Below are 46,404 nucleotides of genomic sequence, written 5' to 3'. Positions count from 1 at the left end.
CGGGCCGCGCGCCCTCGACGGGCCGCGCGCCCTCGACGGGCCGCGCGCCCTCGACGGGCCGCGCGCCCTCGACGGGCCGCGCGCCCTCGGCGGGATCGAGCAGCCGTACCGCGCCCCAGCCGTTCCAGTGCGCCAGCGCCGCCGCTTCGAGCGCGGGCGCGGCGCCGGACGGGGCGAGCTTCAGGGCCGCCGGGGTGCCGTCGGACCCCCGTACCAGCAGGACCAGACTGCTGCGCCCGCCGGGGGCCGCGACCCGCTCCACGGCCGGTGCGCGCCCGGTCGCGGCCAGCGCCTGTTCGGTCAGTGCGGGAAGCCCCGCGAGCCATTCCCCGGCGGCCGTATCCCCGTACGACTCGCCGAGCGCTCGCACCAGACGCTGCGGCGGTTCAAAACCCATACGTGCCGTGTTCCCTTTCAGAGCCTTCTTCAGTGCGCCGCGCCGGCCTCGGTCTTGGTGTCCGTGGCGGTCTTCGTCCCGGCCCGCTCGGCGAGCCCGGGAAAGGGTACGCCGCTGCCCCGCCAGCGCACCGCGCGCACCGCGGCCTCCCGCAACGCGTCCGCCGCGCTGCGCCGCAGTTCCCCGTCGGCGGCCCGGACCAGGTCGGAGTAGACGTTCGCCACCCGGTCCTCCAGCACGGCGGCCAGCCGCACCGCGGCCGCCGAGTCCGGCACCGCGAACGGCAGAGCGTACGCGGCGTCCGAGGCCACCGGCTCACCGCCCAGGTCCCGGACGGTGCGCGCCAGGGCGTCCCGGCGGGCGCGGTGGGCGTGGTGCGCGGCGGTGGCCTCGGCCCGGCGGGCCGCCGCGACCCGGCCGCCCGCCACCCCGTACCCGTAGACCGCCGCGTGCTCGGCGGCCAGCGCCGCCTGGGCCGCTTCCAGCGTGCCGTCGCTCATGCGGGGGTCTCCTTGGCCAGTTCGGTCAGCAGGTAGGCGTGGGCCGAGCAGGCGGCGGCCACCGAGGCGAGCAGCCGGGCCAGCTCCCCGGGCGCCTCCAGGAGCAGCGCGGTGTACGTGTCGGCCGCGCCGCGCTCCGCCGCGGCCAGCTCCTTGACCGCGGCGGCGGGGCCGGTGGCCCGGGAGCGGGCCGTGCCGAGCGCCTGCGCCTTGCCGGGGGTGATGGCCTTCAGGTGGGCGCGGACCGCGTCGCGCAGGGGGACGAGCGCGGTGGCCGTCGACGGATGGGCCTCCAGCACGTGCTCGTACCCGGCCAGCAGGCTCGCCGTGGTGCGGGACGCGCTGGTGCGCAGCACCTTCTCCGTGCGGACCGAGGACGTCCCGTCGGCCGCCGTCCGCGCCCCGCCGTGTGCGGAGCCCTTGCGGCCTCCGCCCGTGTCGTCGGCGTCGCTTCCGCAGCCCGACAGCAGCGCGCCGACGGTGAGTGCGCCCGTCGCCGTGAGCGCGCCCCTGCGCGTCGTCCCCGTACGCCGCACTTGTTCTCCTTCGGGCTGGATCTGTCTTGACTGGATCTGTCCGGAAGTGATCACCGTTGGTGAGCGTACCCGCGCCCGGGGGACCGGCGGACAGCAACACCCCTTGCGACCGGATACCCTTTGACCAGACACGCGAGATCCCCACAACAGCACACGCGGCCGAGGAGTCACCCGGATGAGCACCACCCAGAGCGAGAGGCTGCGCGGGCTGGTAGAGCCGCTCGTCAGCGCCGAGCAGCTGGAGCTGGAAGAGATCGAAGTGTCCCGGGCCGGCCGCCGCCGGGTGTTGCGGATCGTCGTGGACTCCGAGGAGGGCGTCGAGCTCGACGCCTGTGCGGAGCTGAGCCGCGCGATCTCCGCGAAGCTGGACGAGACCGACGCGATGGGCGAGGACGAGTACGTCCTGGAGGTCAGCTCCCCCGGTGCCGACCGCCCGCTGACGGAGCACCGCCACTACGTACGCGCCACCGGCCGGCTGGCCAGGCTGACGCTGCACGAGGGCGGCGAGCTGGTGGCCCGCATCCAGGCCGTGGACGAGGACGGTCTCGACCTGGAGGTGCCGGGCGTCAAGGGCCGTAAGCCCACCGCCCGCCGGATCGCCTTCGACGAGATCGCCAAGGCCCGCGTGGAGCTGGAATTCAACCGCAAGGACAAGAAGGAAGAGGAGGCGTAGCCGTGGACATCGACGTGAAGCTTCTGAGGGGCTTGGCGCAGGACAAGGAGATCCCGTTCGACGTCCTCGTCGAAGCGATCGAGTCGGCCCTCCTCATCGCGTACCACCGCACGGACGGCAGCCACCGCAGGGCGCGCGTGGAGCTGGACGAGCGCGGCCATGTGACGGTCTGGGCCAAGGAGGACCCGGCCGATCTGGAGGAGGGGCAGGAGCCCAAGGAGTTCGACGACACCCCGTCGGGCTTCGGCCGGATCGCCGCGACCACCGCCAAGCAGGTCATCCTCCAGCGGCTGCGCGACGCCGAGGACGACCGCACGTTCGGCGAGTACGCGGGCCACGAGGGCGATGTCGTCACCGGCGTCGTCCAGCAGGGCAAGGACCCGAAGAACGTCCTGGTCGACATCGGCAAGCTGGAGGCCATCCTGCCGGTGCAGGAGCAGGTGCCGGGCGAGGAGTACACCCACGGCCTGCGGCTGCGCACCTACGTCGTGCGCGTCGCCAAGGGCGTGCGCGGCCCCTCGGTCACGCTGTCGCGGACCCACCCCAACCTGGTGAAGAAGCTCTTCGCGCTGGAGGTCCCGGAGATCGCCGACGGTTCCGTCGAGATCTGCGCCATCGCCCGTGAGGCCGGCCACCGCACCAAGATCGCGGTCCGCTCCACCCGCTCCGGGCTCAACGCCAAGGGCGCCTGCATCGGCCCGATGGGCGGACGCGTGCGCAATGTGATGGCCGAGCTGCACGGCGAGAAGATCGACATCGTGGACTGGTCGGACGACCCGGCCGAGATGGTCGCCAACGCGCTGTCGCCCGCACGGGTGAGCGAGGTCGAGGTCGTTGACCTCGGTGCCCGTTCCGCCCGGGTGACCGTGCCGGACTACCAGCTCTCGCTGGCGATCGGCAAGGAGGGGCAGAACGCCCGCCTCGCCGCTCGCCTCACCGGCTGGCGCATCGACATCCGCCCGGACACCGAGACCGACGCCGAGCGCGACGTCGCCGACCGCGAGCGCGCGGAGCGGGCCCGGGAGCGCTCCGAGCGCCGCTGACGGGAATAGATCCCTTCGGCACGTCGCTGAGATCACGACAACGTTCGTTCGATTTTTGCCCCCAAAGGGGTGAGGTCGGTGCGGGGAGGTAGACTTAACCGTGTCTGGCCGGACGTACGCCCGCGCTTGCCCTGAGCGAACCTGTGTGGGATGCCGGGAGCGGGCGGCCAAGAACGAGTTGCTGCGCATCGTGGTGGACGAGGACGCCTGCGTCCCCGATCCTCGCGGTACGCTGCCCGGCCGGGGTGCGTACGTGCACCCCGTCCCCGACTGTCTGGACCTGGCGGTTCGCCGCCGGGCATTCCCCCGGGCCTTCAAGGCCAAGGGGCCGTTCGACCCCGCCGCGGTACAGCGGTTCGTCGAGCGGGTGACACCGTAAGAAGTGAACGGCACGGGTCCCCGTGCGGTCAGGTACCTCGCGAGTTGGAAGTAGGTCGAGATTGCGATGAGCACTCGATGAGTACGCGATGAGTACGCCCATGAAGTAGCGACGGTCCGGCGGTAACCCGGACCTAAAAGGAGCGAAGTGGCTAAGGTCCGGGTATACGAACTCGCCAAGGAGTTCGGCGTGGAGAGCAAGGTCGTCATGGCCAAGCTCCAAGAACTCGGTGAATTCGTCCGTTCGGCGTCCTCGACGATCGAGGCGCCGGTCGTACGCAAGTTGACTGACGCACTGCAGGGGCCCGGCGGCAACGCCGGCAAGCCCGCTGCCAAGCCCGGCGCGCCCCGCAAGGCCGCGCCCGCAAAGCCCGCAGCGCCCTCCCCGGCCGCTGCGGCACGTCCCGCTGCCCCGAAGCCCGGCGCCCCGGCCCCCAAGCCGGCCGCCGCCGAGGCCCCCGCGAGCAGCACCCCCTCCGCCCCGTCGGCGCCGGCCTCCGGCCCGCGTCCGGGCCCCAAGCCCGCGCCGAAGGCCGCCCCGGTCACTCCGGTGCCCGCCGCGGAGTTCTCGGCTCCGGCTCCGGCCCAGCCGGCCGCGCCCCAGGCACCGCGCCCCACCGGCGCCACCCCGGGCCCCCGTCCCGCCCGTCCGGCCCCGGCCGGTCAGCGTGACGGCGGCCAGCGCGACGGTGGTCAGCGTGACGGCGGCCGCGGTGGCGAGCGCCCCGCGCGTCCCGCCGGCCAGGGCGCCGCGCGCCCCGGCGGCGCCCGTCCGGCCGGTCCCCGTCCGGGCAACAACCCCTTCACCTCCGGTGGCTCGACGGGCATGTCCCGTCCGCAGGCACCCCGTCCCGGCGGCGCCCCGCGTCCCGGCGGCGGTCAGGAGCGTCCCGGCGCCCCGCGTCCGCAGGGCGGCCCCGGCGGCGCCCCGCGTCCGCAGGGTCAGGGCGGTGCCCGTCCGACCCCGGGCGGCATGCCCCGTCCGCAGGCCCCCCGTCCGGGCGGTGGCCCCGGTGGTAACCGTCCGAACCCGGGCATGATGCCGCAGCGTCCCGCTGCGGGCCCGCGTCCCGGTGGTGGCCCCGGCGGTGGCCGTGGTCCCGGTGGCGGCGGCGGTCGTCCCGGTGGCGGCGCGGGCCGGCCCGGTGGCGGTGGCTTCGCAGGCCGTCCGGCCGGTCCCGGCGGCGGTGGCGGCGGTTTCGCCGGCCGTCCCGGTGGCGGCGGTGGCGGCGCGGGCCGTCCCGGTGGTGGCGGTGGCTTCGGCGGCCGTCCCGGTTTCGGTGGCCGTCCCGGCGGCCCCGGTGGCCGTGGTGGCACGCAGGGCGCCTTCGGCCGTCCCGGCGGTCCCGCGCGTCGTGGCCGCAAGTCGAAGCGGCAGAGGCGCCAGGAGTACGAGGCCATGCAGGCCCCGTCGGTCGGCGGCGTGATGCTGCCTCGCGGCAACGGACAGGCCGTCCGGCTGTCGCGCGGTGCCTCCCTCACCGACTTCGCCGAGAAGATCAACGCCAACCCGGCGTCGCTCGTCGGCGTGATGATGAACCTCGGCGAGATGGTCACTGCCACGCAGTCCGTCTCCGACGAGACGCTGAAGCTCCTCGCCGACGAGATGAACTTCGTCCTGGAGATCGTCAGCCCGGAGGAGGAGGACCGCGAGCTGCTCGAGTCCTTCGACATCGAGTTCGGTGAGGACGAGGGCGGCGACGAGGCCATGGTGCCGCGTCCGCCGGTCGTGACCGTCATGGGTCACGTCGACCACGGTAAGACCCGGCTGCTCGACGCCATCCGCAAGACGAACGTCATCGCGGGCGAGGCCGGCGGCATCACCCAGCACATCGGTGCCTACCAGGTCTCCTCCGAGGTCAACGGCGAGGACCGCCGGATCACCTTCATCGACACCCCGGGTCACGAGGCGTTCACCGCCATGCGTGCCCGTGGTGCGAAGTCCACCGACATCGCGATCCTCGTGGTGGCGGCGAACGACGGTGTGATGCCCCAGACGATCGAGGCGCTGAACCACGCCAAGGCGGCCGACGTGCCGATCGTGGTCGCGGTCAACAAGATCGACGTCGAGGGCGCGGACCCGACCAAGGTGCGCGGTCAGCTCACCGAGTTCGGTCTGGTGGCCGAGGAGTACGGCGGCGACACGATGTTCGTCGACATCTCCGCCAAGCAGGGTCTGCACATCGACCAGCTGCTGGAGGCCGTCGTCCTCACCGCCGACGCCTCGCTCGACCTGCGGGCCAACCCGGAGCAGGACGCGCAGGGCATCGCGATCGAGTCCCACCTCGACCGCGGCCGCGGTGCCGTCGCGACCGTCCTGGTCCAGCGAGGCACCCTGCGGGTCGGCGACACGATGGTGGTCGGCGACGCCTACGGCCGTGTCCGCGCGATGCTCGACGACAAGGGCGAGAACGTCGAGGAAGCGGGTCCTTCGACCCCCGTCCTCGTGCTGGGTCTCACCAACGTCCCGGGCGCCGGCGACAACTTCCTGGTGGTCGACGAGGACCGTACGGCCCGTCAGATCGCCGAGAAGCGTGCCGCCCGCGAGCGCAACGCCAACTTCGCCCGCAAGGGTGTCCGGTTCTCCCTGGAGAACCTGGACGAGGCGCTCAAGGCCGGTCTGGTCCAGGAACTCAACCTCATCATCAAGGGCGACGCGTCCGGTTCGGTGGAGGCTCTCGAGTCCTCGCTGCTCCAGCTCGACGTCGGTGAAGAGGTCGACATCCGGGTCCTGCACCGCGGTGTGGGTGCGGTCACCGAGTCGGACATCGACCTGGCGACCGGCTCCGACGCCATCGTGATCGGCTTCAACGTGCGCGCCGCCGGGCGTGCGCAGCAGATGGCCGACCGCGAGGGTGTGGACGTCCGGTACTACTCGGTCATCTACCAGGCGATCGAGGAGATCGAGGCGGCCCTCAAGGGCATGCTCAAGCCGGAGTACGAAGAGGTCGAGCTGGGTACGGCGGAGATCCGCGAGATCTTCCGCTCGTCCAAGCTGGGCAACATCGCCGGTGTGCTGGTCCGGTCCGGCGAGGTCAAGCGCAACACCAAGGCGCGCCTGCTGCGCGACGGCAAGGTCGTCGCGGAGAACCTCACCATCTCCGGTCTGCGCCGCTTCAAGGACGACGTCACCGAGATCCGCGAAGGCTTCGAGGGCGGTATCAACCTCGGAAACTTCAACGACATCAAGATCGACGACGTCATCGCGACGTACGAGATGCGCGAGAAGCCGCGAGGCTGACCCGTACCTCAACAGTCGGGGCCGGTCGACGGGACGTATTTCCGTCGATCGGCCCCGGCCGTTCCGTGTACGGTTCTTGTGTCCCCGCCGATGTTCGGCGGGGCGCGAACCCGAACCGGCGGGACATCCGGACATACATGTATGTGGGGACACTGTCCTTCGACCTGCTTCTCGGCGACGTACGGTCGCTGAAGGAGAAGCGCTCCCTGGTCCGTCCGATCGTCGCCGAGCTCCAGCGCAAGTACGGGGTGAGCGCGGCGGAGACGGGCGGGCAGGACCTCCATCGCAGGGCCGAGATCGGCCTCGCCGTGGTCTCCGGGGACACCCGGCACCTCACAGACGTACTCGACCGGTGCGAGCGCCTCGTCGCCGCCCGGCCGGAAGTGGAGCTGCTGTCCGTACGACGGCGGCTGCACAGCGACGAAGACGATTGAGCAAGGCGAAGGAGACGGACCAGTGGCCGACAACGCGCGGGCTAAGAAGCTGGCGGACCTCATCCAGGAGGTGGTCGCCGAGAAACTGCAGCGTGGCATCAAGGACCCTCGCCTGGGTACGCACGTGACCATCACGGACGTCCGGGTCACCGGTGACCTGCGGGAGGCCACGGTCTTCTACACGGTCTACGGCGACGACGAGGAGCGGGCGAGCGCCGCGGCCGGTCTGCAGAGCGCCAAGGGCATCCTGCGGTCCGCGGTCGGCTCGGCGGCGGGGACGAAGTTCACCCCCACGCTCACCTTCGTGGCGGACGCCCTGCCGGAGAACGCCCGGGCCATCGAGGACCTGCTCGACCGGGCACGGGCCTCGGACGCCAAGGTGCGCGAGGCGTCCTCGGGCGCCACGTACGCCGGCGACGCGGACCCGTACCGCAAGCCGGAGGACGAGGACACCGCCTCCGAATGACACCGCAGAACAAGACGCCGGATGGCCTGGTCATTGTCGACAAGCCGTCCGGCTTCACTTCGCACGACGTCGTCGCCAAGATGCGCGGCATCGCCCGCACCCGCCGCGTCGGCCACGCGGGCACGCTGGACCCGATGGCGACCGGTGTGCTCGTGCTCGGCGTCGAGAAGGCCACCAAACTCCTCGGCCATCTCGCGCTGACCGAGAAGGAGTACCTCGGTACGATCCGGCTAGGCCAGAACACCGTGACGGACGACGCGGAGGGCGAGATCACCTCGTCCACCGACGCCTCGGGCGTCACGCGCGAGGGCATCGACGCGGGAGTCGCCGCGCTGACCGGCGACATCATGCAGGTGCCGTCCAAGGTCAGCGCCATCAAGATCGACGGCAAGCGGTCCTACGCGCGGGTGCGCGGCGGCGAGGAGTTCGAGATCCCGGCCCGGCCGGTGACCATCTCGTCCTTCCGCGTCTACGACGTCCGCGAGGCCGTGGCCGAGGACGGCACCCCGGTGCTCGACCTGGTCGTCTCGGTGGTCTGCTCCTCCGGTACGTACATCCGGGCCATCGCCCGTGACCTCGGGGGCGGGCTGGGGGTGGGCGGGCATCTGACCGCCCTGCGGCGCACGCGCGTCGGCCCGTACGGGCTGGACGCCGCGCGCACGATCGACCAGCACCAGGAGGAGCTGGCCGTGATGCCGGTGGCCGAGGCCGCCGCTTCGGCGTTCCCCCGCTGGGACGTGGACGAGAAGCGGGCCAGGCTGCTGCTGAACGGCGTACGCCTGGACATGCCGTCCCACCCGCCGGGGCCGGTCGCCGTCTTCGGGCCGGACGGGCGGTTCCTGGTGCTCGTCGAGGAGCAGAAGGGCAAGGCCAAGAGCCTCGCCGTCTTCGGCTGACCGGTCACCGGCGGTCTCCTGCCGGCCGGCCTCACCGTGGAGCGGGCAGAGCCCCCTGTGCCCGCTCCACGATCCCCCACCGGTTTCTGTCCACCGAACGCCCAGGATTCACCCCAACGGGCAGGCGCTCGGAGTGAATCAGGGGGGTGACGGGGGCGCTTTCGCCGTGAGTGGTCCTCGCGCCGATCATCGCCGACCTAACGTCGGATCATGGGATGTGGGGACCGGGCGACGCTGGTACGACTGTGCGATCCGGCCGGCCGGCCGCGGGGGACCGGCTTCGTCGCGGACGACCGGGGGACGGTCGTCACCAGCCACGAGGCGGTCGACGGTCTCGCGTACCTCCTGCTGCACGGCACGGACGGCCGCAGCCGCCGGGTCGAGGCCGCCGACATCACCGCCGTGCCGGAATGGGACCTCGCCCTCCTGCCGACGGGGGGACCGGACGTCCTCGGCGTGCGCCCGCTGCCGGTCTCCACGCGGGAGCGGCTCGACGCCGGTACGTACGTGACGGTCGCCGCGCACGGCCTGCGCGAGGCGCGGATTCTGGGCCGTACGCCGGTCACGTACACCAGTCGCGGACGCACCCACCGGATCGACCCGGCGCTGGAACTGGCCCTCGGCACGGACGGCAGCGACGCCCTCCGGCTGGGCGGTGCCGCGGTGGGCGGGCCCGTCCTCGATCCGGACAGCGGGGCGGTCATCGCCGTCCTCGGGCTCGCCCTGCGCGCCGCGCACGCCACCGCAGGGTGCGCGACGCCGCTGGCCGGGGCGCCCGGGGACGGCCCGCTGGGCGATCTGCTGCGGCGCAACGCCGTGACCGTCCCCGGCTTCGGGCCCGACCTCAATCTCGCCGGGGCCCTCCAGCTCACCGCCATGTCCGTGGGCTCGGCGGGCGGTCCCGGCGGCGGCCACGAGCCGGTGGAGCGGCCCGACGTCCTCGCCGAGTCCGAGGCGTTCGCGGCCGCGGGGGCCGGGGAGCCCGCCGTGATCCTCGGCCTCGTCGGCGAGCCCGGCACCGGCCGCACCACCGAACTGGCCGCCATCGCCGCGCGCCGGGCCACCGGCCCCGTGCCCGCGCCCACCCTCTGGCTGCGCGGCGCCGACCTCCTGGCGGACGACACCTCGGTCGCGGACGCCGTCGCCCGGACGCTCCGGCAGGCCGGGCGCATCGTCAGCGCCGCCGGCGCCCCCGGCGACATGGCGAGCGCCACCCCCGAGCGCGTCGCGCGGCTGGCCGCGGACACCGGCCTGCCGCTGCTGGTCCTGTTGGACGGCCCGGAGGAGATGCCGCCCGTGCTGGCCCACCGGGCGGCCGACTGGACCACGGGCACGGTCGACTGGCTGCGGGCGAACGGCGCCCGGCTCGTCGTCGGCTGCCGGCCCGAGCACTGGGAGACGGCCGGCGCGCTCTGCCCGCCCGGAGCGCTGCACCGGCCCGCCCGTCCCGCCCGGCGACTGCCCCCGGCCGTGCGCATCGCCGACTTCACCGCGGGCCAGGCCGAGCGCGCCCGGGAACGGTTCGGCCTGCCGCCCGATGCCCTCGCCGTCGGCCACGATCGCCACCCCCTGACCCTGCGGCTGCTGGCGGAGGTACGCGAGGCCCTGCCGCCGGACGTGCCGGGGCGCCCCGGCACGGAGGAGGTCTTCGGCGCCCACCTGGACCTGATGTGCCTGCGCATCGCCGTCCGGATCGCCGCGGGCAGCCGCCCCCGGGCCACGCAGGTGCGGCGACTGGCGGCGCGGGTCGCGGGCCAGGTCCACGAGGCGGCCCGACGCTGCCTGGGCCCCGGGCAGGGCGAGCTGGACCGGTCGGCGTTCGAGGAGATCTTCCCGTGGCGCACGGGCTGGGCCCCGGCGGTGCTCGCCGAAGGCCTCCTCGTCCCGGCGGGGGCCGGATACCGCTTCGCGCACGAAGAGGTGGGGGACTGGATTCAGAGCGCCCACCTGGACCTGGACGCGGCGCTGCGGGCGCTGGTGCACCGGTGGCATGCGGAGCCGGGGGCGGCTGTCGGGGCGGGGGCGGGGGAGAGCGGTGGCCGGGTTCCGCGGCCCCGCGGGCCCGGGTCGTCCGCGTCCGGGTCGTCCGTGTCCGGGCCGCCCGCGTCCCGGACAGACGCCCGTCCGGCCCGTCCGCGCAGCCTTCCCGTGCCCCGGCACCGGATCGGCCCGGTGATCCAGGCGCTGCTCCTGCTGGGGCGCCGCCAGGGCACGGCCGCGCTGGCCCACCGGCTGGCCGACCTGATCGAGGCGCTGGACCGGCTGCCGCGGGGGACGGCCGGGGCGTCGGGCGCGGGCGCGGCGGCTCCGCGTGCAGCTGCCGTGGGCATGGGCGCCGCGGCTCCGAGTGCAGCTGCCTTGGGACCGGACACCGCTGCTCCGCGTGCAGCCGTCCCGGGGCCGGGCATTGCCGCTCCGCGTGCAGCCGTCCCGGGGCCGGGCATTGCCGCTCCGCGTGCAGCCGCCCCGGGGCCGGGCACTGCCCCTCCGCGCGCAGCAGCCTCGGCCCCGGAGACCACCGTTCCGCGTGCAGCCGTCCCGACCCCGGGTACCGCCACCCCGCGCGCAGCCGTCGCGCCCCCGGACACCGCCGCCCCGCAGGAAGCGCCCCCGGGCACCGACGCCCCGCAGGAGGCGGCCCCGGAGACCACCGTTCCGCGTGCAGCCGTCCCGACCCCGGGTACCGCCACCCCGCGCGCAGCCGTCGCGCCCCCGGGCACCGACGCCCCGCTGGAAGCGCCCCCAAGCATCGCCGCTCCGCAGAAAGTCGACCCGCAGGAAGCCGCGCCGCGGCAAGCGGCCCCGCTGCCCGACGCTCGTTGGTGGGCCGCGCATCTCCTCGCCCAGACCCTGCTGCGGGTGCCCGATGCCCGGCCGTACCTCGGGGTGCTCCGGTTGCTCACCGGGCGCGTCGTGCGCAGCGCGGGCGAGGGAGAGGGCGGGGGCGGGGCGCGCGGGGCGTTCGCGGAGTTCGGGCCGTGGTTCTGGCGGCGGCTGCGGCTGCCCGAGGCGGACCGGATGGACCTGTTCCGCCGACTCGTCCCCGCAGACGGACCGCCCGGAACCGGCGACGCCGACGGTGACGGGCGGTTCCTGGACGCCGTCGCCCGCCGGCTCGCCGCCCAGCCGCGCGCCCTCCAGCCGCTCCTGTGCGCCTGGTTCACCGACGAGCGCCCGCTCGCCTTCCCGCCGGACGTGGCTGTCCGGCCCACCGTCGCGGCCGCCGCGCAGGCCCTGCTGTACGCCCGCCGCGACCTCGCCGTCGACGACCTGGCCGACGCACTCGTCTCGGCCGGACACCCCCGGGCCGAGGAACTGCTCGCCGCGCTGGCCGAGGACGAGCCCGCCGCTCTGTGCCGGGCCGTCGAGCGGTGGTCCCGGGACGAGGAGCGGCACGGCCGGCGGGCCGCCGCCGTCTCGTACGCGACGCTCCTCGCCCCGCACCTGACCCGCGACACGGACCGCGACCTGCTGCGCCGCGCCGCGCTCGCGCTGCTGGCCCGCCCGGCCGACAGCGCGCTGCACGGGCCGGTGCTCGCCCTGCTCGTGGCCGACCCGCAGACCCGGGACCGCTACCTCCCGCAGGCCGTCCGGTCGTTCACCGGGGACGGGCCGCAGGAGGCGCGGGTGTCCGCCGCCGCGCTCGCCGCCGCCCTGCCCACCCACCCCGAGCCGGTGCTGAGCGCCTACCGGGACCGGCTCGCGCGGCCGGGGGAGGAGGCGGGCGAGGTGCTTCGAGCCCTGGCCGGGATCGACGCGCCCGAGCTGACCCTGCACGCCGCCGGACTCGTACGCACCTACGTCGAAGCCCACCCGGCGGACACCGCGCACACCGCCGCGTACCTCGACCGCAGGCTGGAGCACGGGCCCGCCGCGCGTGCCCTGCTGCTGCCCCTGCTCACCGGCCTGCTCAGGGACCGCCCGGCCGCCGCGCCGGTCCGGGGAGCGCTCGCCGGGGTCCTCGCCGCGCCCGGCGGTCCCGCGTCCCAGCACACCCGGGACGAGCTGCTGGAAGTGCTGCTGGACTTCGAGCAGGGCGGGGCCGGACCGGACCCGGTGGTGCTGGAGGCGCTGCTGACGGCCGCCGCGACCGGATGCGCCGCGCGGGCGCCGGCCCGTACCAGGGCCCTGGTGCACCGGACCGGGATGCTGCTCGTGCGTACCCCTGAAGGGGCCGCGCTGTTCGACCGCCGGCTGGTCGTGCTCGCCCGCGAAGTGGCCGGATTCGGCGCTCTGCTCATGGGATGGCTGGCCGACGCCCCGCAGGAATGGGCGGCCGTCGTCGGGCCCAGCACCCGGCGCACGCTGGAGGCTGTGGGGCGCCCGATGCAGGCTGCAGGGCGTGAGCATGGCAGTCTTAGACCTGCGTAAGAGACAAACCCACGTACACAGGTTCGGGCGAGGAGCGGTCAGAGTGCAGCGCTGGCGTGGCTTGGAGGACATCCCCCAGGACTGGGGGCGCAGCGTCGTCACCATCGGCTCCTACGACGGGGTGCACCGCGGACACCAGCTGATCATCGGCCGGGCCGTCGAGCGGGCGCGCGAGCTGGGCGTGCCGTCGGTCGTCGTGACCTTCGACCCGCACCCCAGCGAGGTCGTCCGGCCCGGCAGCCATCCGCCGCTGCTCGCCCCGCACCACCGGCGTGCGGAGCTGATGGCGGAGCTGGGCGTGGACGCGATGCTGATCCTGCCGTTCACCACCGAGTTCTCGCGGCTCGCCCCGGCCGACTTCATCGCGAAGGTGCTCGTCGACAAGTTGCACGCACAGCTGGTCATCGAGGGCCCCAACTTCCGTTTCGGCCACAAGGCCGCGGGGAACGTCGAGCTGCTGACCGAGCTGGGCACCGCCCACGACTACCGCGTCGAGGTCATCGACCTGCGGGTGCGCGGCGAGGCGGGCGGCGGCGAGCCGTTCTCCTCCACCCTCACCCGGCGCCTGGTCGCCGAGGGGGACGTGGCCGGGGCCGCCGAGATCCTGGGCCGCCCGCACCGCGTCGAGGGCATCGTCGTCCGGGGCGCGCAGCGCGGCCGCGAACTCGGCTTCCCCACCGCCAACGTGGAGACCCTGCCGCACACCGCGATCCCCGCCGACGGCGTGTACGCGGGCTGGCTGCACGCGAACGGCGAGGCGATGCCCGCCGCGATCTCGGTCGGCACCAACCCGCAGTTCGACGCCACCGAGCGGACGGTGGAGGCGTACGCGATCGACCGCGTCGGCCTCGATCTGTACGGCCTGCACGTCGCCGTGGACTTCCTGGCGTACGTACGCGGCATGCTGAAGTTCGACACGATCGACGACCTGCTCGTGGCGATGGCCGCCGACGTGAAGCGGTGCAGCGAGCTGATCGCCGCGGCCGAGCGGGGCTGAGCCCCGGGCCGTGCGAGCCCGGGCGACCGCGCGGGTTTCCCGGCCGGTGCGGCCGGGAAACCACCCGGGCCCCGGGCCCCGGGCCCCGTCAGGACCCCGCCGCCACCTTCGCGGTGGCCCAGTGGCACGCCACCTGCGTCTCGCTGCCGCCCGCCAGCACCGGCAGATCCTGCGTACGGCAGGCGTCCGCGACGCCCGCCCGCTCCGCCTCGCCCGAGGCCAGCACCTGGCAGCGCGCGTGGAAGCGGCAGCCGGACGGCACCCTGGACGGGTCCGGCGGCTCACCGGTCAGCACGACCGGATCGCCCTCCGCCTCCGGCAGCACGGACAGCAGCGCCTGGGTGTAGGGGTGGCGCGGGGCCGTCAGGATCTGCTCGACGTCACCCGTCTCCACGATGCGGCCCAGATACATCACCGCGACCCGGTCCGCGATGTTCCACGCCAGACCGAGATCATGCGTCACCACGAGCGCGGAAAGACCCAACTCGTCGCGCAGCCTCAGCAGCAGCGCCAGGATCTCGCCGCGCACCGACGCGTCCAGCGAGGCGACCGGCTCGTCCGCCACGATCAGCTCCGGCTCCAGGACCAGCGCCCCCGCGATCACGACGCGCTGACGCTGGCCGCCGGACAGCTCGTGCGGGTAGCGCAGGAAGAACCGCTCCGGCGGACGCAGCCCGGCCCGCGACAGCGCGTCGTGCACGGCTTGCCGCTCGTCGCCCGCGTACCCGTGGATGCGCAGTCCCTCGGCCACCGCGTCGTACACGGTGTGGCGCGGGTTCAGCGAACCGCTCGGGTCCTGGAGCACCAGCTGCACCCGCTTGCGGTACGCCTTGAGCGCCCGGCTGCGGTAGTCCAGCGGCTTGCCGTCGAACGTGACCTGACCGGCCGTCGGCGGGACGAGACCCAGCAGCGAACGGGCCAGGGTCGTCTTGCCGCACCCCGACTCGCCGACCAGGGCGACGATCTCGCCGGGCCGGATGTCCAGGTCGACCCCGTCCACCGCACGCGCCGGTTCGGCCCCATGCCGGCCGGGGAAGGTGATCCGGAGCCCCTGCGCGCTGAGCAGGTCCACGGGGGTGGTCGTCATGTCGTGCTCCTTGCTTCCTCGGCGCCCGGCAGGACCGGGGCCGCGGCCCCCTCCGGACCCACCAGCACACACGCCGCCTGCCGGCCCGGCCCCGCGTCCCGCAGCTCCTGGTCCTGCGTGGCGCAGGAGTCCAGGGCCAGGGCGCAGCGCGGGTGGAAGGTACAGCCGGCCGGCAGTGCCGACGGGTCGGGCGGATCGCCGGGCAGGCCCCGGGGCGCGAACCGGGAGGCCGGGTCCCCGATGCGCGGGAAGGCGCCCGACAGGGCCTTGCTGTACGGGTGGTGCGCGTTCTCGTAGACCTCGGAGGCCGGGCCCTGCTCGACGACCCGGCCCGCGTACATCACCGCGAGCCGGTCACAGGTGTCGGACAGCACCGCGAGGTCGTGGCTGATCATGATCAGGCCGAGGTCCTGCTCGGAGACCAGCTGCTCGATCAGCCGCAGGATCTGGGCCTGGATCATCACGTCGAGGGCCGTCGTCGGCTCGTCGGCGATGATCAGGCCGGGGTCGCAGGCGAGCGCCATCGCGATCATCACGCGCTGCCGCTGTCCGCCGGAGAGCTCGTGCGGATAGGCGTCCGCCCGGGCAGCGGGCAGCCCCACCTGCTCCAGCAGCTCACCGGCCCGTCTGCGCGCGGCGGACTGGGTGGCCTTCTTGTGCAGCAGGATCGGTTCGGCGATCTGGTCCCCGATGCGGTGCACCGCGTTCAGCGAGTGCATGGCGCCCTGGAAGACGATCGAGGCCCCCGCCCAGCGCACGGCCCTGACCTGGCCCCACTTCATCCCGAGGACGTCCTCGCCGTTCAGCAGGATCTCGCCGGTCACCTTCGTGCCGGCGGGCAGCAGCCGCAGCAGCGCCAGCGCCAGCGTGGACTTCCCGCAGCCGGACTCCCCGGCGATGCCGAGCTTGCGCCCCGCCTCGACCTCCAGGTTCACCCCGCGGACCGCCCGGGCCCCGCCGGCGTACGTCACCGTCAGGTCACGTACCTCCAGCAGAGGCGTCTTGCGGATGCTCGTCGTACTCAACGGGCCACCCCCAGCTTGGGATTGAGGACGGACTCGATGGCGCGGCCGCACAGCGTGAACGCCAGGGCGACCAGGGCGATGGCGATACCGGGCGGGGCCAGGTACCACCAGTCGCCGGCGCTCACGGCGCCCGCGGCGCGCGCGTCCTGGAGCATGCTGCCCCAGGAGGTGATGGTCGGGTCGCCGAGGCCGAGGAAGGCCAGGGTGGCTTCCGTCAGGATCGCGCTGGAGATCACCAGCGTGGTCTGGGCGAGCACCAGCGGCATCACGTTCGGCAGGACGTGCCGGATCATGATGTGGCCGTGTCCGCCGCCCAGCGCGCGGGCGCGTTCGATGTACGGGCGGGACTCCACGGCGAGGGTCTGCGCCCGCACGAGACGGGCGGTGGTGGGCCAGGTCGTGACGCCGATCGCGATGATGACGGTCCACAGGGAGCGGTCCATCACGGTGGCCAGTGCGATGGCGAGCACCAGGGTCGGCATCACCAGGAACCAGTCGGTGACCCGCATCAGGACGGTCGAGTACCAGCCGCGGAAGTGACCGGCGACGATCCCGACGATCGTGCCGATGGCGACACAGAGGAAAGCCGCGAGCAGCCCGACGGTGAGCGAGACGCGCGCGCCCCACACCAGCAGCGCGAGCACGCTCCGCCCGAACTGGTCGGTGCCGAGCGGGAACTCGCCGCTCGGTGACTCCAGCGCGCCGCCGGGTGCCGTGGTCACGCTCTGCGAGTCGGCGCCGACGAGCTGCGGTGCGGCCAGGGCGATCAGCGCGATCAGCACCAGGCAGGCCAGGCCCCACATGCCGCCCTTGTGCCTGCGGTACTCCCGCCAGAAACGGGCCAGTGAGCGCCGTTTGCGAGCCCGGGCCAGCGCGCGGGCGCTCTTGACCGGCTCGGTCGGCGTCGGCGTCGGCGTGGGCGTGGAATCGGTATCGGTCGTCGTCATCGGCCCACCCGGGGATCGAGCAGTGGATACAGAACATCGGCGAGGGTGTTCGCCAGGATCACGGCGGTGGCGAAGACGAAGAACAGCCCCTGGACGAGCGGCAGGTCGGGGGTGCTCAAACCCTGGTAGAAGAGGGAGCCGAGACCCGGCCAGGAGAACACGGTCTCCACCAGGATCTGCCCCGCCACCACATGGCCCAGGTTGACGAACATCAGGGTGAAGGTGGGCAGCATCGCGTTGGGGACGGCGTGCCTGCGGCGCACCGTGTCGTCCCGCAGCCCCTTGGCGCGGGCGGTCGTCAGGTAGTCGCTGCCCATCTCGTCCAGCAGCGAGGAACGCATCACCAGCAGCGTCTGTGCGTAGCCGACCGCGACCAGGGTGATGACGGGAAGCACCATGTGGTGCGCGACGTCCATGACGTACGCGAAGCCGCTCGCCCCGTCGCCCGCCGACATCCCGCCCGTGGGGAACATCCCGGGGATCGGGCCGACGCCGACCGAGAAGACGATGATCAGGAGCAGCCCGAGCCAGAACGACGGCACGGAGTAGAGGGTGAGCGCGAGCGCGGTGTTGAACCGGTCGCTCGCAGAACCGTTACGCCAGGCGGTGCGGGTGCCGAGCCAGATGCCGAGCAGGCTGTACAGGACGTAGGCGGTGCCGGTGAGCAGCAGCGTTGCCGGAAGCTTCTCGGCGATCTTGTCGACGACCGGTGCGTGGTACGCGAAGGAGGTGCCGAAGTCGCCGGTGAGCGCGTCCTTCACGTAGCTGGTGAACTGCTGCCACATCGGCTGGTCGAGACCGAACTGGTGTCGCAGCGATTCGAGCTGTTCGGCCGATACGCGGCGGCCGCCCGTCATCTGCTTGACCGGGTCGCTGGGAATGAGCCGGAAGAGGAAGAAGCTGGTGACCAGAACCGCGAACAGCGAGACGACGGCGCCCGCGATCTTGGCGGCCACGTACTTCAGATAGGCCTTGGTGTTGCGCGCCCGTGGACCGCGTGCGGCCGCGGGACCGGCCGGAACCGGGCCGTCGGTGCCCGCGTCCGCCTGTTGCACGAGCGCCGGAGTGCTGTCAGCTGTCATGGGGAACTCTCGTTACTCGTGTAGCTCCTGGAGAAACCGGCCGGCGCGGGCCTGGTGCGCCGCCCACGCCGGCCGGTCCCTCTGATCCCGTTCGAGAACCTACTCGCGATCGTCCGCGGTGGTGCGGCGACGCCGCGAGATCAGGAAGCCGCCACCTGCGAGGACCACGACCGCGACCACGATGCCGATGATCACACCGGTGGAGGAGCTGGAGCCGCTGCCGTCCTTGTCGCCGCTGCCGCTCGCCGGTACGGCCGACCACCAGCTCCAGTAGCCGTCCTGGCCGTAGATGTTGCCGGCCGCCTCGGGCATGGTCGTGATCGACTTGATCTGGTCGGTGCGGTAGGCCTCGACCGCGTTCGGGTAGGCGATGACGTTCATGTACCCGGAGTCGTACAGCCACGACTGCATCTGCCCGACGATGTCGGCGCGCTTGGCGGGGTCGTACTCGGCGAGCTGCTTCTTGTACAGCTCGTCGTACGTCTTGTCGCAGATGAAGTCGTCCGTGGCCGCGCTCTGCTTGGCCTTGACGGGCAGGGCGGCGCAGGTGTGGATGCCGAGGACGAAGTCCGGGTCCGGGTTGACGGACCAGCCGTCGAAGGCGAGGTCGTACTCACCGGCGAACCAGGGCACGGAGACGTCGTCGAGGCAGTCGACCTTGAGCCCGATGCCGAGCTTGCCCCACCACTCCTTCAGGTACTTGCCGACCGCCTTGTCGTTCGGGTCCGTGGCGTGGCACAGGATGCGCAGGTCGAGCGGCTTGCCGTCCTTGCCGACGCGCTGGTCGCCCTTGAGCTTGTAGCCCGCCTGGTCCAGCAGCTGCCCCGCCTTGTCGGGGTCGTACGCGAGGGTCTGGCTCGCGGACGGCTCCCAGGCGTACTCCGGGAACCGCGGCGGGATGTAGCCCTTGCCCTCGACGGCGTGCCCCTGGAACACCTTGTCGATGATCGTCTTGCGGTCGATCGACAGGAACAGCGCCTGGCGGACCTTCTGGTCGAGCAGCGCCTTGTTGCCGTCGCCGAACTTCTTGCGGTCCTTGGTCTGCGCACCGGGGTTCACGGCCAGCGCGAAGAAGCGGCGGCCCGGACCCTCGTTGACCTTGATGTTCTTGTCGCCCTTGAGCGAAGCCGCCTGAGCGGGCGTCAGCGCGGGCGAACCGGCGACGAAGGAGACCTCGCCCTTGCGGAGCGCGGCGACGGCCGCGTCCTGGTCCTTGTACGTCTTGAAGACCACCTCGTCGAACTTCGGCGCCCCGCGCCAGAAGTCCTTGTTGGCCTTGAGCTTCACGTACTGGTCGACCTTGTAGTCGGTCAGGATGAACGGCCCGTTGCCGACGACGGGGAAGTCCGAGTCGTTGTTGAACTTCGCGAAGTCCCCGACCTTCTCCCACACGTGCTTGGGCACGATCGGCACGTCGAGCGCGGCCATGGTGGCCTGCGGCTCCTTGAGCTCGATGACCAGCTTGGTGGGGCTGGGGGCCGTCACCTTCTTGAAGTTGGTGACGAAGCTGCCATTGGCCTGGGCCGCCGCCTCGTCGTCCATGATCTTGTTGAACGTCCAGGCCGCGTCCTCGGCGGTGGCCTGCTGCCCGTCCGACCACTTCGAATTGGACCGAATGGTGTACGTCCACGTCAGCTTGTCGGCGGACGGCTCCCACTTGGTGGCCAGGCCCGGGACGGCGTGGTTGTCCTTGGCGTCGTAGTTCGTCAGGAAGTCGTACATGAGCCGGGACACGCTGGTGCTCAGCAGCTTCTGGGCGAGGAACGGGCTCAGGGAGTCGATGCCCTGCGCGACCGCGACGGTCAGCGTCTTGTTGCCGCTGTCGGCGGCCTGCGCCTGCTGGGGCGCGGCCCCGAGGGGCACGCCCGGTACGACGGACCCGGCTGCGAGAGCGAGGGCGGCGGCACCGGAGGCCAGGAGCACACGCAGACGTGAGCGCGGCTGAGCGGAGGGCGGTGGAACTCTTACGACCATGGTCAGGGTCCTCGCGTCATGACTCGCACGGAGAAGGTGGGTTGGACTCTCGTTCGCCGGCTGGTGATGCGAAGGTCTATCAGCGGTGGTCGAGCCGCGTCAACGGTCCTCGAAACGGCGTGTGGTCTGCGGGAATGCCAAAAGGGCCCGCATCGCGGAGGCGATGCGGACCCTCATTGGTTCAGACCTCTGACGCCCTACTGCTGAGGCGCTGACGGCGGCTGCTGCGGCCATCCGGCGGGCGGTACGGGACCTTGCAGTTCCGGATGCGCGGGCCCTCCCGGCTGACCTGGCTGACCTGGCTGACCTGGCTGCCCGGGCTGGCCCGGCTGTCCCGGCTGGGCTGGCTGGTCGCCGTGGGGCTGCGGTTGCGGCTGCCCGGCGGCGGGCGGCTGAGCCTGCGCGGGCGGCTGCTGCCAGCTCTGTCCGGCACCGGGGCCCGGCTGCGGGGGATAGGACTGCTGGCCGCCGTACAACTGCTGCGGTTGCTGCGGCGGGTAGGGCTGACCGGGTTGTGCGGGGTGACCTGGGTGGCCCTGGTAGCCCGGGTGCGGGGGTGCGTACGGCTGACCGGGGTACGGGGGCTGCGGCTGCTGGGGGTGCTGCGGCTGCTGGGGTGCGTAGGGCTGCTGAGGCGCGTACGGCTGCTGGCCGGGGGCCTGCTGACCCGGCATCGGCGGGGCGTACTGCGGCGGCGGGCTGCTGCCGTCCGATGTCCACAGCCCCTGCTGCTGCTGGGCGCGCGCGAAGTCCTCGGCGACCAGGGCGGACAGATTGAAGTACGCCTCCCGGGTCTTCGGCCGCATCATGTCGAGATCGACCTCGGCCCCGGCCGACAGGTGCTCGTCGAACGGGACGACGACCACCCCGCGGCAGCGCGTGCGGAAGTGCTGCACGATGTCGTCGACCTTGATCATCTTCCCGGTCTCGCGGACCCCGGAGATGACCGTGAGGGACCGCTGTACCAGTTCCGCGTAGCCGTGCGCCGACAGCCAGTCCAGGGTCGTGGAGGCGCTCGACGCACCGTCGACCGAGGGCGTCGAGATGATGATCAGCTGGTCGGCCAGGTCCAGCACGCCGCGCATCGCGCTGTACAGCAGGCCGGTGCCCGAGTCCGTGAGGATGATCGGGTACTGCTTGCCGAGCACGTCGATCGCGCGCCGGTAGTCCTCGTCGTTGAAGGTGGTCGAGACCGCCGGGTCCACGTCGTTGGCGATGATCTCCAGACCGGAGGGCGCCTGCGAGGTGAAGCGGCGGATGTCCATGTACGAGTTGAGGTGCGGGATCGCGTGGACCAGGTCGCGGATGGTCGCGCCGGTCTCGCGGCGGACCCGGCGGCCCAGCGTGCCGGCGTCCGGGTTGGCGTCGATGGCGAGAATCTTGTCCTGCCGCTCGGTGGCCAGGGTCGCGCCGAGCGCGGTCGTCGTCGTGGTCTTGCCGACGCCGCCCTTGAGGCTGATCACCGCGATCCGGTAGCAGGAGAGCACCGGCGTGCGGATGAGTTCGAGCTTGCGCTGCCGCTCCTGCTCCTCCTTCTTGCCGCCCAGCTTGAAGCGCGAGGCGCCCGAGGGGTTGCGACTGCTCTTCGCCTTCTGCTTGCCCCGGATCAGCCGGTCGGCCGTGAGCTCCACCGCCGCCGTGTAACCGAGCGGAGCACCCGGCACCGAACGCTCGCGCTGGTCATGGGTGACCGGCGTGGGCCATGCGCTGCCGGCCCGGGGGTCGACGGGCTGCCCCTGCGGGAACTGCTGCTGCGGGTATTGCTGCTGCTGTTGCTGCTGTTGCTGCTGTTGCTGCTGTTGCTGCTGTGGGAACTGCTGGTGGGGCTGCGGGTGCTGCGGGTGGGGCTGCGGCTGGACCTGGGCGGGGAGATTCGGGGTGCCGCCCTCGGCCGGTGCGTTCGGGGCGCCCTGGGCCGGCGGCTGGGCGCCCTGCGGGAAGCCGTAACCCCCCTGCGGCTGCTGAGGCTGCTGCTGCGCCGGCCAGGCCGCCTGCGGCTGGGGCGCCTGCGGTGCTTGCGGGGCCTGCGGTGCTTGCGGCGCCTGCGGTGTCTGAGGGGCGGGCGCGTGGGGGAGCTGCGCGGGGAGATTCGCTGCCGGGAGAGCCTGGTGCGGCTGCGGCTGCGGCTGCGGCTGAGACGGTTGAGGTTGCTGAGGCTGGTGGGGCTGCTGCGGGAAGCCGTAGCCGGACTGCGGGGCCGGGGCTTCCGGCTGCGCGGCCTCGGGCTGCGGGGCTTCGGGCTGCGGGGCGGCCGGCTGGAAGGCGGGCGGCAGCGGCGGGAGTCCGCCCTGTGCCGGGGCGGAAGCCCAGGGGGAGGGCGACGCGCTCTGCGGCGCGCTGTCGGACGGTACGCCGTGGGGGGCCGCGTCCGGAAGGTCGTGCGACGGCGCGGCGTTCGACGGTACGGAGTCCGAAGGCACGGAGTCGGCCGGTTGGGCGTCGGCCGGTTCGTCGCCCGGGGCGTTGTCGGGCAGCGCGTCCGTGGCGTCGGGGGCATCCTCGTCGGCCGACGCGGCGTCGGGCTCGTCGGCGTCGGCGTCGGTGTCCTGGGCGTCGGTGTCCTCGGCCACCGACGCCGCACCGGTCTCCACCGCCGGCTTCGAGGGCTCCCCGGCCTCAGGGGTCTCCTCGGGCTCGTAGCCGAAGACCTTGCCCGGGGCGTCGTCCCGTACAACCACGTCGTCCGCACCCGAACCGGCCGAGTCCGAGCCGGAATCGGAAGCGGCGTCGGAAGAGGCATCGGCGCCGGCATCGGCTGCCGCGGTGCTGTCCGCGCCACTGCCCACCGCTGCGGCCCCGGCCCCGGCCTCCCGGTCCGCTATTTCCCGCTTCAGCGCGGCGGAGGAGAAGCGCATCGTGGCGCCGCTCTCCAGGTCGCCGCTGTCGGACGGGTCCGGCGGTGCCGGTGCCCAGTCGGGGTCGAAACCACCGCGTGCCGCCGGCGCGGGCAGCGGCACCGGCTCCCCGCTCGGCGGCGGGGGCGGTGTCAGCGGAGTGCCGGTGCCGCCCGAGGAGTCGCCCGGCGCGTTCTGCGTGTACCAGGCGGGCGGGGTGTAGTCGATGGTGAACTCACCCGTCACATCGGCGGGCTCCGCGTCGGACGACTCGTCGACGGGCTTGTCCCAGCCCCCGCGCATTTCGTCCCGATCGCCGTTCACTTTGCCTCCTGCTGGTGTGGTCGAGCACCCTCTGTGCCGTGGTGGGTGGGGGCGTTCCCGTAACGCGAACCGCCCGGCTCTCCCCCTGGGACGCACATGGCCTGCCCACAGGTTCTCTGCCGCGTCCGGACCCACCCTAATCGCCACAGGGCCCGCCACGGCAGGCCGTACGGCACCGCGAACGCCGTCCCGTACGTCACGTACTGCACACAAGTGGACCCAGTACGACGGGGAATGGAAGCCAAAGCGGTCAAATGGGCACATCTATAACGGGAAACTCGGCCATCCCGTCCACGTATCGCCGGCCGTCGAGCCGTCAGTCCATCCGGCGCGCGCCGCCCAGCAGCCCCGATTCGGCGTCGGTCGCCCGGGTCGTCACCGACCGGCTCTCGCGCCGCGTGCACCAGAGGGTGACCCCGTCCGGCAGGGCGGGCAGGGCCCGGACCGTGTCGGCCGAGAGGCGCATGAGGTGCCCGACCTGTGCCGCTTCGTCGGGAGACACGCGTTGGACCCCGACCAGTGAGGCCTTCTCCAGCAGCCCGGGCGCCGCCGGACCGAGGTACGGCAGCAGCGTCACCACCGACTGCCAGGGCCCGGAAACGGCCCGCCCACGCGGCGGCCGCATGCCGCAGTCCCGCACCACGACGACCGGCGAGGCGGCCGACGGGCCCTGCGGGGGCACCCGGCCGACCTCGTGCAACGCGACGCACCCGCTGCCTCCGGCGGCCCGCGCCAGACCCGTCCAGGCCGGCGAACGCCCCGTCTCCACCACGATCCGCGCCCCGGTCGCCGCCGCCCGCAGCGCGAGGACCTGCGCGGTCCACAGGCCGCCGATCAGCGTGACGTCGTACGAGGAGGGGCGGTTGAGGCCGAGCACGGCGGGGCGGCCCTCGTCGTCCACGCCGATCACCACACCGTCGTCGCCGACCGGCAGGGCCAGCGAGGCCAGTTGTTCGGGCCCGATGGTGTAGCGCCGCCGACGCGGACCGACCGGCCCGAAGGCCAGCCGGCCCAGGCCCCGCCCGGGCCCCGGCATCAGCGGGCACCGCCGAGCGGCAGCGTGGCGAGCACCCCGGGCAGCTGCTCGCGGTCCAGCCGCACCAGCGAGACCCGCACCCCGCGCGCGACGCGTTCCAACTCCTGACGCGCGGCGCGAAGCTCCTCGCCGCTTCCGGCGCTGATCCGTAGGTGGCCGGCGGCGGCGACCTCCTGCCGGTCACCCCGCTCCAGCGTGAGGCTGAAGGTCGTGGCCAGTGCGGGGACCGAGGTGAGCAGCGCGACGAGCCGGGGCATCGACGCGCCGCCGCCGGGGCGCGGCCAGCGGCGCACCCAGTACGCGGTGTGCCACCGGCCGTCGCAGCTCCAGGTGCGCGAGGTCTCGCCGGTGCGGCGGCCGGGCGGCGTCGACCCGTCGGCCCGGACCGGGAGTGAGGGGCCGGCGCAGGCCGAGGTGGCGAGCGCAGAGCTGAGCTCCTGTTCCGTCAGCACCGTCGCGTCGAACCCCGCCCCGCTCAGCCGCCCGGCCAACTGCTCGGCCACGCGCAGCAGGCACCTCTGCGCCCCCGTGAGGCCGCCGCCGCGTACCCGTACGGCCTCCGGGCAGAGCGGGATCGCGCTTCAGCGCGATCCAGGTGAGGCGGACCGCTGGTGTGCCCGTCCGTGCCCGCAGGGGCGCGTAGTTGAGCGCGGTGACGGAATCACCGGGCAGGTGCGGCGCCGGGGCGGGCCGGGTGTGCTGCACGATCTGCGCCGACTCCAACCGGATGCCGTCGACGTCCATCGCGTCCCGGACGAGCCCCGGCGGCAACGGCCGTACGGTCCGCTCCGCCCGTAACGCCGTGTCCTGCGGATCGACCCGGAGAACCGCCGTGAGATACGTACCGTCGCCGACCATGCCGACCGGCCGCCGCTTCCGGTGGGTGAACGAACAGGTACGCAAGGCGGGTTCGCACTCGGTCAACGGGGCGATCACGGAGTCCGTGCCCGGCCCGGCGTCCCGGGCCGCCGCCCGCCGGGTCCTCGCGCGCAGAGCCACGACCGTACCCAGCCACGCGGGGAGCGAACGGCGGCGCCGGCGTGCGGAGGCGAGCAGCACCAGCAGCGCGGCCGCCGCACCGGCAGGGGCCAGCAGCGCGGGCCCGGCGACCCAGGCATACAGCAGGACCGAGGCAGCGATTTCGAACAACACCAGCTGTTGCAATCGAAAAGAACCGACCGGCCCCGCGCGCCGGTTCAGTCGTGCGCCACCCCTGGCCGTCATCGTGGCATGTCCCCCGTCCGTACGGGCCCGCGCCCGCGCCACGTCCGTCCCGCCGGGGTGTCCGGCGGGACGGCACAGCGTACCGGTCACCGGGCTGCGCCTGAGCCCCACGGGCATAGTAAGGGCCGACAGCGGGAAGCCCGCGCCGGGGCGTGCGCGGCAGGTGTCCGCCGGGGCGCGGTGCGGGCGGACAGGGGAGGCGGGGCGGGTCATGGTGACGCGACGGGACGAGCTCAACGCGTACACATTTGCGAAGAGGCGCGTCGTGGCGGCCTTCCTCCAGCCCTCTCCCACCGGCTCCGACGAGGGTGCCCCGCGCCCGCTGGCCGCCGTCCTGCCCGGCCTCCTCGCCGGGGCCCTGCTCCTCGCGGGGTTCGGCGCCTACGGCATGTTCCGCCCGGTCGCACCGCAGGGCTGGGACAGCCCCGGCACCAAGGTGATCGTCGGCAAGACGTCGACCACGCGCTACGTGGTGCTCACCACGGGCAGCGGCGCGCATCGCCGTACCCGGCTGCACCCCGTCCTGAACCTCGCGTCCGCCCGGCTGCTGCTCAATCCGGACGACTACGGCGTCGTCCAGGTCGCCGACGACGTCCTCGACGCGGGCAGGCCCCCGCGCGGCCCGGTCCTCGGCATCCCGTACGCCCCCGACCGGCTCCCCGGGAAGGAGGACGCGGGCACCCCGAAGCGGTGGGCCGTGTGCGAACGGCCGGGTGGCAGGGGCGCCGGTGTGCAGAAGGCCGCCTTCGTCCTCGCCGCCCGCGACGACGGGCTGACCGAGGGCGCGAACCGGCTCACCCGCGGCGAGATGCTCTACGTCCGTGACCCGCACGGCACCCGGTACCTGGTGGACGCCCGGGGCACCAAGTACCGCGTCGACGAGAGGCCCGCCGACCTCGGCCACCTCACCGACGCCCTGGTCGGCAGCGCCCGGCCGCAGCCCGTCACCGGCGACTGGCTCGCCACCCTGCACGACGGCGCCCCGGTCGCCTTCCCGCTGATCCCCGGCGAGGTCGGCGCGCCCGCGCACATCGAGGGACACCTGTCCGCACGCGAGAACCGGATCGGCACGGTGCTGCGGACCAGGACCGGCGAGGGCACCGCGTACTACGTCGTGCTCGCCGGAAAGGTCCAGCGCATCTCGGAGTTCACCGCCTGGCTGCTGATCAACTCCCCGGCGACCGCCGCCCTCGACCAGGCCGGCCGGGCGTACCCCGCCGGCCTGCAGGACTTCGTGCCCGACGCCGTGCCCTTCGCGGGCCAGGCCGCCCACTGGCCCGCCCGCAGGACCGTCCGGGTCGACACCGTGCGCCGCAACACCGTCTGTGCCGTGCTCCGCGCGGCGGATACCAAGGGCCGCACCACGCTGAGCACCTGGGCGGGCACCACGTACCCCGCGTCCCTCGGAGACGGCGGCACGAGCACGTACGTCACCCCCGGCAGCGGGCTGCTCTACACCCAGGTGCGGGGGCGGCAGACGAAGCCCGACGGGTCACTCTTCCTGGTGACGGACACCGGACTGCGGTACGCGGTTCAGGGGAACGGCGACAGCGACACCGAGCACTCCGCGATCGGCGCCGACGCCGGCCCGGCAGACATTCCGACCAACGGTATGTACAGCGGCCCAGGCAGCCCAAGCGGTCAGGCCCGAGTGAACCGGGCGCAGATCCGGCTCGGCTACGGGAAGGTGACGCCCGCCCTCGTGCCGGCCGCGTGGTCGGAGTTCCTGCCGAGGGGACCACGGCTCGACACCAACGGCGCCCGGCGCCCGCAGGGTTCCTGACGGCCGAGGAGAACGGGAAGCGAAGCGATGGCGTACCGGATGAGCATGCGGCTGGGGGCGGCCCTCGCCGCGCTGGCCGCCGTTGCCGCGCCCCAGCCCGCGCGAGCGGACACCGGACCGGACGGCGGTGCGTGCGCCTTCCCGGCGAAGCGGCAGTTCGAGGGGCGCCCCTGGTCGTTGCAGCGCGTGCTCCTGGACGAGCTGTGGCACGACACCAGGGGCCAGGGCGTCCGTGTCGCCGTCATCGACACCGGGGTGGACGACACCCACCCGCAGCTCACCGGCGCGGTCGACGCGTCAGCGGGCGCGGACACGCTGGGGCGCGGCGGGAGCGACGGCACCGTGGACGCGGTGGGCCACGGCACCGAGGTCGCCGGCATCATCGCCGCCCGCCCCCACGACGGCACCGGCTTCGTGGGGCTCGCCCCCGAGGCGACCGTCATCCCGGTCCGCCAGAACGACGCGCACGACAACGGCACGGACGCGTCGATGGCCGCCGCGATCATCCACGCCGTCGCGCAGGGCGCCCAGGTCATCAACATCTCGCAGGAGACCGCCCGGCCGCAGACCGCCGGTTCGGCCCTGGGCAGGGCGGTGGCCGAGGCCGTCGGCAGGGACATCGTGGTCGTCGCCTCCGCCGGCAACAACGGCACGGAAGGCAGCCGTACGCCCACCTATCCCGCCGCCTTCGACGGCGTCCTCGCCGTCGCCGCGTCCGACCGCAACAACGAACGCGCCGCCTTCTCCCGGCCGGGGCACTTCGTCGATGTCGCCGCCCCGGGCGTCGACATCGTCTCCACCGTCCCCGGCCACGGCCACTGCACGCGGAGCGGCACCAGCTTCTCCGCCCCGTACGTCAGCGGGGTGGCCGCGCTCATGCGCGCCAAGTACCCGCACTGGACGGCGGCGCAGATCATCGCCCGTATCGAACAGACCGCGGAACGCTCCGTCAACGGCCGTGACGACTTCGTCGGATGGGGTGTAGTCGACCCGGTCCGCGCACTGTCCGGCGACGACGCCCCGCAGGACGCCCCGCACCCCGACGCGCCGCCCACGGGGGTCGAGGCTCCCGAGCCCGCGCCCCTGACCATGACGGAGACCCCGCAGCGGCGCGACCGGCGCCGTGCCGTCTGTGCCATAGCCCTCGCGGCCCTCATGACCGGTGCGGTGGCGGGCGCGGCGGCCGTCGCCCGCGACCTCCGCCGACGCCGCGGACACGTGCCTGACGCCCCCGCCCGCACCGGCCCGCGCACCCCGGGCGGAACGGCCGGGCGGTCGGGAACGGAAGGGCGGACTGGCTAGCCTGATCCGCCTGACCGGCCCACAGAGAGGACCCTCGTATGACCAGCCCCGCGGGCGGATTCGCGCTTGCCGACGACCCGGTCGTCCAGGCCAGGAACAAGATCGTCCACACCGCCGAGGCGGTGTCCCGGCAGTCCCGGGAACTGGCGGACATCCTCGCGACGGTCGGAGCCGGCTGGACCGGTGCGGGCGCCTCCGGCTTCACCTCCGCCCAGCTCGTCGTCAACGAGGACCACGACGAGATCCGCCGCCTGCTCGGCGTACTGATCCACGCCGTGGACGGCACCAAGAACCTCAGCAACGCCAACGACGAGGAGGTCCGCGCGGCCTTCCGCGCGGTGCGGGAGCCGGCCGCCACGGGCAACGCCTCCGCCCTGAACGGCGTCTGAACCGGCCGTCGTTCCCCCGGGCAAGGCAACCGGCCGCCGTTCCTCCGGGCAAGGCAACCGGCCGCCGTTCCCCCGGGCAAGGCAACCGGCCGTCGTTCCCCCGGACATAGGGAACCGGCCGCTGTTCCCCCCGACACGATCAGAGGAGGCCCCGATGGGGCACGACCCGCACACCAAGGTCAGGTACGAGAGCGTCCAGGAGGTGGCGAACCGCATCCGCGCGGTGTCACGGAACATCTGCCGGGACCTGGAGGAGATGGACGGCGCGCTGAAGGTCGTCACCGACACCTGGGACGGCCAGGCCCACACCGAATACGTGGCGCTCCAGCACAAGTACCGGAACAAGGCCGACCACATGAAGGGCCGGCTGGAAGAGGTCGCCAGGATCATCGAGGCCGGCAAGGACCACTACCGGGCCACGGACCTCAGAGCCTCGCGCCTGTTCACCGAGGCCTACTGAACAACACCCGCCGGGGCCGGACGCACCGAGGGGCACGTTCACCCGAACGTGCCCCTCACGCGTGCCCGGCCGTGACTACTTCAGGTCGAACTCGCCGTCCCTGGCGCCCAGGACGAACGCACGCCACTCGGCCTCCGTGTACCGGAGCACGGTGTCCGGGTCCAGCGAGGACCGCATGGCCACCGCCCCGCCGGGAAGATGAGCGATCTCGACGCGCTCCTCGTCCTGCTCGGTCCCGGGCGCACTCAGCCATTCCACCCCCGAGATGTCGAGTGCGTACAGCTCGTCCTTCTCCGCCTGCGTGCCCATCGTGAGGGTTCCTTTCCGTACATGCCTCTGCACGGCACCGTACAGGCATGGCGGCGGCGGGGGACCCGGTCCGCGAATCCCCCGCGCAGACCCGCGCTGCGTGCGCTCCGGACGCCCGGTGGTCATCGGTCCCGCTCCGGCAGCCAGCCGGTCTGCACGAGCCGGTTGCCGCCGCGCCGGGTGGCGAAGTACCCGCGCCCCGGGGGCATCGGACGCCCGCGCACCGCGCCGATGAGGTCGCCCTCCGCCGGGTCGCCCGACAGCACCACCCCCTGCGCGCCCAGCTCCTTGACGCGCTGCATGAACGGCTCGTACATCGCGCGCGAGGCCCCGGCGGAGTTCCGCGCGACGACGAACCGCACCCCGGCGTCACGGGCGAACGGCAGACAGTCCGTCAGCGGCGCCAGCGGGCCGCCCGTACCCGTCGCGACCAGGTCGTAGTCGTCGACGACCACAAAGATCCGCGGGCCCGTCCACCAACTGCGCTCCCGCAGCTGCCGGGGTGTGACATCGGCAGGTGGCCGGCGGCGCGCGAATACCCCGGCCAGCGCCTCCATATGCGTGCGCAGCGCGTCCGGAGTCGGCGCGTACTCCAGCAGATGGCCCTCCGGCAGTGCGCCCAGCAGCCCCCGCCGGTAGTCCCCGACGACCAGCTTCGCCTCCTCGGGGGAGTGGCGGCGCGCGATCTGCCGGACGAGCAGGCGCAGCAGAGCCGTCTTCCCCGACTCGCTCTCGCCGAAGACCAGGAAGAACGGATCGGTGTCGAAGTCGGCGAACACCGGTTCCAGATCGGTCTCGGCGATCCCGATGGCGACGCCCCGCCGGGGGAACTCGTCCCCCTTCGGCAGCCGCTCGGCGGGCAGTACGGCCGGCAGCAGCCGTACGGCGGGTGCGACCGGACCCGACCAGCCCGCCCGCACCCGCTCGACCAGCGCGCCCGTCCCGTCACCGAGGCCGTCCGCACGGACCGAACCATCCCAACCGGCTGCACGGACCGAACCATCCGGACCGGCTGCACGGACCGAACCATCCGGACCGGCTGCACGGACCGAACCATCCGGACCGTCCGCACGGACCGAACCATCCGGGCTGTCCGAACCATCCGGGCCGTCCGAACCGTTCGCCGGGCCCGCGCACGGCAGCGCGCCCATGAAGTGCAGCCCCTCCGGCACCTGGCCGCGGCCCGGCATCCCGGCGGGCACCTGGGCGGCGACCTTCCGGTCGAACTCGGAGTCCGAGACATCACCGAGCCGCAGTTCGAGCCGCCCGACGAGCTGGTCCTTCAGCGCCGCCCGCACCTCCAGATAGCGGGCGGCCGTGAGGACCACGTGCACTCCGTAGCCCAGCCCGCGCGCGGCGATGTCGGTGACGACCGGCTCCAGCTCGTCGTACTCGGTGCGGAAGCCGCCCCAGCCGTCGATGACCAGGAAGACGTCACCCCAGGGCTCTCCGGGCCGTTCCCCCAGGGCGCGTTCGTGGCGGTACGCGGCCATGGAGCCGATGCCCCGGGCACGGAACAGCTCCTCGCGGCCCCGCAGCACCCCCGCCACCTCGGCGACCGTACGCCGCACCCGCTCGGGGTCCAGGCGCGAGGCGATCTGGCCCACGTGCGGCAGCCCCGTGAGCGACGCCAGCGCGCCACCGCCGAAGTCGAGCCCGTAGAACTGGACCTCGCGCGGTGTGTGGGTGAGCGCGAACGACATGATCAACGTGCGCAGCACCGTCGACTTGCCGGACTGCGGCCCGCCGACCACCAGCATGTGCCCCGCCGCCCCGGAGAAGTCCCGGTACAGCACCTCGCGCCGCTGCTCGAACGGCTTGTCGACGAGCCCGAGCGGGACGGCGAGCGCGCCGGGCCCACCGTCCCCCGAGGCGGTGAATCCGCGTTCCGGGTCCGTCGCGAGATCCGGGAGCAGCCGGTCCAGGGCCGGGGCCCGGTCCAGCGGGGGCAGCCACACCTGGTGTGCGGGCACCCCCTGCCCCTCCAGCCGTCGCACCACCACATCGAGCACGGTGTCGGCGAGGGCGACCTCCCCGGCGGCCGGGGGAGCGGCCGGGGCGACGGGCGCGTCACCCTCCGGCGCAGCCACCGGCACCGGCACCGCCTCCGCCTCCGCCTCCGGCACCGACATCGGCACCGGCAGTGCACCGAACAGGGCCGCCGCCTGACCGACCGGGTCCTGCCCCTCGGCCCCGCCCGAGCCGCCCGCCCGGTACGGCCCCGACACGTACGCCGCCTTGAACCGCGTCATTTCCCGCGTCCCCGCCTTCAGAAACCCCGAACCGGGCACCGGCGGCAGGTCGTACGCGTCCGGCACGCCCAGCGCCGCCCGCGACTCCTCCGCCGAGAACGTCCGCAGCCCGATCCGGTACGAGAGGTAGGTCTCAAGGCCCCGCAGCCTGCCCTCTTCGAGCCGTTGCGAGGCCAGCAGCAGGTGCACCCCCAGCGACCGGCCGATGCGTCCGATGCGGATGAACACGTCGATGAAGTCCGGTTTGGCGGTGAGCAGTTCGGAGAACTCGTCGATGACCAGCACCAGTGAGGCCAGCGGTTCGAGCGCCGCACCCGCCGCCCGCGCCCTCTCGTAGTCGTGGACACCGGCGAAATTGCCCGCCGCCCGCAACAGCTCCTGCCGGCGCTGCAACTCGCCGCGCAGCGCGTCGCCCATCCGGTCGACCAGCGCGAGGTCGTCGGCCAGATTGGTGATGACGGCGGCCACATGCGGCATCCCCGCCATCCCGGCGAACGTCGCACCGCCCTTGAAGTCCGCGAGCACGAAGTTCAGCGTCTCCGAGGGGTGGGTGACCGCCAGCCCCAGGACCAGCGTCCGCAGCAGCTCCGACTTCCCCGAACCGGTCGCCCCCACACACAGACCGTGCGGCCCCATCCCGTCGAGCGCCGCCTCCTTCAGGTCCAGCACCACCGGGTTGCCGTCCTGACCCACCCCGATGGGCACCCGCAGCCGCTCCGCCACCGGGCGCGGCCGCCAGGTCCGCTCCACATCGACCGCGCCCGCGTCACCCAGGTCCAGCAACTCGGTGAAGTCCAGCTCGGCCAGCAGCGGTTCGTCACCGCCACGCCCGCCGGGCCGCAGCGGGGCCAGCCGCCGGGCCAGCGCCTCCGCCGCCGGCAACGAGAGCCCGTCAGGCACCCCCTCGTACGCCTCGTCCGCGCCCCGCTCCACCCGCAGCAGACCGGGCCGCACCACCACGGACAGGCCGCCGCGCGCCCCCTCCTGCTCACCCGGCACCACCTCGACCAGCGTCACCCCCTGCGTCCCGCCGGCCGCCGCCAGCACCGACCCCGGCACCACCCGGGCCCCGTCCAGGACCACCACCACATGCGGCCGGTCCAGCGACGGCGCACCCTCCGGACCGAAGCGCGGCCGCCCCTCCAACAGCCCGCTCAGGAAAGGTTCCAGGCCCGCCGCGTCGTGCGCGAACAGCCGCCTCGTTCCGGCCCCGTCCACCTCACCCGCCACCTGCACATGCGGCAGCCACTTCACCCACTCCCAGCACCCCACCGCACCCGGCGCCGCCACGACCGCCACCACCAGATCCCGGGGCGAGTGCAGCGTCACCAGCTGGGCCACCAACGCCCGCGCCACCGACCGGGCCGGCTCCGCGAGACCACCCACCCGCACCCGGTACGCCTCCCGCAACGAGACGCACAGCGGAAGGCCCTCCAACCGGCCGTGCACCGCCACGAACCGCCGCACCGCCGCCGCGCACACCGGCTCCGGCTCACCCGCCGCCGCGCTCTCCGGCACCGACAACGGCGTCGAGAGCCCCTGACCGCCGAGCCCCACCCGCACCAGGCCGAAGTCCGCGTCGCCCGCCCGCCGCTCCCACACCCGCCGGCCGTCCGCGACCACCGACCACAGCTGGTCCGGGGCGGGATGCACATGGAGCAGGCCGTCGCGCTGCGCCCGCGCGGTCCGCCGCACCTCGCGCCGGGTCCGCGCCAGATACGCGAGATAGTCGCGCCGGACGTCCGCCGTCCGCCCCTGCGTCCCCCGCCGGTGCCGGACCACCTGGGCCACCACCATCGCCACCGTCGACACCAGCATCAGCACGCCCATGACCCGCATGAACGGCGGCGCCTGCGGCGAGAAGAAGAACACCACCGACGAACCCATGCCCAGCACCGGAAGGACCTGCATCAGCATCCCCTCCCGCTGCCCGCGCGGCAGCACCGGAGGCGGCTCCAACAACACCTCCTTCGTGGGAACTTCCGGCGGCACGTCCCGTGGCGGACGCTTCACGACGATCTGACTCACCGGTGCATCAATCCTTCGGTGCGGACGGGCGGAAGACGGGTACGGCCGCACCGGACACCGGTGCCTCACCTGCCGGCGACCGGCCTTCGAGCGTCCGTGATCCTATGCACTGTCACCCTTCGCCCCTTTCCGGCCGATAGGGTGGCCCGCCCATCGTGCGGACACCGCCGACCAGCGACGAACAGGGGCCCCCGACACGTGAGTCCGACCGCAACGACCGGCTTCTGCCGGGTCACCGTCGTGACGCCCGACAGCCGGATCGACGTCGCCCTGCCCGAGGACATCGCCGCCGCCGACATCTGGCCGGAGATCCTGCGCCTCACCGGCAGACCCCGGACCACCACCGCCCCCACCGGCTACCACCTCGTACGCCTCGACGGCACGGTCCTGGACGGCGACCGCACCCTCGCCGCGCAACGCGTCCTCGACGGCGAACTCCTCACCCTGCGCCCCTTCGCCGCCTCGCTGCCCCCACCCGTCTTCGACGACGTCGCGGACGCCATCGCCTCGGCCGCCGGACGCGACCGCCACCTGTGGAGCGACGAACTGCTGCGCGGCGCCGCCCCGGCGGCCGGCGCGCTGCTCCTCCTCCTGGCGGCCCTCGTGCTGTGGCAGACCGCCCCGGACCGCCACGACATGCACGGCCTGCCCGGCGCCGTCGCCGGCACCGCCGGACTGCTGCTGATCACCGTCGCGGGGGTACGCGCCCGGGTCCACGCGGACCGCGCCACCGCCGCCGCACTCGGCCTCGGCGCCCTGCCCCTCGTCCTCCTCGCCGGCTCCGGCCTCATCGCTCCCGACGCCGGCCGGGGACCGGGAAGGATGCAGTTCCTGCTCGGCTGCGCCGCCGTCCTCGTCGCCTCCGCCGTCCTGACCGCGCTCGCCCCGCGCGGCGACGCCCCCTTCGTCGGCGCGGCCTTCCTCGCCGGCGCGGGCGCCCTGGCGGCGTTCGCCGCGATCCTCACCGAAGCCTCCGCCACCCGCACCGCCGCCGTCTGCGCCCCCGCGGCCCTCGGCCTCATCGCCTTCCTGCCCGGCCTCTCCGCCCGCTTCGCCCGGCTCCCCATCGGACACACCCCGCCGGGCCCCGCCGACCCCCTCGCCGACACGGACCCGGACCCGGACTCCGGACCGCGCCCCGCCCCCGTCGACGCCCGCCTCGTCGCGGACCGGGCCCGGCGCGGCCACGAACTGCTGCTCGGCCTGGCCGGCGGCTGCGCGGGCCTGGTCACGGCGGCCGCCGCCGTACTCGGCTGCTCCGGCACCACCTGGGGGCGGCTCCTGGCCCTCGCCGCAGGACTCGCGCTGCTGCTGCGCGCCCGCCTCTTCCGCTACACCGCCCAGGTCCTCTGCCTGCTGATCGCGGGCACCGGCGCGCTCGCCGCCCCGGTCACCGGCCTCGCCCTGACCCGCCACGGCGCAGGCCCGGCCCCGGACATCCGTACGATCGGACTGTTCGCGGCCCTCGCCGCAGGCGCCGTACTCCTCACCGCCGCCGGGGCGACCGTCCCGCGCAAGGGCCTCTCCCCGTTCTGGGGGAGGTGCCTGGACCTGGCCGAGAGCGCGCTCCTGCTCTCCCTCGTACCGCTCTGCCTCGCGGTTCTCGACCTCTTCGCCCGCGCGAGGGCGCTCACCGGCTGACACCCGTCGGGGCCGGTCCGGGCGGCTGGTAGTCTGGCTGTGGCCGTTTGTGTACGCGTTCCCGGTTCGCTCTGGGAACTGCGCTCATCGGACCCTCGCTCCCGAGTCACCCAAGCTCCCCTGAGAACCAGACCAGGGGCACTCGTGGGCGCATCGAAGACCAAGAGGAGTACCGCGTGCCGCTCGACGCCGCTACGAAGAAGCAGATCATGACCGAGTTCGCGCAGAAGGAGGGCGACACCGGTTCCCCCGAGGTTCAGGTCGCCATGCTTTCGCGCCGGATCTCGGACCTGACCGAGCACCTCAAGACGCACAAGCACGACCACCACTCCCGTCGTGGTCTGCTGATCCTGGTCGGCCAGCGTCGCCGCCTCCTGCAGTACCTGGCCAAGAAGGACATCCAGCGCTTCCGTGCGCTCGTCGACCGCCTCGGCATCCGCCGCGGTGCGGCCGGCGGCGCCAAGTAAGGACGCTGTGCCAGGGAGCGGTTCCCTCACCCAGGGGGCCGCTCCCTTTGCCGTACGTGCGGTACCGGGGGCAACCTCAGTAACCTGGACGTACAACAACAGACGAGGAGAGGCGCCCCACGGCCGCCGCCGGTCCTCGGTAGTGGCCCCCGGGACAACGCCCGGGAGCTTCGATCGAAGACCGGCCCCGCACACACGGTGCGCTTCTCCGCTCCGTCCAGCGCCACACGGGCGCCAGGACGAAAGACGACGAGTATGGAGAATTCACTAGTGGAGAACGAGACCCACTACGCCGAGGCCGTTATCGACAACGGAACCTTCGGCACCCGCACCATCCGCTTCGAGACGGGCCGCCTGGCCAAGCAGGCCGCCGGCTCCGCCGTCGCGTACCTGGACGACGACACCATGGTGCTGTCGGCCACCACCGCTTCCAAGCGGCCCAAGGACAACCTCGACTTCTTCCCCCTTACGGTGGACGTCGAGGAGCGGCAGTACGCCGCAGGCAAGATCCCCGGCTCCTTCTTCCGCCGGGAGGGCCGCCCCTCCGAGGACGCGATCCTCACCTGCCGCCTGATCGACCGCCCGCTGCGCCCTTCCTTCGCCAAGGGCCTGCGCAACGAGATCCAGATCGTCGAGACGATCATGGCGCTCAACCCCGACCACCTGTACGACGTGGTCGCGATCAACGCCGCCTCCGCCTCCACGATCCTGGCGGGCCTGCCCTTCTCCGGCCCGATCGGCGCCACCCGCGTCGCCCTGATCAAGGGCCAGTGGGTCGCCTTCCCGACGCACACCGAGCTTGAGGACGCCGTCTTCGACATGGTCGTCGCCGGCCGCGTCCTGGAGGACGGCGACGTCGCCATCATGATGGTCGAGGCCGAGGCCACCGAGAAGACCATCCAGCTCGTCAAGGACGGCGCCGAGGCCCCGACCGAAGAGGTCGTCGCCGCCGGTCTGGAAGCCGCGAAGCCCTTCATCAAGGTGCTCTGCAAGGCCCAGGCCGACCTCGCCGCCAAGGCCGCCAAGCCCACCGGCGAGTTCCCGGTCTTCCTCGACTACCAGGACGACGTCCTGGAGGCGCTCACCAAGGCCGTCAGCACCCAGCTCGCCAAGGCGCTCACCATCGCCGGCAAGCAGGAGCGCGAGGCGGAGCTCGACCGCATCAAGGAGATCGCGGGCGAGAAGCTCCTCCCGGCCTTCGAGGGCCGCGAGAAGGAGATCTCCGGTGCCTACCGCGCGCTGACCAAGAAGCTGGTCCGCGAGCGCGTCATCAAGGACAAGGTCCGCATCGACGGCCGCGGCGTCACGGACATCCGTACGCTCGCCGCCGAGGTCGAGGCCATTCCGCGCGTGCACGGCTCGGCCCTGTTCGAGCGTGGCGAGACCCAGATCCTGGGCGTCACCACCCTCAACATGCTGCGCATGGAGCAGCAGCTGGACACCCTCTCCCCGGTGACCCGCAAGCGCTACATGCACAACTACAACTTCCCGCCGTACTCCGTCGGTGAGACCGGCCGCGTGGGCTCGCCCAAGCGCCGCGAGATCGGCCACGGTGCGCTCGCCGAGCGCGCCATCGTGCCGGTCCTGCCCTCGCGCGAGGAGTTCCCCTACGCGATCCGCCAGGTCTCCGAGGCGCTGGGCTCCAACGGCTCGACGTCCATGGGCTCGGTCTGCGCCTCCACCATGTCCCTGCTGAACGCCGGTGTGCCCCTCAAGGCCGCCGTCGCCGGCATCGCCATGGGCCTGATCTCCCAGGAGATCGACGGCAAGACCCACTACGTCGCCCTCACCGACATCCTCGGTGCCGAGGACGCGTTCGGTGACATGGACTTCAAGGTCGCCGGTACGAAGCAGTTCGTGACCGCGCTCCAGCTCGACACCAAGCTCGACGGCATCCCCGCCTCGGTCCTGGCCGCCGCGCTGAAGCAGGCCCGTGACGCCCGCCTCCACATCCTCGACGTGATGAACGAGGCCATCGACGTCCCGGACGAGATGTCCCCGAACGCCCCGCGGATCATCACCGTCAAGATCCCGGTGGACAAGATCGGTGAGGTCATCGGCCCCAAGGGCAAGATGATCAACCAGATCCAGGAGGACACCGGCGCCGACATCACGATCGAGGACGACGGCACCATCTATATCGGTGCCCAGCAGGGCTCGCAGGCCGAGGCCGCCCGCGCCACGATCAACGCGATCGCCAACCCGACCATGCCGGAGGTCGGCGAGCGCTACCTGGGTACGGTCGTCAAGACCACCACCTTCGGTGCGTTCGTGTCGCTCATGCCGGGCAAGGACGGCCTGCTGCACATCTCGCAGATCCGCAAGCTCGCCGGTGGCAAGCGCGTGGAGAACGTCGAGGACGTGCTCGGCGTCGGTGCCAAGGTCCAGGTCGAGATCGCCGAGATCGACTCCCGCGGCAAGCTTTCCCTCATCCCCGTCGTCGAGGGTGCTGAGTCCGATGGCGGCTCCGTCACGGGGTCCGAGAAGAAGGACGACGCCGACAAGTGACGTCCCGTAGTTCCGCGACGACGGCCCGCCCCTCCTCGGAGGGGCGGGCCGTCGCCCGTACCCAAACGCTTCTCAAGGGCAGCAACGGCATCGGTACCGTCCGCCGCACGGTCCTCCCCGGCGGCCTCCGCGTCGTCACCGAGACCCTGCCCTCCGTACGCTCCGCCACCTTCGGCATCTGGGCCAACGTCGGATCACGCGACGAGACCCCCGCCCTGAACGGCGCGACGCACTACCTCGAACACCTCCTCTTCAAGGGCACCGCCAAGCGCAGCGCCCTCGACATCTCCTCCGCCATCGACGCGGTCGGCGGCGAGATGAACGCCTTCACGGCGAAGGAGTACACCTGCTACTACGCGCGGGTCCTCGACACGGACCTGCCGCTGGCCATCGACGTCGTCTGCGACATGCTGACCGGCTCGCTGATCGCCCCCGAGGACGTCGACGCCGAACGCGGCGTGATCCTCGAAGAGATCGCGATGACGGAGGACGACCCGGGCGACTGCGTGCACGACCTGTTCGCGCACACGATGCTCGGCGACACCCCGCTCGGCCGCCCCGTCCTCGGCACGGTCGACACGATCAACGCCCTGAACCGCGGCCAGATCGCCCGCTTCTACAAGAAGCACTACGACCCCACCCGCCTGGTCGTGGCCGCCGCCGGCAACGTCGACCACGCCACCGTCGTACGCCAGGTCCGCCGGGCCTTCGAACGGGCCGGCGCCCTCACCCGTACCGACGCCGTCCCCACCGCGCCCCGCGAGGGCTCCCGCGCCCTGCGCACCGCCGGCCGGGTCGAGGTGCTGGGCCGCAAGACCGAGCAGGCGCACCTGGTCCTCGGCATGCCGGGACTGGCCCGCACCGACGAGCGCCGCTGGGCCCTCGGCGTCCTCAACACCGCCCTCGGCGGCGGCATGAGCTCCCGCCTCTTCCAGGAGGTACGGGAGAAGCGCGGCCTCGCCTACAGCGTCTACTCGTACACCTCGGGCTTCGCGGACTGCGGCCTCTTCGGCGTGTACGCGGGCTGCCGGCCCAGCCAGGTCCACGACGTCCTCAAGATCTGCCGCGACGAGCTCGACCGGGTCGCGTCGGACGGACTGAGCGACGAGGAGATCGGCCGCGCCATCGGCCAGCTCTCCGGCTCCACCGTCCTCGGCCTGGAGGACACCGGCGCGCTGATGAACCGCATCGGCAAGAGCGAGCTGTGCTGGGGCGAACAGATGTCGGTCGACGACATGCTGGCCCGTATCGGCGAGGTGACACCGGACGACGTCCGCTCGGTGGCGGGCGAGATCCTCGGACACCGCCCCTCGCTGTCCGTCATCGGACCGCTCAAGGACAAGCAGGCCGGCCGCCTCCACGAAGCGGTCGCCTAAATCCTCCAGTAAGGAAGCAGAGCAATGAGCAAGCTGCGCGTGGCCGTTCTCGGTGCCAACGGCCGTATCGGCTCCGAGGCGGTACGAGCCGTCGAGGCCGCCGACGACCTGGAGCTGGTGGCCGCACTCGGCCGGGGCGACAAGCTGGAGACCCTCACGGAGGCCGGCGCCCAGGTCGCCGTCGAGCTCACCAACCCCGCGTCGGTGATGGAGAACCTCGACTTCTGCGTCCGGCACGGCATCCACGCGGTGGTCGGTACCACCGGCTGGACCGACGAACGGCTCGCGCAGCTGAACACCTGGCTCTCGGCCTCCCCCGAGACCGGTGTGCTCATCGCACCGAACTTCTCCATCGGTGCGGTCCTCACCATGAAGTTCGCCCAGCAGGCGGCCCGCTACTTCGAGTCCGTCGAGGTCATCGAGCTGCACCACCCCAACAAGGCCGACGCCCCCTCGGGCACCGCCGCCCGCACCGCCCAGCTCATCGCCGACGCCCGCCGCGAAGCGGGCTGCGCCCCCCAGCCGGATGCCACCAGCACGGCACTGGACGGGGCGCGTGGCGCGGACGTCGACGGCATCCCGGTCCACTCGGTCCGCCTGCGCGGCCTGCTGGCCCACCAGGAGGTGCTGCTCGGTGGCGAGGGGGAGACCCTCACCATCCGGCACGACTCCCTGCACCACAGCAGCTTCATGCCGGGCATCCTGCTCGGCGCGCGCCGCGTGGTGACCACTCCCGGCCTCACGTTCGGCCTGGAACACTTCCTCGACCTGAACTGACTGGCCCCGCCATGCGCGCAAAGATCACTTACGTCGTCACCGCCGCCGTCCTCGTCTTCTACTTCGTCCTGGTCGGCAGCCGTGGCGTCCTGCTCATCGAGCACGGCACCCTCATCACGGTGACCTTCGGGATCGCCGTGCTGGTCCTGCCGGCGATCGGCGTCTGGTTCCTGTGGAAGAACACCCAGTTCGTCCGCAGGGCCAACGCGCTGGCCGCCGAGCTGGACGCCGAGGGCGGTCTGCCGGTCGACGAGCTGCTGCGTACGCCCAGCGGCCGGATCGACCGGGACTCCGCCGACGCGGTGTTCGCACGCCGCCGCGAGGAGACCGAGGACGCCCCCGACGACTGGCGCTGCTGGTTCCGCCTGGCCGTCGCCTACCAGGACGCCCGCGACACCCCCCGGGCCCGCAAGGCCATGCAACGAGCAATCGCCCTGCACGCGGCCACGCCCAAGCCCAGTCCGTCGGGCGAACAGTCCAGCCCGCCGGGCGAACAATCCAGCCCGTCCGGCGTTTGAGGGCACAAAAAGAGCCGTCCGGCGATTGAGGACACTCCCCATTCGCCGGACGGCCACGTACGACCTACCGCTACTGCTGCCGGTACTCGTCCCCCCACGCCTCAATCGTGTCGGCGGCCCGATCAAACGCCTCCCCCCGCGCAAGGAAATCCGCGTTGGAGTCGGTGAGCAGCGGCGGCATCGCGTCCCCGCCCTTGCGGACGACGATCAGCGCCTGGCCCTGCACCGTACGGGGGAACCCGAGCCACTTCACCGGCTGCTGCACCGTACGCACGGCGGTGGCCCCGCTCCACGGCACGGTCGTCGTCCGGAAGAAGCCCACGCGGCGCACGCCGTGCCGGCTCACCCAGGCGCCGATACGCAGCATGCGCAGCGCGCACAGGATGATCGCGAGGGCGAGCGCGAGGCACGCACCCGCCCCCGGCAGTGCGCCGGCGAACGCGGTGATCATCCCCGCGAACAGGATGAACGAGGCGAGCAGCAGCAGACCGGCCGCGGCGGCGACCCGCCACGGACCGGGACGGTACGGCCGCCGCCAGCTGTCGTGGTCGTCGAACGGCAGCGCGACGTCCTCAGCGCTCGCGTCAAACGCGCGGTCGGCCGTCAGGAAGGGCAGGGGCACGACTGATCCTCACTCACAAGCACGCTCGATTGCTGTGCCCGGTGAGGCTACCGAGGAGGTGCCCGGACGGACCACCCCAGGGGGTCCGTCCGGGTCAGCGCGCGTGCGCGGCCTCGGTCTGCTGACTGTGCGCGGGCGACTGCTCGGGGGCCAGTGCGGGCAGTCCGAGCAGCAGCGCTCCGGCAAGCCCGCCGACGACGGCGAGACCGACCAGGACGCGTCCCGCACGTTCGGAGACGGTGCTTCGGGGGCGGGGAGGCGGGGCGACGTTGCTGCGGAATCGGTCGGCCTCGGCAACGAACGAGAACGGGACGGATTCACGCCGGCGGAACATGAGGTGGCTCTCCTTGAACTCTCTTTCGAGTGGTGCTAATGAGTCAGACGTACGACGGGCCCGATCGGTGCCCCGAATCGCCGGTTCACCCGAAGAAATCCGAAGATTCCCGGGCAGGTGGTGCCGTCCTCGCGGCGATCGGGTGGCCCGTAGAGTGGACGCCGCCCGAGCGAGACCATTGGAAGGACCCCGTCGGTGACCGACACCCCCGAGCCCACAAAGGCCCACTTCCGCAGCGATGTCACCGTTGACCTGGTGAAATCCGCCGCGGGTGACGCCGACGTACTGTTCGCAGCCCGTGTGTCCACGGCCGGCGAGCAGTCCCTGGAGGAGGTCACCAAGGACCCCGAGCGTTCGAAGGGGCTCATCAACTACCTGATGAGGGATCGGCACGGAAGCCCGTTCGAGCACAACTCGATGACCTTCTTCATCAGCGCCCCGATCTTCGTGTTCCGCGAGTTCATGCGGCACCGCGTCGGCTGGTCGTACAACGAGGAATCGGGCCGCTACAGGGAGCTGGAGCCGGTCTTCTACGTCCCGGGGGAGTCCCGCAAGCTGATCCAGCAGGGGCGCCCCGGCAAGTACGAGTTCGTCGAGGGCACCCCGGAGCAGCACGCGCTCACCGGCCGCGCCATGGAGGAGTCCTACCGGCGGTCCTACGACGCGTACCAGGAGATGCTGGCCGCGGGGGTGGCCCGTGAGGTGGCCCGCGCGGTGCTCCCGGTCGGCCTCTTCTCCACGATGTACGCCACCTGCAACGCCCGCTCGCTGATGCACTTCCTCGGCCTGCGTACGCAGCACGAGATGGCGAAGGTGCCGTCGTTCCCGCAACGGGAGATCGAGATGGTCGGCGAACAGATGGAGGCGCACTGGGCGCGGCTCATGCCGCTCACCCATGCAGCCTTCAACAAAAATGGACGCGTCGCCCCATAGGGCGGTGTCCGTATTGCGGCGTTTCGTGAAGTTCATCTAGGCTGATCAAACGGACCCGGCACTGCTTGAACCCCCGAGCAGGCAGTGCCGGGCTCCTCTTGCTTGTCCCCCCGAGGGGGCACCGTGCGCCGAGCAACGAGTAGCGTGTTACCCATGGCTCCGATCTCCACTCCGCAGACCCCCTTCGGGCGGGTCCTCACCGCTATGGTCACGCCGTTCACGGCGGACGGTGCTCTCGACATCGAAGGCGCGCAGCGGCTCGCCACCCACCTGGTGGACGCAGGCAACGACGGCCTGATCATCAACGGCACCACCGGCGAGTCCCCGACCACCAGCGACGCGGAGAAAGACCAGCTCGTAAGGGCTGTCCTCGAAGCGGTGGGGGACCGGGCGCACATCGTCGCCGGCATCGGGACCAACGACACCCGCCACAGCATCGAACTGGCCCGCACCGCCGAGCGCAGCGGCGCCCACGGCCTCCTCGCCGTGACGCCGTACTACAACAAGCCGCCGCAGGAGGGCCTGCTGCGGCACTTCACCGCCATCGCGGACGCCACCGGCCTGCCGGTGATGCTGTACGACATTCCCGGCCGCAGCGGTGTGCCGATCGACACGGAGACGCTCGTGCGGCTGGCCGAGCACCCGCGTATCGTCGCGAACAAGGACGCCAAGGGGGACCTCGGCCGCGCGAGCTGGGCCATCGCCCGGTCGGGCCTCGCCTGGTACTCCGGCGACGACATGCTGAACCTTCCGCTCCTGTCGGTCGGCGCGGTCGGCCTCGTCTCCGTCGTCGGCCATGTCGTCACCCCCGAGCTGCGGGCTCTCATCGAGGCGCACCTCGGCGGAGACGTGCAGAAGGCCACCGAGATCCACCAGAAGCTGCTGCCGGTCTTCACCGGCATGTTCCGCACCCAGGGCGTGATCACCACCAAGGCCGCACTGACGCTCCAGGGCCTCCCGGCGGGCCCGCTGCGCCTGCCCCTGGTGGAGCTCACCGCTCAGGAAACGGCACAGCTCAAGATCGACCTCGCCGCCGGCGGGGTACAGCTCTGACAACGGACTTCACAACTGCATACGCGGCACAACTGCATACGCGGGGAAAACCGCGCCACAGCACGACCCAAGACAACAGCAAGTGCACGAATGACATGCGCGCCACGTGCCCAAGCGGTACGTGGCGCGCGTGGTAAGGAGAGTCTTTTGAGTCATCCGCATCCTGAACTCGGCACCCCGCCGAAGCTCGCGAAGGGCGCCCTCCGGGTCACCCCGCTCGGCGGCCTCGGCGAGATCGGCCGCAACATGACGGTCTTCGAGTACGGCGGCCGCCTGCTCATCGTCGACTGCGGCGTCCTCTTCCCCGAGGAGGAGCAGCCCGGGATCGACCTGATCCTCCCGGACTTCACGACCATCCGGGACCGCCTCGACGACGTCGAGGGCATCGTCCTCACGCACGGTCACGAGGACCACATCGGTGGTGTCCCGTACCTGCTGCGCCTGAAGCCGGACATCCCGCTCATCGGCTCCAAGCTGACCCTCGCGCTCATCGAGGCCAAGCTCCAGGAGCACCGCATCCGTCCGTACACCCTTGAGGTGGTGGAGGGGCAGCGCGAGCGCATCGGCGTCTTCGACTGCGAGTTCGTCGCGGTCAACCACTCGATCCCGGACGCCCTCGCGGTCGCCATCCGGACGCCCGCGGGCATGGCCGTCGCCACCGGTGACTTCAAGATGGACCAGCTCCCGCTGGACGGCCGCCTCACCGACCTGCACGCCTTCGCCCGGCTGAGCGAGGAGGGCATCGACCTGCTGCTCTCCGACTCCACGAACGCGGAGGTCCCGGGCTTCGTCCCGCCCGAGCGGGACATCCAGAACGTCCTGCGCAACGTCTTCGCCAACGCGCAGAAGCGCATCATCGTGGCGAGCTTCGCCAGCCACGTGCACCGCATCCAGCAGATCCTCGACACGGCTCACGAATACGGCCGCAGGGTCGCCTTCGTCGGGCGCTCGATGGTGCGCAACATGGGCATCGCCCGTGATCTGGGGTACCTGAAGGTCCCCGCGGGACTCGTGGTGGACGTCAAGACGCTGGACGACCTGCCGGACGACGAGGTCGTACTCGTCTGCACCGGTTCGCAGGGCGAGCCGATGGCGGCCCTGTCCCGGATGGCCAACCGCGACCACCAGATCCGCATCGTCCAGGGCGACACGGTCATCCTGGCGTCGTCACTGATCCCGGGGAACGAGAACGCGGTCTACCGCGTGATCAACGGCCTCACCCGCTGGGGCGCCAACGTCGTCCACAAGGGCAACGCCAAGGTCCACGTCTCGGGCCACGCCTCGGCCGGCGAGCTCCTGTACTTCTACAACATCTGCCGGCCGAAGAACCTGATGCCGGTCCACGGCGAGTGGCGCCACCTGCGGGCCAACGCCGAACTCGGCGCGCTCACGGGCGTGCCCAAGGACCACATCGTCATCGCCGAGGACGGCGTGGTGGTCGACCTCGTCGACGGCAAGGCCAAGATCGTCGGCAAGGTCCAGGCCGGGTACGTGTACGTCGACGGACTCTCGGTCGGTGACGTCACCGAGACCTCCCTCAAGGACCGCCGCATCCTCGGCGACGAGGGCATCATCTCGGTGTTCCTGGTGGTCGACAGCACCTCGGGCAAGATCGTGGGCGGCCCCCACCTCCAGGCCCGCGGCTCCGGCATCGACGACGGGGCGTTCACCGCGGTCGTGCCGAAGATCGAAGAGGCGCTCAACAAGTCGGCCCAGGACGGCGTGATGGAGCCCCACCAGCTCCAGCAGCTGATCCGCCGCACGGTGGGCAAGTGGGTCTCCGACACCTACCGCCGGCGCCCGATGATCCTCCCCGTCGTCGTCGAGGTCTGACCCTCCGACAGGCGCGAACTCCGGAGCGGAGCCCCCGATTTGCATCGGGGCGCTCCGCTCCAGTACGTTTACGGCTCCGCCTCACCGGGAAGCAGTGCGCGCACTCGTGCGCCACGACGCTCCCCCAGGGGGGCGGGAATTCCGACTCAGAACTTCTGATAAAGTCGGAGCCGCCGGAAAGGGAAACGCGAAAGCGAAGAACTGGAAAGCGAAAAAGCAGGGCCCGTTTCGACCGGGAATCGGACACGAAAGAGTCTGATAGAGTCGGAAACGCAAGACCGAAGGGAAGCGCCCGGAGGAAAGCCCGCAGGGGTGAGTACAAAGGAAGCGTCCGTTCCTTGAGAACTCAACAGC

General features: G+C 72.5%; 36 protein-coding genes and 1 pseudogene. 22 read left to right on the top strand and 15 right to left on the bottom strand.

What is annotated here, in order from left to right; all coding sequences use genetic code 11:
* From E6P78_RS28770 to E6P78_RS28760, 3 genes are all read right to left on the bottom strand, one after another.
* A partial coding sequence (locus E6P78_RS28770; protein ID WP_240799406.1) for an aminoglycoside phosphotransferase family protein occupies positions 1–397 on the bottom strand: 397 nt, incomplete at its 3' end.
* Positions 398–426: 29 nt separating this feature from the next.
* On the bottom strand, positions 427–897 hold the full coding sequence (locus tag E6P78_RS28765; RefSeq protein ID WP_136206570.1) for a DUF4439 domain-containing protein: 471 nt from the start codon (positions 895–897) through the stop codon (positions 427–429).
* The gene (locus E6P78_RS28760) at positions 894–1,433 is read right to left on the bottom strand and encodes a hypothetical protein (RefSeq protein ID WP_136206572.1); all 540 of its coding nucleotides are present in this window, start codon (positions 1,431–1,433) and stop codon (positions 894–896) included. The genes E6P78_RS28765 and E6P78_RS28760 overlap by 4 nt, the downstream gene beginning before the upstream one ends.
* A gap of 175 nt (positions 1,434–1,608) precedes the next feature.
* Between E6P78_RS28760 and rimP the strand changes: the two genes are divergently transcribed.
* The 9 genes from rimP to E6P78_RS28715 all read left to right on the top strand — a co-directional run bounded on the left by rimP (position 1,609) and on the right by E6P78_RS28715 (position 13,932).
* Positions 1,609–2,106, top strand: coding sequence for a ribosome maturation factor RimP (gene rimP / locus E6P78_RS28755; protein ID WP_136206569.1), 498 nt, complete (start codon positions 1,609–1,611; stop codon positions 2,104–2,106).
* Between the two features lie 2 nt (positions 2,107–2,108).
* A complete protein-coding gene (nusA, locus tag E6P78_RS28750; protein ID WP_136206568.1) occupies positions 2,109–3,149 on the top strand; it encodes a transcription termination factor NusA in 1,041 nt (346 codons plus the stop codon).
* A 100-nt stretch (positions 3,150–3,249) separates the two neighbouring features.
* On the top strand, positions 3,250–3,528 hold the full coding sequence (locus E6P78_RS28745; RefSeq protein WP_206307942.1) for a YlxR family protein: 279 nt from the start codon (positions 3,250–3,252) through the stop codon (positions 3,526–3,528).
* A 147-nt stretch (positions 3,529–3,675) separates the two neighbouring features.
* Positions 3,676–6,768: a translation initiation factor IF-2 gene (gene infB, locus E6P78_RS28740; RefSeq protein ID WP_136206566.1), complete on the top strand. Its 3,093-nt coding sequence runs from the start codon at positions 3,676–3,678 to the stop codon at positions 6,766–6,768.
* Between the two features lie 137 nt (positions 6,769–6,905).
* Positions 6,906–7,202, top strand: a complete 297-nt coding sequence (locus E6P78_RS28735) for a DUF503 domain-containing protein (protein ID WP_136206565.1) — start codon at positions 6,906–6,908, stop codon at positions 7,200–7,202.
* A 22-nt stretch (positions 7,203–7,224) separates the two neighbouring features.
* Positions 7,225–7,668 (top strand): 30S ribosome-binding factor RbfA, encoded by a 444-nt coding sequence (gene rbfA, locus E6P78_RS28730; protein ID WP_136206564.1) that lies wholly within the window; start codon positions 7,225–7,227, stop codon positions 7,666–7,668.
* The gene (gene truB / locus E6P78_RS28725) at positions 7,665–8,564 is read left to right on the top strand and encodes a tRNA pseudouridine(55) synthase TruB (RefSeq protein ID WP_136206563.1); all 900 of its coding nucleotides are present in this window, start codon (positions 7,665–7,667) and stop codon (positions 8,562–8,564) included. Before rbfA ends, truB begins: the two co-directional genes overlap by 4 nt.
* A 210-nt stretch (positions 8,565–8,774) precedes the next feature.
* Entirely contained in the window at positions 8,775–12,935 is a 4,161-nt protein-coding gene (locus tag E6P78_RS28720; RefSeq protein ID WP_136206562.1) for a serine protease, read from the top strand.
* A gap of 43 nt (positions 12,936–12,978) precedes the next feature.
* Entirely contained in the window at positions 12,979–13,932 is a 954-nt protein-coding gene (locus E6P78_RS28715; RefSeq protein WP_136206561.1) for a bifunctional riboflavin kinase/FAD synthetase, read from the top strand.
* 88 nt (positions 13,933–14,020) lie between these two features.
* Here the strand turns inward: E6P78_RS28715 and E6P78_RS28710 are convergent, their stop codons facing one another.
* From E6P78_RS28710 to eccE, 8 genes and pseudogenes are all read right to left on the bottom strand, one after another.
* On the bottom strand, positions 14,021–15,019 hold the full coding sequence (locus tag E6P78_RS28710; RefSeq protein ID WP_136206560.1) for an ABC transporter ATP-binding protein: 999 nt from the start codon (positions 15,017–15,019) through the stop codon (positions 14,021–14,023).
* A complete protein-coding gene (locus tag E6P78_RS28705) occupies positions 15,016–16,044 on the bottom strand; it encodes an ABC transporter ATP-binding protein (protein ID WP_136206559.1) in 1,029 nt (342 codons plus the stop codon). Before E6P78_RS28705 ends, E6P78_RS28710 begins: the two co-directional genes overlap by 4 nt.
* Entirely contained in the window at positions 16,041–16,991 is a 951-nt protein-coding gene (locus tag E6P78_RS28700; protein WP_136206558.1) for an ABC transporter permease, read from the bottom strand. Before E6P78_RS28700 ends, E6P78_RS28705 begins: the two co-directional genes overlap by 4 nt.
* Positions 16,988–18,073, bottom strand: a complete 1,086-nt coding sequence (locus E6P78_RS28695) for an ABC transporter permease (protein WP_136206557.1) — start codon at positions 18,071–18,073, stop codon at positions 16,988–16,990. Before E6P78_RS28695 ends, E6P78_RS28700 begins: the two co-directional genes overlap by 4 nt.
* A 99-nt stretch (positions 18,074–18,172) precedes the next feature.
* On the bottom strand, positions 18,173–20,047 hold the full coding sequence (locus tag E6P78_RS28690) for an ABC transporter substrate-binding protein (RefSeq protein WP_136206556.1): 1,875 nt from the start codon (positions 20,045–20,047) through the stop codon (positions 18,173–18,175).
* A gap of 197 nt (positions 20,048–20,244) precedes the next feature.
* A complete protein-coding gene (locus E6P78_RS28685; protein WP_136206555.1) occupies positions 20,245–23,205 on the bottom strand; it encodes an SCO5717 family growth-regulating ATPase in 2,961 nt (986 codons plus the stop codon).
* A 316-nt stretch (positions 23,206–23,521) separates the two neighbouring features.
* Positions 23,522–24,241 (bottom strand): hypothetical protein, encoded by a 720-nt coding sequence (locus E6P78_RS32935; protein ID WP_168712729.1) that lies wholly within the window; start codon positions 24,239–24,241, stop codon positions 23,522–23,524.
* Positions 24,241–25,465, bottom strand: a pseudogene (gene eccE, locus E6P78_RS28670) (type VII secretion protein EccE). Before eccE ends, E6P78_RS32935 begins: the two are co-directional and overlap by 1 nt.
* A 211-nt stretch (positions 25,466–25,676) precedes the next feature.
* Here eccE and eccB point away from each other — a divergent pair.
* From eccB to E6P78_RS28650, 4 genes are all read left to right on the top strand, one after another.
* Positions 25,677–27,248: a type VII secretion protein EccB gene (eccB, locus tag E6P78_RS28665; RefSeq protein WP_136206552.1), complete on the top strand. Its 1,572-nt coding sequence runs from the start codon at positions 25,677–25,679 to the stop codon at positions 27,246–27,248.
* A gap of 39 nt (positions 27,249–27,287) precedes the next feature.
* On the top strand, positions 27,288–28,550 hold the full coding sequence (gene mycP / locus E6P78_RS28660) for a type VII secretion-associated serine protease mycosin (protein ID WP_240799405.1): 1,263 nt from the start codon (positions 27,288–27,290) through the stop codon (positions 28,548–28,550).
* Positions 28,551–28,588: 38 nt separating this feature from the next.
* On the top strand, positions 28,589–28,939 hold the full coding sequence (locus E6P78_RS28655; RefSeq protein ID WP_136206550.1) for a hypothetical protein: 351 nt from the start codon (positions 28,589–28,591) through the stop codon (positions 28,937–28,939).
* Between the two features lie 154 nt (positions 28,940–29,093).
* Positions 29,094–29,399 carry a WXG100 family type VII secretion target gene (locus E6P78_RS28650; RefSeq protein ID WP_136206549.1) on the top strand — a complete coding sequence of 102 codons (306 nt, stop codon included), beginning with the start codon at positions 29,094–29,096 and terminating at the stop codon, positions 29,397–29,399.
* Positions 29,400–29,474: 75 nt separating this feature from the next.
* Here E6P78_RS28650 and E6P78_RS28645 read toward each other — a convergent pair whose 3' ends face one another.
* Both E6P78_RS28645 and eccCa read right to left on the bottom strand, forming a co-directional pair.
* The gene (locus E6P78_RS28645) at positions 29,475–29,708 is read right to left on the bottom strand and encodes a DUF397 domain-containing protein (protein ID WP_018551844.1); all 234 of its coding nucleotides are present in this window, start codon (positions 29,706–29,708) and stop codon (positions 29,475–29,477) included.
* Between the two features lie 122 nt (positions 29,709–29,830).
* A complete protein-coding gene (gene eccCa, locus E6P78_RS28635; RefSeq protein WP_240799404.1) occupies positions 29,831–33,988 on the bottom strand; it encodes a type VII secretion protein EccCa in 4,158 nt (1,385 codons plus the stop codon).
* 198 nt (positions 33,989–34,186) lie between these two features.
* Here eccCa and eccD point away from each other — a divergent pair, with 198 nt between their 5' ends.
* The 6 genes from eccD (at position 34,187) to E6P78_RS28605 (ending at position 41,275) form a co-directional block, all read left to right on the top strand.
* Entirely contained in the window at positions 34,187–35,629 is a 1,443-nt protein-coding gene (gene eccD, locus E6P78_RS28630) for a type VII secretion integral membrane protein EccD (RefSeq protein ID WP_136206548.1), read from the top strand.
* Between the two features lie 176 nt (positions 35,630–35,805).
* Positions 35,806–36,096, top strand: coding sequence for a 30S ribosomal protein S15 (gene rpsO / locus E6P78_RS28625; protein WP_018551846.1), 291 nt, complete (start codon positions 35,806–35,808; stop codon positions 36,094–36,096).
* 270 nt (positions 36,097–36,366) lie between these two features.
* Positions 36,367–38,604, top strand: coding sequence for a polyribonucleotide nucleotidyltransferase (locus tag E6P78_RS28620; RefSeq protein WP_136206571.1), 2,238 nt, complete (start codon positions 36,367–36,369; stop codon positions 38,602–38,604).
* Positions 38,601–39,980 (top strand): pitrilysin family protein, encoded by a 1,380-nt coding sequence (locus E6P78_RS28615; RefSeq protein WP_136206547.1) that lies wholly within the window; start codon positions 38,601–38,603, stop codon positions 39,978–39,980. The genes E6P78_RS28620 and E6P78_RS28615 overlap by 4 nt, the downstream gene beginning before the upstream one ends.
* 24 nt (positions 39,981–40,004) lie before the next feature.
* The gene (gene dapB, locus E6P78_RS28610) at positions 40,005–40,757 is read left to right on the top strand and encodes a 4-hydroxy-tetrahydrodipicolinate reductase (RefSeq protein ID WP_136206546.1); all 753 of its coding nucleotides are present in this window, start codon (positions 40,005–40,007) and stop codon (positions 40,755–40,757) included.
* A gap of 11 nt (positions 40,758–40,768) precedes the next feature.
* Positions 40,769–41,275, top strand: a complete 507-nt coding sequence (locus E6P78_RS28605; RefSeq protein WP_136206545.1) for a tetratricopeptide repeat protein — start codon at positions 40,769–40,771, stop codon at positions 41,273–41,275.
* A gap of 70 nt (positions 41,276–41,345) precedes the next feature.
* Here E6P78_RS28605 and E6P78_RS28600 read toward each other — a convergent pair whose 3' ends face one another.
* Both E6P78_RS28600 and E6P78_RS28595 read right to left on the bottom strand, forming a co-directional pair.
* Positions 41,346–41,897: a hypothetical protein gene (locus E6P78_RS28600; RefSeq protein ID WP_136206544.1), complete on the bottom strand. Its 552-nt coding sequence runs from the start codon at positions 41,895–41,897 to the stop codon at positions 41,346–41,348.
* 94 nt (positions 41,898–41,991) lie between these two features.
* On the bottom strand, positions 41,992–42,231 hold the full coding sequence (locus E6P78_RS28595; protein ID WP_136206543.1) for a hypothetical protein: 240 nt from the start codon (positions 42,229–42,231) through the stop codon (positions 41,992–41,994).
* Between the two features lie 195 nt (positions 42,232–42,426).
* Here E6P78_RS28595 and thyX point away from each other — a divergent pair, with 195 nt between their 5' ends.
* From thyX to E6P78_RS28580, 3 genes are all read left to right on the top strand, one after another.
* Positions 42,427–43,164 carry an FAD-dependent thymidylate synthase gene (gene thyX / locus E6P78_RS28590; protein ID WP_136206542.1) on the top strand — a complete coding sequence of 246 codons (738 nt, stop codon included), beginning with the start codon at positions 42,427–42,429 and terminating at the stop codon, positions 43,162–43,164.
* 153 nt (positions 43,165–43,317) lie between these two features.
* The gene (dapA, locus tag E6P78_RS28585) at positions 43,318–44,217 is read left to right on the top strand and encodes a 4-hydroxy-tetrahydrodipicolinate synthase (protein ID WP_136206541.1); all 900 of its coding nucleotides are present in this window, start codon (positions 43,318–43,320) and stop codon (positions 44,215–44,217) included.
* Positions 44,218–44,364: 147 nt separating this feature from the next.
* A complete protein-coding gene (locus E6P78_RS28580) occupies positions 44,365–46,050 on the top strand; it encodes a ribonuclease J (RefSeq protein ID WP_136206540.1) in 1,686 nt (561 codons plus the stop codon).
* The last annotated feature ends 354 nt before the right edge of the window (positions 46,051–46,404 follow it).

Source organism: Streptomyces sp. A0958, assembly GCF_004795035.1.
Classification (GTDB): Bacteria; Actinomycetota; Actinomycetes; order Streptomycetales; family Streptomycetaceae; genus Streptomyces.
The sequence above is the reverse complement of the archived record's forward strand: the minus strand, read 5'-3'. Positions and strand labels throughout refer to the sequence as shown.

Bases quoted from the DNA above. Each gene is read 5' to 3' on its own strand.
- dapB (WP_136206546.1), top strand. From the start codon at position 40,005: ATGAGCAAGCTGCGCGTGGCCGTTCTCGGTGCCAACGGCCGTATCGGC.
- E6P78_RS28695 (WP_136206557.1), bottom strand. From the start codon at position 18,073: ATGACAGCTGACAGCACTCCGGCGCTCGTGCAACAGGCGGACGCGGGC.
- rimP (WP_136206569.1), top strand. From the start codon at position 1,609: ATGAGCACCACCCAGAGCGAGAGGCTGCGCGGGCTGGTAGAGCCGCTC.
- E6P78_RS28720 (WP_136206562.1), top strand. From the start codon at position 8,775: ATGGGATGTGGGGACCGGGCGACGCTGGTACGACTGTGCGATCCGGCC.
- mycP (WP_240799405.1), top strand. From the start codon at position 27,288: ATGAGCATGCGGCTGGGGGCGGCCCTCGCCGCGCTGGCCGCCGTTGCC.
- E6P78_RS28700 (WP_136206558.1), bottom strand. From the start codon at position 16,991: ATGACGACGACCGATACCGATTCCACGCCCACGCCGACGCCGACGCCG.
- E6P78_RS28605 (WP_136206545.1), top strand. From the start codon at position 40,769: ATGCGCGCAAAGATCACTTACGTCGTCACCGCCGCCGTCCTCGTCTTC.
- E6P78_RS28710 (WP_136206560.1), bottom strand. From the start codon at position 15,019: ATGACGACCACCCCCGTGGACCTGCTCAGCGCGCAGGGGCTCCGGATC.
- E6P78_RS28690 (WP_136206556.1), bottom strand. From the start codon at position 20,047: ATGGTCGTAAGAGTTCCACCGCCCTCCGCTCAGCCGCGCTCACGTCTG.
- dapA (WP_136206541.1), top strand. From the start codon at position 43,318: ATGGCTCCGATCTCCACTCCGCAGACCCCCTTCGGGCGGGTCCTCACC.
- E6P78_RS28765 (WP_136206570.1), bottom strand. From the start codon at position 897: ATGAGCGACGGCACGCTGGAAGCGGCCCAGGCGGCGCTGGCCGCCGAG.
- truB (WP_136206563.1), top strand. From the start codon at position 7,665: ATGACACCGCAGAACAAGACGCCGGATGGCCTGGTCATTGTCGACAAG.
- E6P78_RS28650 (WP_136206549.1), top strand. From the start codon at position 29,094: ATGGGGCACGACCCGCACACCAAGGTCAGGTACGAGAGCGTCCAGGAG.
- E6P78_RS28645 (WP_018551844.1), bottom strand. From the start codon at position 29,708: ATGGGCACGCAGGCGGAGAAGGACGAGCTGTACGCACTCGACATCTCG.
- eccB (WP_136206552.1), top strand. From the start codon at position 25,677: ATGGTGACGCGACGGGACGAGCTCAACGCGTACACATTTGCGAAGAGG.
- E6P78_RS28655 (WP_136206550.1), top strand. From the start codon at position 28,589: ATGACCAGCCCCGCGGGCGGATTCGCGCTTGCCGACGACCCGGTCGTC.
- E6P78_RS32935 (WP_168712729.1), bottom strand. From the start codon at position 24,241: ATGCCGGGGCCCGGGCGGGGCCTGGGCCGGCTGGCCTTCGGGCCGGTC.
- E6P78_RS28595 (WP_136206543.1), bottom strand. From the start codon at position 42,231: ATGTTCCGCCGGCGTGAATCCGTCCCGTTCTCGTTCGTTGCCGAGGCC.
- E6P78_RS28735 (WP_136206565.1), top strand. From the start codon at position 6,906: ATGTATGTGGGGACACTGTCCTTCGACCTGCTTCTCGGCGACGTACGG.